This is a genomic window from Umezakia ovalisporum Ak1311, assembly GCF_029891685.1.
GTDB classification, from domain to species: domain Bacteria; phylum Cyanobacteriota; class Cyanobacteriia; order Cyanobacteriales; family Nostocaceae; genus Umezakia; species Umezakia ovalisporum.
Genome location: NZ_JANQDJ010000015.1, coordinates 1 through 55,382, shown reverse-complemented (window position 1 = coordinate 55,382; position 55,382 = coordinate 1). Strand labels below are relative to the sequence as shown.

41 protein-coding genes, 1 tRNA gene and 5 pseudogenes are annotated in these 55,382 nt (G+C 41.4%); 25 read left to right on the top strand and 22 right to left on the bottom strand.

Annotated elements, in window-relative coordinates; translation table 11 throughout:
* The coding region (locus tag NWP25_RS02655; RefSeq protein WP_280698843.1) for a transposase at positions 1 to 112 on the top strand (112 nt) is incomplete at its 5' end.
* A gap of 150 nt (positions 113 to 262) precedes the next feature.
* On the opposite strand, the gene NWP25_RS02650 is transcribed toward NWP25_RS02655, so the two are convergent.
* The 3 genes from NWP25_RS02650 to NWP25_RS02640 form a co-directional block, all read right to left on the bottom strand.
* Positions 263 to 883, bottom strand: coding sequence for a cytochrome c oxidase subunit 3 (locus tag NWP25_RS02650; protein WP_280650826.1), 621 nt, complete (start codon positions 881 to 883; stop codon positions 263 to 265).
* A gap of 95 nt (positions 884 to 978) precedes the next feature.
* Positions 979 to 2,673, bottom strand: coding sequence for a cytochrome c oxidase subunit I (gene ctaD, locus NWP25_RS02645; RefSeq protein WP_280650825.1), 1,695 nt, complete (start codon positions 2,671 to 2,673; stop codon positions 979 to 981).
* Positions 2,674 to 2,708: 35 nt separating this feature from the next.
* Entirely contained in the window at positions 2,709 to 3,806 is a 1,098-nt protein-coding gene (locus NWP25_RS02640; protein ID WP_280650824.1) for a cytochrome c oxidase subunit II, read from the bottom strand.
* A gap of 416 nt (positions 3,807 to 4,222) precedes the next feature.
* On the opposite strand from NWP25_RS02640, the gene NWP25_RS02635 reads away from it, so the two are divergent.
* Entirely contained in the window at positions 4,223 to 5,206 is a 984-nt protein-coding gene (locus NWP25_RS02635; protein WP_280650823.1) for a COX15/CtaA family protein, read from the top strand.
* A gap of 357 nt (positions 5,207 to 5,563) precedes the next feature.
* Complete coding sequence (locus tag NWP25_RS02630) at positions 5,564 to 6,517, top strand: heme o synthase (RefSeq protein ID WP_280650822.1); 954 nt, start codon at positions 5,564 to 5,566, stop codon at positions 6,515 to 6,517.
* 95 nt (positions 6,518 to 6,612) lie between these two features.
* On the opposite strand, the gene NWP25_RS02625 is transcribed toward NWP25_RS02630, so the two are convergent.
* Both NWP25_RS02625 and NWP25_RS02620 read right to left on the bottom strand, forming a co-directional pair.
* Positions 6,613 to 7,416 carry a CPBP family intramembrane glutamic endopeptidase gene (locus tag NWP25_RS02625; RefSeq protein WP_280650821.1) on the bottom strand — a complete coding sequence of 268 codons (804 nt, stop codon included), beginning with the start codon at positions 7,414 to 7,416 and terminating at the stop codon, positions 6,613 to 6,615.
* Between the two features lie 243 nt (positions 7,417 to 7,659).
* Entirely contained in the window at positions 7,660 to 8,091 is a 432-nt protein-coding gene (locus NWP25_RS02620) for an AbrB family transcriptional regulator (protein ID WP_280650820.1), read from the bottom strand.
* A gap of 1,394 nt (positions 8,092 to 9,485) precedes the next feature.
* Here NWP25_RS02620 and NWP25_RS02615 point away from each other — a divergent pair.
* Positions 9,486 to 10,493 (top strand): succinate dehydrogenase/fumarate reductase iron-sulfur subunit, encoded by a 1,008-nt coding sequence (locus NWP25_RS02615; protein WP_280650827.1) that lies wholly within the window; start codon positions 9,486 to 9,488, stop codon positions 10,491 to 10,493.
* Positions 10,494 to 10,561: 68 nt separating this feature from the next.
* Here NWP25_RS02615 and NWP25_RS02610 read toward each other — a convergent pair whose 3' ends face one another.
* The 4 genes from NWP25_RS02610 to psbX all read right to left on the bottom strand — a co-directional run bounded on the left by NWP25_RS02610 (position 10,562) and on the right by psbX (position 13,177).
* Positions 10,562 to 11,089: a TolB family protein gene (locus NWP25_RS02610; protein WP_374913084.1), complete on the bottom strand. Its 528-nt coding sequence runs from the start codon at positions 11,087 to 11,089 to the stop codon at positions 10,562 to 10,564.
* A 76-nt stretch (positions 11,090 to 11,165) separates the two neighbouring features.
* A complete protein-coding gene (locus NWP25_RS02605) occupies positions 11,166 to 11,735 on the bottom strand; it encodes a TolB family protein (protein ID WP_280650817.1) in 570 nt (189 codons plus the stop codon).
* 47 nt (positions 11,736 to 11,782) lie between these two features.
* Positions 11,783 to 12,688 carry a Ycf66 family protein gene (locus NWP25_RS02600; RefSeq protein WP_280650816.1) on the bottom strand — a complete coding sequence of 302 codons (906 nt, stop codon included), beginning with the start codon at positions 12,686 to 12,688 and terminating at the stop codon, positions 11,783 to 11,785.
* 369 nt (positions 12,689 to 13,057) lie between these two features.
* The gene (gene psbX / locus NWP25_RS02595) at positions 13,058 to 13,177 is read right to left on the bottom strand and encodes a photosystem II reaction center X protein (protein WP_280650815.1); all 120 of its coding nucleotides are present in this window, start codon (positions 13,175 to 13,177) and stop codon (positions 13,058 to 13,060) included.
* A gap of 205 nt (positions 13,178 to 13,382) precedes the next feature.
* Here psbX and NWP25_RS02590 point away from each other — a divergent pair, with 205 nt between their 5' ends.
* Entirely contained in the window at positions 13,383 to 13,676 is a 294-nt protein-coding gene (locus tag NWP25_RS02590; RefSeq protein WP_280650814.1) for a YggT family protein, read from the top strand.
* A gap of 130 nt (positions 13,677 to 13,806) precedes the next feature.
* Here the strand turns inward: NWP25_RS02590 and accC are convergent, their stop codons facing one another.
* Positions 13,807 to 15,150, bottom strand: a complete 1,344-nt coding sequence (gene accC / locus NWP25_RS02585; protein WP_280650813.1) for an acetyl-CoA carboxylase biotin carboxylase subunit — start codon at positions 15,148 to 15,150, stop codon at positions 13,807 to 13,809.
* A gap of 395 nt (positions 15,151 to 15,545) precedes the next feature.
* Here accC and NWP25_RS02580 point away from each other — a divergent pair.
* The 8 genes and pseudogenes from NWP25_RS02580 (at position 15,546) to NWP25_RS02545 (ending at position 27,466) form a co-directional block, all read left to right on the top strand.
* Positions 15,546 to 15,626 (top strand) — tRNA-Leu (locus NWP25_RS02580).
* 126 nt (positions 15,627 to 15,752) lie between these two features.
* Positions 15,753 to 16,391, top strand: coding sequence for a chorismate lyase (locus NWP25_RS02575; protein ID WP_280650812.1), 639 nt, complete (start codon positions 15,753 to 15,755; stop codon positions 16,389 to 16,391).
* Between the two features lie 199 nt (positions 16,392 to 16,590).
* Positions 16,591 to 18,345, top strand: a complete 1,755-nt coding sequence (locus NWP25_RS02570; RefSeq protein WP_280698841.1) for a DUF3352 domain-containing protein — start codon at positions 16,591 to 16,593, stop codon at positions 18,343 to 18,345.
* A gap of 102 nt (positions 18,346 to 18,447) precedes the next feature.
* A complete protein-coding gene (ccsB, locus tag NWP25_RS02565) occupies positions 18,448 to 19,506 on the top strand; it encodes a c-type cytochrome biogenesis protein CcsB (RefSeq protein ID WP_280657233.1) in 1,059 nt (352 codons plus the stop codon).
* Between the two features lie 141 nt (positions 19,507 to 19,647).
* Positions 19,648 to 20,634 carry a tRNA lysidine(34) synthetase TilS gene (gene tilS / locus NWP25_RS02560; protein WP_280698839.1) on the top strand — a complete coding sequence of 329 codons (987 nt, stop codon included), beginning with the start codon at positions 19,648 to 19,650 and terminating at the stop codon, positions 20,632 to 20,634.
* Positions 20,635 to 20,760: 126 nt separating this feature from the next.
* Positions 20,761 to 21,291 carry a chemotaxis protein CheW gene (locus NWP25_RS02555; RefSeq protein ID WP_280698838.1) on the top strand — a complete coding sequence of 177 codons (531 nt, stop codon included), beginning with the start codon at positions 20,761 to 20,763 and terminating at the stop codon, positions 21,289 to 21,291.
* A 16-nt stretch (positions 21,292 to 21,307) separates the two neighbouring features.
* Positions 21,308 to 23,238 (top strand): annotated as a pseudogene (locus NWP25_RS02550) (methyl-accepting chemotaxis protein).
* A 58-nt stretch (positions 23,239 to 23,296) separates the two neighbouring features.
* Positions 23,297 to 27,466: a hybrid sensor histidine kinase/response regulator gene (locus NWP25_RS02545; RefSeq protein WP_280698837.1), complete on the top strand. Its 4,170-nt coding sequence runs from the start codon at positions 23,297 to 23,299 to the stop codon at positions 27,464 to 27,466.
* Between the two features lie 182 nt (positions 27,467 to 27,648).
* Here NWP25_RS02545 and NWP25_RS02540 read toward each other — a convergent pair.
* Positions 27,649 to 28,107, bottom strand: a pseudogene (locus tag NWP25_RS02540) (transposase); the annotation flags it as partial.
* Between the two features lie 63 nt (positions 28,108 to 28,170).
* On the opposite strand from NWP25_RS02540, the pseudogene NWP25_RS02535 reads away from it, so the two are divergent.
* Positions 28,171 to 28,494 (top strand): annotated as a pseudogene (locus NWP25_RS02535) (transposase); the annotation flags it as partial.
* Here the strand turns inward: NWP25_RS02535 and NWP25_RS02530 are convergent.
* Positions 28,457 to 28,762: pseudogene (locus NWP25_RS02530) on the bottom strand (four helix bundle protein); the annotation flags it as partial. The pseudogenes NWP25_RS02535 and NWP25_RS02530 sit on opposite strands and share 38 nt — an antisense overlap.
* A gap of 380 nt (positions 28,763 to 29,142) precedes the next feature.
* On the bottom strand, positions 29,143 to 29,901 hold the full coding sequence (locus NWP25_RS02525) for a circadian clock KaiB family protein (protein ID WP_280650806.1): 759 nt from the start codon (positions 29,899 to 29,901) through the stop codon (positions 29,143 to 29,145).
* Between the two features lie 896 nt (positions 29,902 to 30,797).
* Here NWP25_RS02525 and NWP25_RS02520 point away from each other — a divergent pair.
* Complete coding sequence (locus tag NWP25_RS02520) at positions 30,798 to 31,172, top strand: hypothetical protein (protein ID WP_280650805.1); 375 nt, start codon at positions 30,798 to 30,800, stop codon at positions 31,170 to 31,172.
* Positions 31,173 to 31,399: 227 nt separating this feature from the next.
* The gene (gene wecB, locus NWP25_RS02515) at positions 31,400 to 32,518 is read left to right on the top strand and encodes a non-hydrolyzing UDP-N-acetylglucosamine 2-epimerase (protein WP_280650804.1); all 1,119 of its coding nucleotides are present in this window, start codon (positions 31,400 to 31,402) and stop codon (positions 32,516 to 32,518) included.
* Between the two features lie 27 nt (positions 32,519 to 32,545).
* On the opposite strand, the gene NWP25_RS02510 is transcribed toward wecB, so the two are convergent.
* From NWP25_RS02510 to hemC, 3 genes are all read right to left on the bottom strand, one after another.
* The gene (locus NWP25_RS02510) at positions 32,546 to 33,424 is read right to left on the bottom strand and encodes a peptidoglycan-binding protein (RefSeq protein ID WP_280698835.1); all 879 of its coding nucleotides are present in this window, start codon (positions 33,422 to 33,424) and stop codon (positions 32,546 to 32,548) included.
* A 321-nt stretch (positions 33,425 to 33,745) separates the two neighbouring features.
* Positions 33,746 to 35,185, bottom strand: coding sequence for a glycogen synthase GlgA (glgA, locus tag NWP25_RS02505; RefSeq protein WP_280650802.1), 1,440 nt, complete (start codon positions 35,183 to 35,185; stop codon positions 33,746 to 33,748).
* A gap of 101 nt (positions 35,186 to 35,286) precedes the next feature.
* Positions 35,287 to 36,270 carry a hydroxymethylbilane synthase gene (gene hemC, locus NWP25_RS02500; RefSeq protein ID WP_280650801.1) on the bottom strand — a complete coding sequence of 328 codons (984 nt, stop codon included), beginning with the start codon at positions 36,268 to 36,270 and terminating at the stop codon, positions 35,287 to 35,289.
* 297 nt (positions 36,271 to 36,567) lie between these two features.
* On the opposite strand from hemC, the gene NWP25_RS02495 reads away from it, so the two are divergent.
* Together NWP25_RS02495 and NWP25_RS02490 are read left to right on the top strand one after the other, a co-directional pair.
* Positions 36,568 to 37,539 (top strand): YegS/Rv2252/BmrU family lipid kinase, encoded by a 972-nt coding sequence (locus tag NWP25_RS02495; protein WP_280650800.1) that lies wholly within the window; start codon positions 36,568 to 36,570, stop codon positions 37,537 to 37,539.
* A gap of 92 nt (positions 37,540 to 37,631) precedes the next feature.
* Positions 37,632 to 39,194: a metallophosphoesterase family protein gene (locus NWP25_RS02490; protein ID WP_280650799.1), complete on the top strand. Its 1,563-nt coding sequence runs from the start codon at positions 37,632 to 37,634 to the stop codon at positions 39,192 to 39,194.
* Between the two features lie 120 nt (positions 39,195 to 39,314).
* Here the strand turns inward: NWP25_RS02490 and NWP25_RS02485 are convergent, their stop codons facing one another.
* The 3 genes from NWP25_RS02485 to NWP25_RS02475 all read right to left on the bottom strand — a co-directional run bounded on the left by NWP25_RS02485 (position 39,315) and on the right by NWP25_RS02475 (position 41,307).
* Entirely contained in the window at positions 39,315 to 39,779 is a 465-nt protein-coding gene (locus NWP25_RS02485) for a CAAD domain-containing protein (protein WP_280657228.1), read from the bottom strand.
* 241 nt (positions 39,780 to 40,020) lie between these two features.
* On the bottom strand, positions 40,021 to 40,482 hold the full coding sequence (locus NWP25_RS02480) for a BON domain-containing protein (protein ID WP_280650797.1): 462 nt from the start codon (positions 40,480 to 40,482) through the stop codon (positions 40,021 to 40,023).
* A 132-nt stretch (positions 40,483 to 40,614) separates the two neighbouring features.
* The gene (locus tag NWP25_RS02475; protein WP_280650796.1) at positions 40,615 to 41,307 is read right to left on the bottom strand and encodes a general stress protein; all 693 of its coding nucleotides are present in this window, start codon (positions 41,305 to 41,307) and stop codon (positions 40,615 to 40,617) included.
* Positions 41,308 to 41,957: 650 nt separating this feature from the next.
* On the opposite strand from NWP25_RS02475, the gene NWP25_RS02470 reads away from it, so the two are divergent.
* Positions 41,958 to 45,047 carry an MFS transporter gene (locus NWP25_RS02470; RefSeq protein WP_280651254.1) on the top strand — a complete coding sequence of 1,030 codons (3,090 nt, stop codon included), beginning with the start codon at positions 41,958 to 41,960 and terminating at the stop codon, positions 45,045 to 45,047.
* A 235-nt stretch (positions 45,048 to 45,282) separates the two neighbouring features.
* Here NWP25_RS02470 and NWP25_RS02465 read toward each other — a convergent pair whose 3' ends face one another.
* Positions 45,283 to 46,728: an aminotransferase class I/II-fold pyridoxal phosphate-dependent enzyme gene (locus NWP25_RS02465; protein ID WP_280651252.1), complete on the bottom strand. Its 1,446-nt coding sequence runs from the start codon at positions 46,726 to 46,728 to the stop codon at positions 45,283 to 45,285.
* Between the two features lie 250 nt (positions 46,729 to 46,978).
* Between NWP25_RS02465 and NWP25_RS02460 the strand changes: the two genes are divergently transcribed.
* Both NWP25_RS02460 and tnpA read left to right on the top strand, forming a co-directional pair.
* Entirely contained in the window at positions 46,979 to 48,550 is a 1,572-nt protein-coding gene (locus NWP25_RS02460) for an alkaline phosphatase D family protein (RefSeq protein WP_280651251.1), read from the top strand.
* A 262-nt stretch (positions 48,551 to 48,812) separates the two neighbouring features.
* Positions 48,813 to 49,069 (top strand): annotated as a pseudogene (gene tnpA / locus NWP25_RS02455) (IS200/IS605 family transposase); the annotation flags it as partial.
* On the opposite strand, the gene NWP25_RS02450 reads toward tnpA, so the two are convergent.
* On the bottom strand, positions 49,066 to 51,189 hold the full coding sequence (locus NWP25_RS02450) for a tetratricopeptide repeat protein (RefSeq protein WP_280698833.1): 2,124 nt from the start codon (positions 51,187 to 51,189) through the stop codon (positions 49,066 to 49,068). The pseudogene tnpA and the gene NWP25_RS02450 sit on opposite strands and share 4 nt — an antisense overlap.
* Before the next feature lie 476 nt (positions 51,190 to 51,665).
* Between NWP25_RS02450 and NWP25_RS02445 the strand changes: the two genes are divergently transcribed.
* From NWP25_RS02445 to NWP25_RS02435, 3 genes are all read left to right on the top strand, one after another.
* Positions 51,666 to 53,714 carry an FAD-dependent oxidoreductase gene (locus NWP25_RS02445; protein ID WP_280657223.1) on the top strand — a complete coding sequence of 683 codons (2,049 nt, stop codon included), beginning with the start codon at positions 51,666 to 51,668 and terminating at the stop codon, positions 53,712 to 53,714.
* Between the two features lie 152 nt (positions 53,715 to 53,866).
* The gene (gene clpS, locus NWP25_RS02440; RefSeq protein WP_280698832.1) at positions 53,867 to 54,193 is read left to right on the top strand and encodes an ATP-dependent Clp protease adapter ClpS; all 327 of its coding nucleotides are present in this window, start codon (positions 53,867 to 53,869) and stop codon (positions 54,191 to 54,193) included.
* A gap of 8 nt (positions 54,194 to 54,201) precedes the next feature.
* Complete coding sequence (locus tag NWP25_RS02435; RefSeq protein WP_280651247.1) at positions 54,202 to 54,522, top strand: DUF2103 domain-containing protein; 321 nt, start codon at positions 54,202 to 54,204, stop codon at positions 54,520 to 54,522.
* 47 nt (positions 54,523 to 54,569) lie between these two features.
* Here the strand turns inward: NWP25_RS02435 and NWP25_RS02430 are convergent, their stop codons facing one another.
* Positions 54,570 to 54,890, bottom strand: a complete 321-nt coding sequence (locus NWP25_RS02430) for a hypothetical protein (RefSeq protein WP_280651253.1) — start codon at positions 54,888 to 54,890, stop codon at positions 54,570 to 54,572.
* 218 nt (positions 54,891 to 55,108) lie between these two features.
* Here NWP25_RS02430 and NWP25_RS02425 point away from each other — a divergent pair, with 218 nt between their 5' ends.
* Positions 55,109 to 55,255, top strand: a complete 147-nt coding sequence (locus tag NWP25_RS02425; RefSeq protein WP_280698830.1) for a hypothetical protein — start codon at positions 55,109 to 55,111, stop codon at positions 55,253 to 55,255.
* Positions 55,256 to 55,382 lie beyond the last annotated feature (127 nt).

Sequence of the window (55,382 nt, the reverse complement as noted above, 5' to 3'; positions counted from 1 at the left end):
AAAGAGGCTGCCGTCTTTGTGGACTAGGAGTTACTTTTTTGATACTTCTGGTAAAGTTAGCACATCTAAAGTAATGGATTATATTAACGATCCACATCATGATAGACATTGAATGCAGATAAATCTGCTTGAGTCGGTTTTCCACCCCGGTTTAAAAACACGGGGCTACCAACCTCCCATATTATTTACGTGTATTGGACTGAATAAAATACATGAAAAAAGCCCCCAAATGGGAGCCCGATGAACAACTAAAAATCAACATTCACAGTATATAGAGTAATCCGAATAAAATAATCCAAATTACATCAACAAAGTGCCAATATATTTCTGCTGCTTCGATACCGAAATGTTTTTCATTACTATAGTGCCCGGGAACACGCGATCGCCACAACACAGCAATAATAGCCAAAACGCCAATAGTAACGTGCAGTCCGTGGAAGCCAGTTAAAACATAAAACGCACTGGCAAACAAATTAGTAGTTAAACCAAATTCTAGATGGGTATATTCATAAACTTGACCTACCAAAAAAATAGCACCCATCAGCGCGGTAATTGCCAACCAAATCCGCATACCCCGGGCATCATTTTTTTTGATGGCGGTGTCAGCGTTGTGCATGACAAAACTGCTAGCAATCAGATTAACAGTATTCACTCCCGGTAGTATGAGTTCTAATTCCGGTGTGCCTTCAGGAGGCCATACTGGTAGGGTAGAACGAAAAGCTAAATAAGCTCCGAACATCCCCAGAAAAATCATTCCCTCAGCGATGAGAAACACCACCAGACCAAACAGGCGATAATCTGGATGTTCTTCGTGATGAGCATCGGTTGCTGTGTGGTGATGATTCAATTGTGTTTTCGCTGGGTCAATTATTTGACTTTGCATGAATCTTTAAAAATGTGAACTAACTGGAAATGGGTATCAAGGATTGGGAATGAAGATTGGGTTTGTTTCCAGTCCCCATTCCTTAAACCCTCCTCTTAAATACCAGACTCAATAGTGGGGTATGGTTCATCAGGTTCGAGGTTTAACACCGCCTGAGTATCCACTTTTTTTTCACTTACGCCGTAGTCGTAAGGCCCCGTAGCCAAAACTGGTAGTTTCTCAAAATTTTCAATAGCTGGCGGTGAGCTAGTCATCCACTCTAGGGTTAGTCCTCGCCAAGGATTATCACCAGCTTTGCGCCCATACCACCAACTCCAAACAGCATTGATAATAAAGGGTAATGTGGAAATGGCGAGAATATAAGATCCGTAAGTGCAGATTTCATTCAATGAGGTGAATTTGGGGTCATATTGAGCAATGCGGCGATTCATTCCCATCAGCCCTAGCTTGTGCATAGGTAAGAAAGTCATATTCAGACCCACAATGGTTAAAACAGCATGAACTTTGCCCCAAAATTCGTTCATCATTCGTCCCGTCATTTTCGGGAACCAGTGGTAGATAGCAGCAAAAATTCCCAAAACACTACCACCAAAGAGGACGTAGTGCAAGTGTGCCACTACAAAATAAGTATCATGAACGTGAATATCAAAGGGAACTGCGGCTAACATTACACCACTGATCCCGCCAATGACGAAGGTTCCCAAAAAGCCCATAGCAAATATCATGGGACTATTGAGGTTGATTTTGCCACCCCAGATAGTTGCTAACCAACCAAAAATTTTAATTCCAGTGGGTACAGCAATAATCATGGTAGTGATCATAAAAAACATTCGTAACCAACCGGGGACACCACTGGTAAACATATGATGCGCCCAGACAATTAGCCCCAAGAAACTGATAGCTAGAGAAGAATAAGCGATAGCTTTATAGCCAAAAATTGGTTTGCGGGCATGAACGGGCAAAATTTCAGAAATTGCTCCAAAGAAAGGCAAAATCATGATGTAGACCGCCGGGTGGGAATAGAACCAGAACATATGCTGGTAAACCACCGGGTCACCACCGCCAGTGGGGTTAAAAAATGTTGTCCCTGCTAATAAGTCAAAGGCCAGGAGAATCAGCGCACCTGCTAGTACTGGCGTAGATATCAGTACCAGAGCCGAAGTTGCCAACATCGACCAACAAAACAAAGGCATTTGATGAACTCCCATACTGGGGACACGCATCTTGAGAATGGTAACGATAAAGTTAATCGCTCCCAAAATCGACGATGTACCCAACAGCAGAATACTCATAATCCAAATGGCTTCACCAATTTGACCTGTTACCAAGCTCAAAGGCGGGTAGGAAGTCCAACCTGCATCAGGAGCATCACCCAAAGCCAAACTAGCGATGAGCAACACACCAGCCGGGGGAATCATCCAAAAAGCCACAGCATTCAACCGAGGAAATGCCATATCCCTAGCCCCAATCATTAAGGGAATGAGATAGTTAGCAAATCCTGCACCTGCTGGTACAATCCACAAAAAAATCATGATTGTGGCGTGCAGGGTGAATAGACTGTTGTAAACTTCCGGGGTAACAAAATCTACGTCCGGGGTTCGCAGTTCTGTACGTACCAAATCAGCCATTACCCCGCCAATGCAGTAAAAAACAAAGGAAGTAACTAGATATTGAATCCCAATTACCTTATGGTCGGTGCTGAAACCAAAAAAGTCTAGCCAGTGTCTTTCTTGTGCTTCTTCTGTATGAGGGGGAGTATTGGCAGCTTTTTCCAACTGGGCTTGTGTCATAAGAATTAATTATTAGTTATCAGCCTGTTCCCTAACTAATGCTGATGAGCAGTGTGAACTTGATTGATCATTTCTGGTTCAATCCCCATTTCCCTAGTGTAAGGAGCTAGAAATTCATCTGGGGATAAATCCGCAGGGTTAACAGCAATGGCTTGTTTGAGGTTTTCGCTGCTAGCCACTAATTGTTCTCGCATCCAAGCGTCATAGGCTTGTTCGCTTTCTACTACTACTTGGGTTTTCATAACTCCGTGGTAAGGGCCACAAAGTTCAGCACAAATTAGGTCATAGCTACCAACTAATCTGGGGGTGAAACGAATTTCGCTTTGTCTACCGGGGATAGCATCTTGTTTCAAGCGGAACTCCGGAACCCAGAAAGCATGGATGACATCATTAGCTGTCATGTTAACTTGCACTTCGCGACCTACTGGGACGTGTAACTCACCTGTGGTAATGCCTGTATCAGGATAGGTGAAAATCCACGCGTATTGTAGCCCAGTGACATTGACTCGTACTTCTGGTGGTAGACCTGCTTTTTCTGGACTACCGCCAATGGTAGGAGCAACAATACCTACCCCCGGAGCATTTCCCTTTTGGGGAATTTCGTCAGCATTGCGGACTGCTGCTGTGGCGGTATCTTGCATTGCTTGGTCAGACTGTTCCTGATTGAGGTCATGGCCTATGCTGGGTGGTGTATCACTCAAAGTTGCCGCCATCGCAGCCCCTGGCATTGTCATCATAGATTCTTGACTAATCGGGGCTCCATGAACAGAATGGGGGTCAAAGCCACCGATGTCGTTATACACTTCAAAGCTATAAACAGAAATACCAAGAACGATAATAGCTGGGATCGCCGTCCAGAGGATTTCTAAAGGCACGTTGCCTTCAATTGGTGGTCCATCTTCGTTATCACCTGCCCGCCGACGGTATTTAATTGCAGAGTAGATTAAAACACCTTCGACGAGTAGGAATATACCCGTGGAAACGATCATCATCGTGTTAAACAGACCATCCACTAAAACAGCTTCGTCTGTGGCGGCTGTTGGCAACAGACCGTGATTTTCACCATACCAAAGGCTGAATAGCGTTAGTACGACACCAATTAGTAATGTCCAGATGGAACTTGGAATCTTCACGGTTTACTTAAATGAATTTACTACGTTATCTCTATCCTACTCACTTACTAAGGTAGTGCAGGCAATGAAACATGGAGTCTCATAGTCTGAAATTTTTATTAATTTTTTCAACTAAATTGATAATTGTGACTACAAGAGATTTATTAGATACTGCCAATAGTAAATTTAAATCAGTATAAAACTGTGTAAAAACTGCACAAAAAATCTAGATTTAAAAAATTAATGCTTCTTTCTCAATTTCTCACAACTTAAAAAATACCTAAAGCTACGGCTAAAAGTAGCTGGAGTGATCCAAAGTATAAGTGCAAGCCAATCTTTTAAACCCTGTCTCATAGGTTAGGGTGTAGATGGATCGGTACTAAAAATTGAAAATTTATCGGAGAAGCCCAACCAAGAGCGGGCGGAGGGTACTGTTCATGAATGAATTTGTCCTAGAACAACAAAATGAAGCAACAACCGAGCAGCGAAAGCCTAAGGAAGTGATTCGTCGCTTGGTGTGGAAAATGTGCATAGCCACCTTGATTTTGATGGCCATAGGCAGTGCCACCCGTGTGATGAATGCTGGACTTGCTTGCCCAGACTGGCCCTTGTGCTACGGGGAACTGGTTCCAGCCAGACAAATGAATCTTCAAGTTTTCTTGGAGTGGTTTCACCGATTGGATGCAGGGTTAATTGGTTTAAGCGCTATCGCATTGTTTGGTTTGTCCTGGTGGAACCGTGGTTTATTACCCAGTTGGCTGCCTTGGGCATCCACATTTGCTCTGTTTTTAATTGTCTTACAAGGTGTTTTGGGAGGACTCACCGTCACCGAACTGTTACGCTTTGATATCGTCACTGCCCATTTGGGAACGGCGCTGTTGTTTTTTACTACTTTACTGACTATCGGTACAGCCCTGACTCCCTATCAAGGAACTGGCACTGTTGGTAAGTTACCTTGGTTGGGTTTAAGTGCCGTAATTTTTGTTTACTTGCAAAGTATACTAGGCGCTTTGGTAGGGTCTCGCTGGGCGTTACACCAATGCTTTGGCGATTCTCAACTTTGTAATGTGATGTATAGCCATGTTTTTGGTTTGGTACCGCCAACGGTGGCTACTTTGGCAGTGGTATTTATATCTCGGCGGACGCCAGCACTCCATCCAGCTTTGCGGCAACTAGCAAATATTGCTGGTGGGTTGTTGATGTTACAAATATTCTTGGGAGTTGCCACTTTCCGATTACATCTCCAAGTGGAGGTGCTGACCGTCTCTCACCAAACCGTCGGCGCTACTTTACTGGCTAGTTTAGTCGCTTTTACAGTTTTAGCACTACGTGACTGGGCTATGTCTCGTGAAATTAACGCTTTCCCTGTGGCTTCAACAGCGACTGTTACAAGTACACAAGCAAATGGATCCAATGCCTAATTTCATTCAGATTCATTTTTCCATTGCTGTGATTACTAATGACTAATGGCATTTAGCTATTAGCCATTAGTTATTGAGTAATTCCACAAACTAGACATCACATCTAGCAACAACCCCTAGGAACTAGAAGTGGTAAAACCATAAAAACCAAAACTGCCTCCGCCCCCAAGACAAGTCTTGATTTTCTGAGTCAGTCTGAGCAAGGGGACATGGGCGAGCGGGGGGAAATCTTCCTCATTTTCTCCATTCTCCTCATCTTCCTCATTTTTCCTTCGCTTCGGTAGCTATTTTTGACGTCATCTCAGTATGAGCAGGGCCTGTATCAAAGTTGTTGAAAAATAAGGAACAAGAGCCAAAATGATTGAGACTAATGTCTCTCGCCACCATCAAACATTTCTCCAAGTCATCCAAAGCTACTACCAACTAACAAAGCCCCGGATTATCCCGTTGCTGTTGATTACCACGGCTGGAAGTATGTGGATTGCTGCTCAGGGACAAGTAGACCCGTTGTTGCTGTTAGTCACTCTGACTGGTGGCACTTTGGCTGCTGCTAGCGCCCAGACTATTAACTGTATCTACGACCGAGATATTGATTATGACATGGAGCGGACGCGTCATCGTCCTATTCCTTCCGGTAGGGTGCAGCCTCGTGATGCCCTGATTTTTGCCATCACTCTAGGGGTGATGTCTTTTAGTCTACTAGCCTTATTCGCAAATTTACTAGCTGCTGTTCTGGCATTCTCGGGTATTGTTTTTTATGTTTTGATCTACACCCACTGGTTGAAACGCCATAGCACTCAAAATATTGTCATTGGTGGGGCTGCTGGGGCAATTCCGGCGTTAGTGGGTTGGGCTGCTGTGACAGGTACTTTAAGCTGGCCAGCATGGTTAATTTTTGCCATAGTTTTTTTATGGACACCGCCCCATTTTTGGGCGCTAGCGCTAATGATTCGGGATGACTATGCAAAAGTTGGTATCCCTATGTTACCTGTGGTTGAAGGTGATACGGCTACCGTTAAGCAAATTTGGTACTACACACTCACTACAGTAGTAACCACGCTGTTACTTGTTTATCCCCTACACGCCAGTGGATTTGTTTATGCAGCCGTCGCTCTGACCTTAGGCGCAGTATTTATTCATAAATCTTGGCGTTTGTTACAAAATCCACAGGAGCGGACTGTAGCTAGAGAGTTATTTCTGTATTCCATTTCTTACATGATGTTGTTGTGTTTGGGTATGGTGATTGATAGTCTGCCTATTACCCATAGGCTCATGAGTACAGTAATTAGCCTGCTGCACTTCATCAGTTAAACAACTGATCATCCGTGCGATTGCGTTGGCTATGATGGCGCGATCGCACTTGAGGAAAAATTTTCTCTCAGACCAGCTGCCCATATGACAATATATCAATACCAAGAGAATAACCAAAGAATTAACCCAGTTCCCAAAACACAAATAATTCCCGCTGCCCCGGCTAGGGGTTTTTTGTTTTTACCAGTCCACCACTGTGAAGTTTTACCAGTATAGGTAATTAATTCTGCTGTATCTAAGGTAGTCATCGCCCATACTAATGCTGCATGTAATCCCCAAGCTATACCCAAACTACCATGATCTGCAATCCTAGCTAACACCAACATCATGCCCAGGAGCCACAGTCCAGGAAGTTGGGGCGTGGTTTCGCCTTGTTCCCACACCAAGTGTAAAAGGGCAAAAATTAAGCTAGAAATTGTTGCTGCTAACCACCTTGGGTATTCACGCTGCAATTCAGTTAACAAGAAACCACGAAAAACTAATTCTTCAATACCTCCAACCAACAATGATATCAATAGAATAGATGGCAAAATGGCTGGTACCAACTTGATATTTACTTTCTCAAAATAGCACCAGCCTAGCCAGAATTGGCAGGTAAACAAAATTGCTAGGCTGATTATTCCTAAACCAAAACCTAGAGCTAAGGAATTTAGCAGGGACAGATTCGTGACCAAGCCGTAATTTGAAAAAGATTGATGAAATAGCCAAATAATTCCCCAAAGAACTAGGGGGGCCAATAGATAAAGTGGCACTAATAAGGGTAATTTTTGTTCTGGCTGTAAAGGTTTTGTGGGTTGCCAATTAAGGGTAATCGCTATTACAGATGCTATCGGTAACCAACACCCTATCCAGCTCATAAAAAATGTCATCACTACAACTAGAACTGATGCATTTTCCATAAATTTTCTGAGGTTTTGACTATAGATTGACTAAAATTCATCAAAATACACACAAAAAAACACGATAGACTACTTGCTTGCTGGTCAAGACTTGATGAAAGTCTGTTACTTTTGCAAGGAATCTAATCGTATTTTGTCAATGTTACAAAATTACCGAAAAAGACTTAGCAGTTGGCTGTGGTGGTAAGAATAATTTATCAAGCCTTCACCTTTAACTTATTCATACCATCAGCAAACTTACTCTTAATCTTCCAAATCTTCATCTGACTCTTCCGAGTCTATATCTTCCGATATGACTTTTCTATCACTTTCACCAAGTTGAATCAAGTGAATATGCTTATATCCCAGTCTGATTTCAAACTCATCTCCCGGCTTTAAGTTCATTGCTTTAGTGTAGGTAGCACCAATAACAATTTGACCGTTTTGATGAACGCTAACTCGATATGTCGGTTCACGTCCACGACCATCTTTAGGCGCTTCTGGACTCAGAGGAATTCCTCTAGCCGATAGTAGAGCATCATAAAAATCTGTGAGATTGACGCGTACTTGATTATTTTTAGTAACGGTGTAATAGCCACACTGCTTGGCTCTTTCTCGGCGTGGTAAATTAGATAGTTCTTTTACCTTAGCCAGCAATGCTTTTCCAGTTAATGGTGCGGTTGCTGTTTCAGTCATTACGCTCAAATTTTCCTTACTCTCTCCAAACTGATAAACGATGTTGTCTCATGCCAGCATTTGACTACTCATGAGCCTAGGGTGAGGGATAAATTCCTGTTTATAAGTTGAGCTACAAGCGCCTATGTTATGGTCACCTACAACAGATTTGAGGTCATGGTGTCCACAAACATTAATTTCGGTGATTTTACGGCACTTTTAACCATTACTCGCCGTGGAAAATCAATTGATTTTCTCTTTTGGCGCTACTGTAGCGGTGTAACTTTCAGCCACCTTCACAAGTTGTTTGAGTTCTACTACAAATAAGTCGTAGACTCAGTAAATTGCAGGCTTTCAACTTTTAGTGCTGGACTTTATTGCCCTTGAGTTGTTGGGTTTTCCCCACTCTGACTCTCCAGCTGAGGACAGCATAGTATTTGAGTAGGCTCTTACGGACATACACCTTTGTCCTGCCTGTAGAGACCTAGATTTTCTTGTCTCTACATTACGAATTAACAAAGCAGCATCAGCGATGCTTATGCAGCTATTGGGACTGGATTTGTTACTTCGTAATTTTATATTAAATACTAGCATGAACTAATAATAGCAAAATAATTGTTTACTTTTGAATTTAACTTGCTGGTAGACTTTAATCTGAATATCTAACCTTGGGGAGGCAAAAATCGTTGAGGATTTTCCTTCTACTTGATTACCATAGTGAGTATTACAGCATTGCTTTTATAAAAATTAATCTAAATTTAGAGGAGTAGTTTTGACAACTGAGTTTAAATCCAAAATTTCTTTAATTTTGTACAGAAAAAACTAGGTGAGGATTGTCTTGCTGGTTTATTCTCAGGAGGCAAAAACCAAAGAGGCATTATATACGTCTGTCTTTGGGAAGAATAAATTTTCCCGTATCTTGCAAATGCTCTATTGTCAGCAGAGGTTCATCAACAGGTTGAGCATTGACATGTACAGAAAGAACTGCCATTTTACGAGTATATGAGAGTTTTTCCAATCCATTGCTTCCATTGCTCTTAGCATCAAGATGTATTGAGAAAGATTACTGCATTTAGTTTGGAGATCTTCGCTATACCACAAATGAAGGTAGGGTTTTTTGGTGATTAACCTACTTTTGGTTGTACTGCCAAATAAGTAAGTTAAATGCTCCCGCTAGGATGAGCTGATTGGACTTTTGTTTTAGAGCTTGACAATAATCTCACTTGTACCAGTTCTTAAAATTAAATTTGAATGGTTATCCTTAAACTAGAATCAGTTACTCTTCGATGATCAGCCTATTAACACTTGGCTTGGCATTAAGGGTAACAAGAGTATAGCTCGATTTGTGCAACCACCAGCCTTTACTCAGGATTTCTGAGGCTGATGATGTAATTTTAAGATTGTGGTTGATGATGATGGAAGTTCTATTTAAGATCATTCGGCAGCAACAAAATTCCTCTGCTGTTGTACAAACTTACCTGTTAGAGGTGGATTCAGGGAATACAATCTTGGATTGCCTGAATCGAATTAAGTGGGAAAAAGATGGAACGCTAGCTTTTCGTAAAAATTGTCGCAACACCATTTGTGGTAGCTGTGCAATGCGAATTAATGGGCGTTCGGCTTTAGCTTGTAAAGAAAATGTTGGTAGTGAACTGGCCAGATTCTCACAAATCCAAAGTGTCGAGAATCAGTCCAACACTATTCAGGAAATTACACTAGCTCCTCTCGGTAATATGCCCGTAATTAAAGATTTGGTAGTGGAGATGAGTAGTTTCTGGAATCATCTAGATGCAGTAGCTCCTTATGTCAGTACAGCAGCGCGAAAGGTTCCAGAAAGAGAATTTTTACAAACACCACTGGAGCGATCGCTTCTTGATCAGAGTGGCAATTGTATCATGTGTGGTGCTTGCTATTCTGAATGTAATGCTCGTGAAGTTAATTCAAATTTTGTCGGTCCCCACGCTTTGGCTAAAGCATATCGCATGGTAGCCGATTCTCGTGATACTCAAACTGAAAATCGCTTAGAAAGTTATAACGAAGGTACTCAAGGTGTTTGGGGTTGTACTCGTTGTTTTTACTGTGATTCAGTTTGTCCTATGGGGGTAGCACCTTTAGAGCAAATCACGAAAATTAAACAAGACATTCTTGAACGTAAACAAGCCAAAGACAGTCGCTCAATTCGCCACCGCAAAGTATTAGTAGATTTGGTGAAACAAGGTGGTTGGATTGATGAACGTCAATTTGGCTTACAAGTGGTGGGTAACTACTTTCGAGACTTGAAAGGATTACTCAGTCTTGCACCTCTTGGCTTACGGATGATCCTCCGGGGTAAATTCCCATTATCCTTTGAACCTTCTCAAGGTACTCAAGAAGTGCGATCGCTGATTGAATCAGTACAGCAAAAAGTGGAAAGTAAAAACTAGGCAGTAAAAACTGGGGATGGGGAGAGAAGAAATTACAATACTAGTCTTGAGTCGTTAGCTTCTCACCCCTAACGGGGATCTTGAGCTATATTCAACCTTGCTCCCGATTTTTCATAAACTAAAATATCCCATTGTCCATTGTTACTATACTCAAAAGCAATCCTCTGACCATCAGCGCTAACAGTGGGATTACGGACTTCTGCTTGCAGATTACTAGTTAAATTTCTGGATTGTCTGGTTTCTCGATCATAGAGAAAAATAGTAGATCGCCCTTCACGACTAGCAGCAAAAACAATATAGCGACCATTTTCAGCAACACTGGGATGAGAGGTGATCGTATCTAAAGAATTTAAACCTGATATATCTACCAAACTACGAGTTACTGTGTCAAACATGTAAACATCTTGGCTACCCCGGCGATCGCTGGTAAAGACAATATGTCTCCCAGAAATTTGCGGATTTAGTTCTGAAGCTCGACTGTTAAGACTTCGACCACCAGGGTCAAAGGGATAGTTGACCAGGCGGGGATAGCCGACACAGCCACCCAATAAGCCCAAGTTAGCGACAAATATAGGGATAAAAATATTTTTATGAATCATGTCACAAGACTAGCAACTTATCACTAACCACAAATATGACATAGTTTTTTTACCGTTTTCCCATTTCCCTGATTTATGGCAGTACAGGAGAGGTGTTGACAGTTGCACCATTGGGAATATCTAACTCAATATTTGGTCCCCGGTCTAAAACTTCAATATCCCACTGACCACGGCTAGCGGTTTCAAAAACAACATAACGTCCATCCATACTAATACCAGGACTTCTGATCCAGCCGCGATAAGTGGGGGTGATAATTTGTGACTTTTGCGTAGAGCGATCATAAAGTGCCACTACGGGTCTACCTTGGTCGCTGGTCAGATAAGCAAGATAACGCCCGTTGTAACTCAAACTCGGACTTTCAGCAATGGTTTGGGGTCTATTTAAACCTGGTGTGCGAACCAATCGTTGTTCTGTCAAATCATAAAGCAACAGTTGGTGACCACCATTGCGATTAGATACAAAAGCTAAAAAGCGCCCATTTCCACTTAAGGCTGGTTGCTCTTCAGTGTAGCGACTGTTAAGGGAAGTAGACCCTACGGGTATTTCGTTAGGACTGCAAGATAACAATAAACTAGTAATGCTGAAAATTAGGCTCCAGTGAATTGGTATTTGGAGCCAAAATCTGGGCGTAAATCTTTTCACCTGAATTGTTTTCCATCCCCTCCAGACCTAATGCTTACGCACAAGTATTAAATAGTACCTTCATCCAAATCACTGGAATTATCGGGCTCTTGATTGGGCTTTTCAATGGGGTTATATGGTACATATTCAGTTGATATTACATCATCCTCAGGGGTTCTCCGTGAACTTAAGTCGGCAGGTGGGCGGCGCTTTTTGGGTCGAGAAGGAATATCCTGGTCGCGGGGATCTGGGCGGAGTGGTCTATCAGTACCACGACGAGAGGATTTTCTCACTTCTCCACTGGGACTACCCCAATCATCAATTTGCTGATTAGAAGCACCCCAATCTTCTTGTGGAAAACTTTCAGTGCTGCGACTCACAGGACCGCCAGAACCAGGACGTCGCTTTCTGTCTCCCGTTTCTGGTCTTTCTCTACTGCTGCGGCGTTCTGCACGGCGGGGTGGTTGTTCCTCATAGTAGTCATCACGAGAAGAACGAGTATCCCTGCTACCGCGAATGCGAGGACGGACTGGTGGTTCTTCTTCTTCATAAGGTAGTGGTTCTAAATCTTCGTCTACCTCAGCCTGATATCCTCTCCGATTGTAGGAATAATTTCTGCTTACCTCTCGCTCTTCATCGACAATGGGAGTATTACGTTTAGCTTGTTGAGTAGCTATACCTCGCAAACGAATACTTTCCACTGCAAAGAAGACGGTTGAACCGACTAAAAGTAACTGACCAAATTGCAAAATTGGATCTAAACGCCATCCTTGAAAAACGAGAATGAAGCCACAGAGTAAGCCCACAGCTGCAAAAAAGATATCTTGATCTCGTGACAGTTCTGGACGCACAGTGCGGAGAAAATACAGTGCTGCCCCAGACACAGCCAGGAAAATTCCTAGAATACTGGCTGAGTTCGTCCCAAAATTGACTTGCGCCAGAACGCTGGCTGAGTTCAGCCCCAAATTTATCATTGTTCTTTTCCAAATATCAAATCTATGTTAACGAGTCACACTTAAAATCACTACTCTAATCAGACACAATATGCACAATATATTTAAGCTTCAAAGCCTAGGGCAAGGTCAGCTTCTCAAGCTATTCAGCGCCAGCTAAAAAAGCCGATGTCTGTCAACTTAGTATACCTTGTCCTCAGTGAGAAGACTTTCTGCTTTTGGCACAATGTAGGTAAACTGCTGCACATTTAACTAGCATAGCTAAGGTAGGTAAGATGCCGACCTGACAAGACATTGACAAAATCTAGCTATGCACATTAGATGAGTTTTAGCGCCAATAGCTGACAGACAATCGGTGGGAGATGAGAGTCAAACCGACTCTACCAAGAATTATGAACGCTGAATTTTATCTTTTTGGCTAATGAAAATCAGCCCAACTGTAGCGGGTAGTACTACAATCGCAGCACCCCAAACCAAACTCCAAAGAAAATTTGCTAATGAAGGCGTCATTGTTCTAAACCTTTTTTTTTACACACTTCATCATAATTCTAATATGGTGTCTTACCAAAAAAAGTCCTTCCCAACGGAGTGCTGAATGAAAAAAGGTGTCCTTGGTGTAATTAGTTAAAATTAAAGAGAGAATACTTAACAAAGCTGCGAATTTGCAGGCTTTAACCTAAATTCTTTCTTAGTTTACAAATAGTAGCTCAAACTAATGACTGGTGTTAACCTGACTGTTTGGATTCTCGGTCCTGTGTTGGGACTGATGATATTTTTGTTTATTTTCCGCATCATTCTCACTTGGTATCCACAAGTAGACCTGAATCGTTTCCCTTTTAATCTTATAGCTTGGCCGACTGAACCCTTTTTAGTGCCATTGCGAAAGTTAGTACCACCCATAGGTGGGGTAGATATCACCCCTATTCTCTGGGTAGGAATTTTCAGCCTAACCAGGGAAATTCTTCTCGGTCAGCAAGGATTACTCACCATGATGAATCGTTTAAATTAGGGCTGAGGAAGTAGATTTCCTTGACCGAGAAGGGAATGGGGGAAAGTATCTCACCTTTCCCTGCAAGGGTGGGAGACCTGAGTTGGCAAAACTTGGTAGTCTCTATTCCCCATTCCCCACTTTCTAATTCCTAAAGATTCATCTCCTGGATAAAATTCGTGTAGACATTACCTTGCAAAAATTGTGGATTTTCCATGATTTTTTGATGAAATCCAATGGTAGTAGGAAGTCCGGTAATGGCACATTCTCGTAGTGCCCGTTTCATGCGGTGAATGGCAGTAGCGCGGTCTGGACCCCAGACAATTAATTTACCAATTAGGGAATCATAATAGGGGGGGATTTGGTAATCAGTGTAAACATGAGAGTCAATGCGGACACCGGGACCACCAGGTGGAAGATAGCCACTAATTCGTCCAGGTGCGGGGCGAAAGTCATGGTCAGGGTCTTCAGCATTAATTCTGCATTCGATAGCATGACCCCGCAAGATTACTTGGTCTTGGGTAATTCTTAATCTTTCCCCTTGGGCAATGCGGATTTGCTCGGCAACTAAGTCTATTCCTGTAATCATCTCTGTGACGGGATGCTCAACTTGAATCCGCGTATTCATTTCCATAAAGTAGAACTTACCAGACCTATCTAAAAGAAACTCAATTGTGCCAGCCCCAGTAAAGTTGATAAACTGAGCAGCTCTGACAGCAGCTTGTCCCATTTTTTCTCTTAGTTCTGGGTCAAGTGCATGACTGGGAGCTTCTTCTAATAATTTTTGATTGCGGCGCTGAATTGAACAGTCTCTTTCACCCAAGTGGATAACGTTACCGTAATTATCTGCCAAAATTTGAAATTCAATGTGGCGTGGACGTTCAATAAATTTTTCTATATAAACGCCAGAATTGCCAAAGGCTGCTCCGGCTTCTCCTTGAGCAGCTAAGAAAAGTTTGACAAATTCACTTTCAGAACGCACTAAACGCATTCCTCTGCCACCACCACCAGCAGTAGCTTTGATCATGACTGGATAATCCATCTGCTTGGCAATTAGCAATCCTTCTTGTTCGGATTCTACCAACCCATAACTACCTGGCACAGTTGGTACTAAAGCTTTCTGCATGGTTTCTTTGGCAGTGGATTTGTCCCCCATCAGCCTGATGGCTTCGGGAGTCGGCCCGATAAAAGCAATATGATGGTCAGCACAGATTTCTGCAAATCTGGCATTTTCTGATAAAAATCCATAACCAGGATGAATGGCGGTGGCATTACGTGTCAATGCCGCAGCAATAATGTTGGGAATATTCAAATAACTTTTACTGCTTGCAGGCTCGCCAATACAAACCGCCTCATCGGCAAGTTGGACGTGGAGAGCATTCCGGTCAACGGTTGAGTGAACCGCAACTGTCGCGATTCCCATTTCTTCACAGGCTCGGAGAATGCGAAGGGCGATTTCTCCCCGATTGGCAATTAATATTTTGTCAAACTTCATTTTTTAGCTTCGATATTAGTACCAGTAGATAGTTATTGTCTCCCATCCCATTTACCACAATGCTTTCGCTTGATCTCAAATTATGACAGGAGTTGTTCTAGCTTTATCCTGAGCGGAGTTGAGAAAGGATTTGGCTGCCTGCCCTTAGGGATCTTAACTAGACTAACAATATTGCATCTGCTAGTCTGGAGCCAGTTTACCGAATTAAGCTTTGGTGACGGCAGTTTGCATCTAACTTGTACAGTGACTATCCACTATATTTTTGTCAGTCATATATCCTCTTTCCCGGCATTGGTACTTACTTCCACTCAAATTTTTGATAACTTTTATGAAATTTAAGTATTTTCTCACTATCTTTATTCTTTTGTGCTATAGTTGATTCTTGGATAATAAAAGCGGATGTGGCGGAATTGGTATACGCGCACGCTTGAGGTGCGTGTGGCTTTGCCTTGCGAGTTCGAGTCTCGCCATCCGCATTTTATGCGACAAAAGGAGCCGCCATGGCGGCTCCTTTTGATTTTTTAAGTTTGTAGTTCTCAACTTCTGATTAGCAACAGAATTTTTGTGCTTTTATAGAGATAGGTGAACTTTTGTAAAGAACATTGACTGCAACTTTTACAGCTACAAACAATTCAACATTACCAACAGCATGGCATCGCCTCACTCCGATTTGGCAAGGCGGAGAGCAAGTTGTCCAAAAAAGTTTGCCTCACTCACAGTTAGCACCGGCGTGGCAATTGTTACTTTTAGGTGATGGCTCTCCCACAAGGCATTTACAATTACTTACTGGTGAACCCACAGAGGTAGATGTCATTGATATGTCTTTGATTGGCATGAACTCAGATCATGCCCCTGACTTAATTAAAGCTGTACCAGGGCCGCGACTGCGGCGACAGGTGTGGTTACGTACTGCTTCAGGCCAGCGATTAGGTTATGCAACCTCATGGTGGGAAGCTAGTCATGTAGATGAATTTCTCCAAAATCGTTCACTACCAATTTGGGCAAGTTTAGCTCGCATCCGTACAGAGTTATATCGGGATATTCAAGGAATTTATTACGGCTACTCAGCCGCACTAGAGTTAGGTTTTGGGGTATCTGGCCCCTTCTGGGGTCGTCATTACTTGTTTTGGCATCACGGACGCCCCCTGACTTTAATATATGAAGTTTTTTCGCCCTATCTAAGCAAATATTTGGGAAGCTCAAAATTGATTTCCTCCCATGGAAAAGATCAAGCTACTTAGTATTAATTCAATTCAATAACAATTGAAATTCGTGTCAGTAGATTTGGGTCTACAATGCTGATAACTTGCAGGTTTTTTAAGTTAGTTATACCCTCAAGGTACTGGGAATAATGAATGTATCCTAGAGGAATTTATCTTAGAGTGACTATCCAAGAAAACTTGTCTGCTCAGTTCAACAAAGGATGAGGTAAAGGTTTCGATGACCCTGCCTATTTTGTCTGTTATAAAAAAGAAAATCAAGAAACCGTCTATACTGCTAACACTGTTTGCGGCTGGATTGTTAATTTGTGGGGGAAGTACTGCATACTGGTTTTTCACCCAGAATCAAACATCTTCTCAAGGCTTGCCAGTGGGTGCAAATATTATCCCTCAAGATGCCCTGTTTACTGTTTCCTTAACCACGGATAGCAAACAATGGCAAAAATTTCAGGATTTGGGCACAAGAGACACCCAAGCAGCAATAAATCGGAATGTAGTCCAGTTAGTCCATCGGTTTCTAACTAATAATGGTTATGAATTTGAGAAAGATATCGCTCCTTGGGTAGGGGAGCAAGTCACCCTAGCAATTTTGTCCCCACCAACGATTCAACCTGTACTCAAACCAGTGGACAAGAACAGAGATGCTGCTGGGTCTCAACAGTCGATGGTGATAGTATTACCTGTGAAAAACCTAGAAGCGGCTAAAAGCATCTTGGCAGAACCCAAAGCCCTCAAACAAGGTCAATGGATAGACCACACCTATCAAGGAATTACCATTAAACAAAGTAATAATCTGTCGGGGGAAAAGCTTTCAGTCGCATTACTAGATGAACGGTTTATAGTAATCACTGATCATCCCCAAGCAACAGAACGAGCAATTGATACATACAAAGGTAAAGCATCCCTAGCAAGAGTGGCAGGTTTTGCAGATAATTTTGCCAAAATATCCAGTAATCGCTCCTTTGCTCAGTTTTATGTGAATGTACCCATAGCTGCCAAAATAGCTGCTGCTACTCCTAACCGTCCTTTACCTGCTGAGGTTTTAGCTCAACTGCAAAATAACCAGGGTTTAGCAGGGTCTATGACCTTGGAGTCGGAAGGAATACGCTTAAAGGGTATTTCTTGGCGAAATCCTCATAGTCAGCGTGTGCTTCAAGTGGAAAACAAAGCTGGGACAATGCAAAACCGTGTACCGGCGGAAACTTTGATGATGCTGTCTGGCGGAAACTTAAAACGGTTGTGGGAAGACTATGTTTTGACATCACAAAAAAATCCCCTCTCGCCTATATCACCAGAACAGCTGCGAGGTGGTGTCAAGTCTGTCACCCAAATGGATTTAGATCGGGATTTTCTCAGTTGGATGCAAGGTGAGTTTTCTATCTCGGTGATTCCCAATACTTCAAATGATGATTCTGATAAGGATTTTCGAGCAGGTTTGTTATTCATGGTACAAGCTAGGGATGCAGCCAAGGGGAAAAGCCTACGCAAATCAGCTGAAGCATCTTTGAAAAAGCTGGATGAGGTGATGAAAAACCAATACCAGTTTCAAATTCAACCGAGTACAGTGGCGGGTAAACCAGTTGTTAACTGGATTACGCCCTTTAACACTTTAACCGCTAGCCGTGGCTGGTTAGATAAGGATATTGCTTTCTTGGTGGTGGGTGCTCCTATCACGGATAAAATTCTCCCTAAACCCAATAAAACACTAGCTAGTACTTTGCCTTTTCAACAAACGGTTCCTCAAGAACTTAGTCCGGCAAATGGTCAGTTTTTCTTAGATATGGAAACGGCTGTAAAAAAGTTTACTTTAAATACTGTATTTCCTAAGCAAGAAACTTTTTTAAAGGCAACACGTTCAATTGGGGTGACATCTGCTGTTAGTGATAATCGCAGTGTTCGCTACGACATTTTTATAATACTTAAAAAAGGTGACACTTCAGCGGTTTTGCCTTTTGGTGTGCCCAGTGCTAAATAGAAAGTGCTGAGTGGGAAAAACCATGTCCGATCAGTCTCTAAGGGGATAGGATCAGAAAAGCGAGGATCATTATTTTCAAGAATCAACTGGGGAGAACACTTTATGAATCTGGTTGCACTCCAGAACTGGCTGGACAATGCCACTTTTGCAGTACTGTTCCTGACAATGCTGATGTATTGGGCGGGAGTAGCCTTTCCTAATCTGCCCGGACTTGCTACTTTGGGGACTGGGGGAATGGCCATCGCTAATTTGTCTATAGCTACCTTGCTAGGGGCGCGATGGATAGAAGCTGGCTATTTTCCCCTGAGTAATTTGTATGAATCTTTATTTTTCTTGGTTTGGGGTATTACCGCAGTTCATCTGTTTGCTGAGAATACCAGCCGTAGCCGCTTAGTAGGAGTTGTTACCGCGCCCGTGGCAATGGGGATTACTGCTTTTGCCGCCCTGACTCTACCATCAGAAATGCAATCTGCAGAACCTTTAGTACCTGCACTCAAGTCTAATTGGCTGATGATGCACGTCAGTGTGATGATGTTGAGTTATGCTGCTTTAATGGTAGGTTCACTACTAGCAATGGCTTTTCTGATTGTTACTCGCGGTCAAAATATTCAACTACAAGGCAGTTCTGTGGGTAATGGCGGTTATCGTAGCAACGGCTACCGCTTGCACAAGGCAGGTGAGCTAATTTCTGAACCTGCAACACCGCAGGTAGAAAATAATGGCTTTTCTCGCTTTGAAACTAATCACAATGGTAAGGGTAGTACTGCTGTTTTAAATTTAGTCAATACTGCTGAATCTTCCAGGGCAGTAACTGCTCACCAACTACTCTCACCACAACGCCTAAGCTTGGCTGAAACCCTAGACAATATCAGCTATCGCATCATTGGATTAGGATTTCCCCTTATCACCATTGGCATTATTGCAGGTGCAGTTTGGGCTAACGAAGCCTGGGGTTCCTACTGGAGTTGGGATCCTAAAGAAACCTGGGCGTTAATTACCTGGTTAGTTTTTGCCGCGTACCTCCATGCCCGAATTACTCGGGGTTGGCAAGGTCGTCGCCCAGCAATTTTAGCGGCTAGTGGTTTTGTGGTTGTGTGGATCTGCTATCTTGGTGTGAATCTTTTGGGTAAAGGTTTGCATTCTTATGGTTGGTTTTTTTAACAACTGCACTTTTGCCCTTAGGGTTGGCAAAGGGGAATTTCACCCGGAGAAAAACCCTCCTGGTCACTTCTTTGTGCCACGAGGAGGGGAAAACAACCGATGGAAATTAACTATTATTTTCTGAGAATATAAAATTTGTCAATGGTATGGACTGTCTTACACGCAAAAATACATCGTACCATTCGCTCGCGTCACTTATTTGAGCGTAACCAAAGGCTACTGGTAGCGGTTTCTGGGGGTCAAGATTCTCTGTGTTTAATTAAATTACTGTTAGATTTACAACCCAAATGGGGATGGTATGTGGGGATTGCCCATTGTGATCATCGCTGGCGTAGTGATTCACAAGCTAATGCCCATTATGTAGAAAAATTAGCGCAAAGTTGGCGTGTGTCTTTTTATTTAGAAACAGCAACACAGCCATTAAATAGTGAAGCGGTGGCACGTAATTGGCGTTATCAGGCTTTAAGTGCGATAGCCCAAACAAATCATTATCAGTATATTGTGACAGGCCACACGGCAAGCGATCGCGCCGAAACTTTGCTTTACAACTTAATGCGGGGTACTGGTGCTGATGGTTTACAAGCACTCACTTGGCAACGACCATTAAATGGGGATATTTTACTGACACGCCCTTTGTTAGAAATTACTCGTCAACAAACAAAGAAATTTTGTCAAGACTTTGATCTCCCCATTTGGGAAGATGTGACCAATCAAGATGTCAAATACGCCCGGAACCGAATTCGTCAAGAGTTAATTCCATATTTACAAGCAAATTTTAACCCCAAAGTCGAATTTGCCTTAGCCCAAACAGCAGAACTGTTACAAGGGGAAGTGGAATATTTAGAGCAAGCAGCCCACAAATTGAGGGAAGAAGCGATGGAAAAGAAAGTGGGGAATAGGGTTGACTTAAGGTTAAATCGTCAGGTGTTACGAAAAGCACCCTTGGCGCTGCAACGTCGGGTAATGCGACAAATATTACAAGAAATCTTGACTGATGCTCCCAGTTTTGAACACATTGAAAAATTAACATATTTAATTACAGCACCAAACCGTTCACAAACCGATCCATTTCCAGGAGGTACCATCGCTCAAGTCCAAGACGATCAGATACTTCTGGGCAGCTATTAACTAACTCAAATAGTCTGGAGTTGTTCATGAGCAATTTCTTCAATTTGAGCCAAAAAATCGGCAATGTTTTGTAGTTTATGCCGTATTCTGTTGAAAGTTCGGTCCTGGGACGAGGATAAAAACGATATGGTCAGCAAACCAGACTTTTTAACTGATAGTGGTCAAGATAAGTTTCCTCGAGAATTACAAGTAGAAAGTTCTGAAGGCGAATTACATTTGAGGTTTTATATTCCCTCCCATCAGGAGTTTGCACTACCGGCTACTGGTATTCGAGAAGTAATGAAACTGAGTCCTGATAAAATTACCCCGATTCCTAATGCTTCTCCCTTACTTTTAGGTACTCTAAATCTACGAGGTCGAGTAATTTGGGTGGCTGATTTGGGTCAATTCCTCGGTGAAGCAACCGAATTAAATACAGACAGGGCAGAAATTTCAGTGATCGCTATTGAAGAGCAAGACACAATCGTTGGTTTAGCAGTAGAAGAAATTGGTGGTATTGATTGGCTGGATATCAAGCATTTAAAGCCACCAACTAATGTACCCGATATTATGAGTTTGTTTTTGCGTGGAGAGTGGTTAATAGATGGTAGTAATAAAAAATACTTAAAACTGCTCGATCAAATGGAAATCTTGCGGAGCGCGAGGTGGGTAGGATGAAATGGGGAGGGAGCAAATGCCAGCTAGTTTCAACGAATATCTAGATTCATATCAGCAGGCTTGTACAGCCTATGGACAACAGAAGTATGAAGTGGCTGCCAGTTTACTGGATGAAGTGGTGCAAAAAGTACCAAACGATCCTAACTGCCATTTGTTACGGGGTGAAGTTTACTACGTTTTGCGGCAGTACGATGTGGCAAAACAAGAGTACGAAAAAGTTTTGCAGTTGTCTGATGATCCAGAAATTATTGGTGTTGCCAATAATGGTTTAGAAAACATCAAATACCACGCTGCACTAGAGTCCAATATTGGTAGTGGAGAAAATCATCGGTCGCAGACAACAAAATTCACAGAAGCTGCTGATAATTTGGAATTTGTGCCCTCAGAATTATTTGATGCTGATGATGAGTTTGATTTTGAGACATTTAAATCTGCTTTTGGCTTTGATGAAGATACAAATAGTTTACTCAAGGAAGAAAATTTTCAGACTAACATAGAATATTTAGATGATTTTGAGGAATTTGATGATTTAGGGAACATTCCAGGATTTGACTTAGCCCAAACGGATTCTAGCTTGACTGATGTGGCTATGCTTTCAACTTTATCTATTGGTGAGCAACAAAGTAGAGACACAAGCCCACAAGAAACAGTTCCTGTGTTCACTGCAACAGATGTCTCCCGGCTAGAACCTAAAGTCACCGTGGAGCAAGGCTGGTGCACCTTAGAAAATACCTCACTAGATGTAAAACCCTGGTTCGTGGCTGCTACAGTGGGCATTTTTTCAGCATTAGCCGTGGCTATGGTCAACTTCGCAGCTACCAACTTTTCTGTACCAGAACAACGGGAGTCAGTCAGGAATATGGGAGGGGCGATGTCACTAGCGGCTGGTATTACTGGTTTTTGTACAGCAGCGTTTATGTCCAATATGACACTTAAGCAAATTCGCCGTGCTACTCAGGATTTACAAGCCCAGTTTGATGCACTCCGTCAAGGTAATTTTAATGTACATGCCACACTGTATTCACAAGATGAATTAGGATCTGTTGCCAATGCCTCTAACCTGACAATTCAAAACCTCCGGAATATTCTCCAACAAGTAAAAGTGTCAGCCAATGAGGTAACAAAAGGTACAAATAATTACGAAACATTTGCTAGAGCATTATCTAGTGATGCCTTACGACAAGCAGAAGAGTTAGGAGTAACTTTGAATTCGCTACAGGTGATGACTGACTGTATCAAAAGAATAGGGGCAACAGCCCGGGAAGCGGAAATTGTTGCTGGTGATGCAACTGCGATCGCCATTCAAGGTGGAGAAGCCGTGGAAAATACTGTGGTGGGGATTTTAGAAATTCGAGAAACTGTAGCGGAAACTACCCGTAAGATGAAGCGATTAGCCGAATTTTCACAAGAAATTTCTAAAATAGTGGCATTAATTTCTCAGATTGCTTCCCGTACCAACTTGCTAGCACTCAATGCCAGTATTGAAGCCGCGAGGGCAGGTGAAGCGGGACGTGGGTTTGCAATTGTAGCAGATGAAGTACGTCAGCTAGGAGGCAAATCTGCCAAATTATTACAGGAAATTGAACAGATTGTTATGCAAATTCAAAGTGAAACAGGCTCAGTGATGGCGACAATGGCAGAAGGCACACAACAGGTAATTAAAGGCACAAAATCGGCAGAAAAAGCCAAGGGAGCGCTAGAAAATATTATTAAAGTAGGGAATCGCATTGACATTCTGGTGCGTTCGATTACGAGGGACACAGTAGAACAGACGGAAACTTCCCGTGCTGTGGCCCAGGTGATGCAATCGTTAGAACTCACGGACCAAAAAACTTCCCAAGAAAGCCACAACGGATTTCTGTAGCTTTACAAGTTTTAGTGGGTGTTTCCCGCGATTTGATATCCTCAGTTGAGCATCTTTGCGTCGAGACTCCCGAATCCAGGTAAATTAGTCATTAATCAATGACTAAAGACCACTCAGAACTCAGCACTCAGAACTTTTACTATGCTGCCGGAACAACAAGAGCGGATTTTAGGTAACTTCATAAAAGAAGCCAGAGACCATCTGAATACGATTGAGCAGGGGTTACTAAATCTCCAAAGTACCTTGCAGAACCCGAAAATGCTGAAAGAAATTTTTCGGGCGGCTCATTCGATCAAAGGAAGTGCGGCTATGCTGGGGCTGAATAGCATTCAGCACACCTCCCACCGCCTGGAAGATTGTTTTAAAGTTCTCCAAGAACATCCTGTTCAGGTTGACCAAAAGTTAGAATCTTTGTTTCTCGGTGTATGTGATACCCTCAAGGTGCTATTAGAACATTTGAGTGAGCCATTTGGTCTCTCGGAAGAAGCTGCTAATAATTTGATTTTAGAAACTGAGTCGGTGTTTAAATGGTTGCACGAGCATCTGGAACTGCTGGTAGAACAAACTGGAAATAGGGTAAAAAAAGAAAATATTACAACAGCAGAACCCGGTGCCCAGGATAGTGTCAGCACACTTATCGAGCTGTTCTTGCGGCCAGATATTATCAATTGGGAAGAAGACACCGAAATTACATCGACAGAATCATCAGTGTCAATGGTAAATCAACAACAAGATTTGCTCATACCCACCCAATGCGCTGACAATTGGGATGAATTTGAAACCCAGGTGTCACAAACACTGCGGGAAATGTTGCAACTGTTTAAGAAAAATACAACACCCGCATCTCGGAATAATCTTCAGCAATGTTGTCAGCAGTTAGTCAAACTCGGACAAAGGTGGAATTTGCTTCATTGGTCTAGCCTATGTCAAGCTGCTACAAATGCGATCGCTAATCCTGAAAATACCTATCTCACTCTCGCCAAAATTGTTATCACCGAAATCAAACAAGCCCAAGAATTAGTTCTCCAAGGCAGAGAAACCGAGATTGCTACTAGTCAGCAATTAGCAGCGCTCTTGAAGCAAGAATTTGTGTTTGTTCATCAGCCCGGAGATGTCGTAGAACGCACAGCACACGAAGAGTTCTCTTCGGTTAGAGAAAATTTGAGCAGTAAATATGCTATTTCACAGCTAACAGCAGCCCCAGACAGTATAACCAGCCTAACTGAAATTGCTGGGAAATTTCAGTCCAGTGAGGATATTTTAGACACAATAGAAAACACAGTTCCTGAAACTGTTTTTACTGAGATGTTCTCTTTGGTTCAGAAAGGAGACCCAGATATTAGCAATATTGGCGACAGTTGGTCATTAGTAGGATTAGCTGAATTAAATACTTCGGTTGATTTATTTGAAGGTGAAAAGCCAGAACTAGATGAACCCTGTCAACAACAAGAAAATTCCAACATTGACCACAATTTTGGGGATACAGAACATCAAGAACGGCAAAATCAACAAACATGTGCGAGGGTTTACAGCAAATCACAGGATTCTTCTGCTGATATTAACCCAAATGATGTAATAAATGGTTTATTGGCAGTAACACAAGATGAAGAAGTAAAACAACCAGAACCAGTATCAAATAACCAAAAAAAAAGTTATGATGATTTATTATTAGAAACAAATGATGCAGATATACAGGATATTTTTCGGGATGATTATATAGAATTCCAACCTAATATACTTCAGCCAGAGTCTTTAAATTTAGATGCTTTGTTTGATGATTTTGTTGATGTCGAAGACCAGCCACAAATTTGTAGTAATGATGGAGAAATAATTAATTTATTTGAAATAATACCTACACCAATAATAGAACTTAAGGATACAGAAGACAATTTAAACGACTTTTGGAACCAAGAAAGCGCAACACAACAAGAAAACAAAGCAGTGTCTGTACTTGAAGAAGATGTGGCAAAAGCTTTAGATGATAGTTTGTTGGCAGGGGTGGCTGACGATATTTTTGGCAGCGTTGAAGAATCTCAACCGAAGCATTCAGCAAGTATTAATAGTGATAATATCTCTTTGCATGAGCAAAATTTGTTATTTCCATCAGATGATTTATTTGCAGACTTAAGCGACAGCCACAGCGCGGAAAGCAGGGGGTTTCAAGCAGGTATTAACCAAAGGGACAATCACACCATTGCATCATTTGATGTGGATGAGGGATTTGGCTATGTGGAGAAACTCCTCACAGAAGCAGATAAAATCATATCTCACTTATCACAGATTAAACCAAAACAGCACATAAGTAAAATACCTCCTCTTTTAAATCGTCGTACAGCTAGATTTGAGGAAACCATGAAAGTGTCAGTTAGGCAACTGGACGATATCAGCAATTTAGTTGGGGAGTTGGTGCTAAAACGCAATACTTTAGAACAGGATCATCAACAGCTACGGCAATCTTTAGATAAGTTGTTCATTCAAGTGCAACAGCTGTCAGAGGTGGGGGCAAAGATGCAGGAATCGTATGAGAGATTGCTGTTAGAAGCTCCTCTCCTGGCCATTCGCAAAACGAAAGAACCTCAAAGACATCCCAGAACTAACCACAAGAATAATGATTCCCATACAGATCGGGGTTTTAGTGAGTTAGAAATGGATCGCTTTACTCCTTTTCATAGGTTATTTCAACAAATGATTGAATTTATTGTCCGGGTGCGTGAGTCAGCGAGTGATATTCATTTTGTCACGGAAGAAACCGAAAGAGTGGCCCGACAGTTCCGCCAAGTGACAAAGCAACTACAAGAGGGATTGACACGAGCGCGAATGGTGCCTTTTTGCGAAACTATTGATGGCTTGCGCCGAGGAGTACGGGACAATGCCATCAAGTATGGTAAACAAGTAGAGTTGGTGATTTCGGGTGGAGATACCTTAATTGACAAGATGATTTTAGATCGTCTCACTGATCCGTTGACTCATATGCTTAACAATGCCATCGCTCACGGTATTGAAACGCCGCAAATTAGGGAAAAATGTGGTAAACCCCCCGTGGGATACATTACGATTTGTGCGTTTCACCAAGGTAGCCAAACCGTGATTTCTGTGGGTGATGACGGTGCAGGTATCGATCCTGAAAGAATCAAGGCAAAAGCGATTCAAATGGGGATGATTACACCAGCCGAGGCAAAATCTATTTCGCCCATGGAAATCTATGACCTGCTATTCCAGCCGGGTTTTAGCATCAAAGATAAAGCAGATGAGATTGCCGGGCGTGGTATAGGAATGGATATAGTGCGCTCCGCAATTAGGGAAATGCGCGGCATAGTTAACATAGATTCTACCGTCGGCAAAGGAACGACCTTTACGATTCAGTTACCGTTAACCTTGAGTATTTGTAAAGCTCTATGCTGTGTTTTTGATCAAGTGCAGATTGCTTTGCCAATGGAGGGGGTGGAAGATACCCTAGATGTACCCGTAAAAAGTATTCAGCACAACGCCGATGGACAATCATATATTTATTGGCGTGATAGAATGCTACCCTGCCCACCGTTGAAAGAACTTTTAACCTTCAATCGTCAGATCAGTCGCGGTAGTGTTTATGGTGGTAACCGAGATGACGATATGGTTTCGCTTGTGGTAGTACGATTGCCTCCAGCAATGCGCTCCGCGCAATGGGGAAATAATTTGATTGCGCTCCAAATTGACAAAGTGCTGAGTGAGCAAGAAATTGTGATCAAGCAATTTGAACCCCCTGCACCTAAACCCATTGGTGTTGCTGGTGCTACAATTTTAGATGACGGTCGAATTATGCCCATCGCTGATGTAGTAGAAATTATTGATATCTTCCAAGGACGGATTTCTAGACAAAATGGTAGTAATCCTCGGCAGCAACTAGAAATTCCCCATGTGTCAGAAACTAGGGCGAAAAAAATTGATCCCACAGTGCTGATTGTCGATGACTCAATTACAGTTAGAAAGTTACTTTCACTGACATTTAATAAAGCTGGTTATCGGGTTGAACAGGCGCGTGACGGACAGGAAGCTTGGGACAAACTTCGTTCGGGTCTACCTTGCGATATCGTATTTTGTGACATCGAAATGCCCCGTTGCGATGGACTGGAATTGCTCTCCCGCATCCAAAAAGATCCCAACCTCAACCACATTCCTATTGCCATGCTTACCTCAGGGCGTGCAGACAAACACAGACAAATGGCAATTCAACTCGGTGCTACTGGCTACTTGACCAAGCCTTATCTCGAAGAAGTTTTACTGCAAGCGGCTGTACGGATGCTTACAGGAGAAAAAATAGTCAGTTCTTAAGGGGTTGGATAATATACATCTGCAATAAAGAATGTAGAGACGTTCCAGGGAACATCTCTAGACGGTGGTTTAACAATATCCTTCTATAACAATCTTTTGTCACTTTCCGAAATAAACAAGCAGTAAGCATAGTAAATTATGCAGAGGAATAAAAGGGTTTGAAGTGATTTATGGCACTAATACGGAAATGTTATGTTATCGTAAACTCCATAGGTATTGACTGACACTACCCCCTTATTTATTTTCCCCACACTTCCTAAATATTGTCTGACTAGGTAATCAGTCTTTTTACCTTTTTTCCCATCTCCTGTTTCATCGATGACTACGGTAATTGCTTTTCCATTTAATGCTCTCTTGATTTTCTGTAATCTTCGGTTCCTTACCTTTCCTACTGACCACTCTGAATTGGCGATGAAATGATGTAATAATTGGGCTGAGTTGATACTTACTACTTCTGCTATCTCCGTTAATGATTTTCTTTTGATTGTTGAAATCATTCCCAAATGTAAATATTTGAAGCACTCATAATTTCTTACTTCTTTGAATATGTCTCTGTACTCCTCAGAATATTAATCTATGACTCCCACTATCGGGTGAGTATCTCGACGTAAATGTTTCAGGATTTGTAATTCTACATCCATTGCTCTACCTACCTTGTAGATTTTTTTCTTTTAAATATCATATTCTTTGTTATCGGAAAGTGACAAAAAAAGTATATGCTCGAAGAAGAAACCTACGGGTATGATGAAGAGAAAAGACAAGAATTTCCCACTAAAATTAGCCAAAAAGAAGCAAAAGAGCTAGTCTAGGTTGATGAATCAGGAATAGATAATAGAGAAGACTATGGTTATGGATGGAACCCCAAAGGACAAAGATTCCATGATTTAAAGTCAGGAAAAAGAAACATTAGAGCTAGTATAATGAGTGGTTTATGTCAAGGAAAGCTAATTGCTCCACTGACCTTTGAAGGCTCTTGTAATCGGTTAGTTTTTAAGACATGGCTCGAAGAAAAACTTCTACCTCAACTCCATTGATCATTTTTACTAATCCACTTGAAAATTGATTATATGTACTATATAAATCTGTTCGCTCCTCTAAGGAAATATACTGACATTTCACTGGAAATTTCGGCCCCACTTGGGTTTCTGCCGCTTCTGATTCACAATCATTTAATTTAGCTAAAATAAATAATGCTTGATATCTTCTTTTTCTCCAAGCTTCTGTAAAATTCCCACACGCTGAACTGGAATAACCACGTATTTGGTCAGTGAGAGAATATCTTTCTTCCACAGTAAACTGTTTTGATAATTAAAAAATCCTCATCGCTGCATTAAACGCTTTTTGATATATCACTAAATCTTCATGGGTTTTAATTTTTCTTGCTTCTTCTTCCTTGTCTACCAAGTATAGCCCTATTGTAAATCTCTTTGTAAAAAACCTACCCCTGTGAGGGGGTTGAGGGTGGGGTGCTAATTTGTAATCACTGTGACTCATTAGGGCTGGCCGAATCAGGGTGAAAACCTTATCCATAAAGGCTGTCAAGAATCACTGCAAGGAAAATTCTGAAAACCCTGTTCTTTAAATCCTAATAAATCAGACTAGATATAATCTCTAACATTACCCGCCCTTTATAAGTAAATCAGTTACAGTATTGAGAACATCCTTCTGGTGAAAGATTAAAGTTTTTCTGTAGCGCCTAACATCTGTAAAAGTTTATCTACATTATCTATATCCCCAACAATACGCCGAATCGGTTGCGGCCAGACCTTGACAAGGGTGGGAGTAGCAGAAACTTGATCAATTTCTGCTTGTTCGGGATTGGTTAAAACATCAATGACTTTCATTGTGTAAGGATACCCCAGCGATCGCTCTAAAAGTTCGTGCAAATTCTCCAGGATGCGTCGGGTATTTACACTATGTCCAGCAACAAACAGACGTAAAACATAGCATTCTCCTTGCAACTGTAACTTTTGTGCAGATATTACTTGTGGATGGTGGTGGGTTTTGGTTTGGGAACAGTCCAAATCCACAATTAAATCATGGTCTTGCCAAAGTTGGGGAAACGTCGAGCGATAAGTGCTTAGTACCATGCGATCGCACAATCCGTCTTGCCAAGGTGCTGTTTGCCAAGTTAACTGGGTACCAAAAATGGCATTAAGCACAGCTTGATGTCGTATTACTGCTGGATACGCCTCCGCAAAAGTTCGCACTTGGTGGGTCTGTGGATCTAACCAGTGGTCAATAGTGGCAGTATAACAAGGAACCAAAAAGTGTGGCGGTTCTGGTAAGTCTAAGATTTCCTGCAAAACAGCACACAAATCCAAATGCCATCGACCCTGCTTGTTAGGGTCGATGCAGTAAATTAAGTCTCCTCCTGGTGTAAAAAGGGCAACACCTTTGAACAACTTGGGTTTAGATAGTTTATCTGTGATCAATTGAGTTACAGGGGTGAAAAAACAAATTTTTTTACCCTCTATTTTACTAAACTCCTCCTCGGAAAAATTGTGCCATTTCGTGAGGAGTAAGTGAAACTTCTCAAGCCGTCTCTTTGGTGATGCGACATTCTTGGTAAAGAGTCAAAACCCCCTTGCTTGGTCAATTCGGTAATCCTACCTTACCATGTTTGCTCCATTCTTTGATTGCCTGAATTAAACCTGTGATTCTGTCACATAACTTTAAAATGTAGAATTTATCAACTGAAATCAACGAAAAACCTTCTGTAGTTGTACTGAATTCCTAGGCAAGCCTACTGAGAATTTCAATGCAACAACTTGTTACATGATTTTTTTCATGTCTGTATATTTTTAGTTAATTTTTCCTGTATTGCGTTTTTAGAAAAAACTTTCTATTTTTTCTAATACAAAACTCTTTAGCAGATTACCACATCATACCCACTCAAGACCTACAGTGAGTATAGTTACAAATTCTAGTGTATTTAAATACTAACCTGTTTAAGTAAGAATGATTGCCGTCAAGAATATACACAAATAAATTCTCCACTCTTTTCTGAGAATTATGAGAATGAAGGACATTTATTATAAGAAATGTTAAGCAAAACTGAATTCAAGAGCAATAAATCCATTGTTAGGACAAAGCTCTACTATCCTCTATTCCTAAAGACAGATGGCACAAACTACCTCAGAAATTAAGTGTGAAGTTGATGTTATATCCATGATTATAAAAAATCAAGTGTAAAGTTTAGTAAAAAAATGCTCATCTTATGAAAGGCATTCTATATACTTAAATTTCATCGAAACAATTCGGTCAACTCGTTAAAGACGATATGTGACTGAAATAAAAACCTTGCTGTATTTTTTTGGGAGGAAAAGTCATGGTTTCGGCTCAAACCTCTAATGTAGGAAAGACCTACTCCTTGATGATGATTAAAAGTTTTTTGATTTGGACTTTCACATTGGCAGTATGCTTGTTGGTTGTCGGTTTTCCGTTGGTCTTTTTAATGGCTACGGTCGGATGTTTGTTGTCAATTGTGTTGCAATCCGTAATGCCTGCTAGTGCAGTTTTGCTTGTATCGGGGGGTTTAATCATGTTGAATATCATGGCAGTAATCATCGCTGCTGGGGTGTTGACATTTAAGGGTGTACATCCGAACCAAGTTAAGTGGTTGAGCTGGTTACATGGAGAGGCTGAACAAACGCAGACTTCTGTATATGCTGCTTGTCCTTTAACTTGTGAGATCAAGTCATAGTTCATCCTGCTCAATTCGACAAACAGAGCATCTGCCCGGTCAGTCCGGGTTTTTTCATTTTAATTTTTGCTATTGTAAGCAAGGATAATCCCGCTATCCCAAAGATACGGGATTTTAAAATTGGCAATACTCAGAGTTTGTGGTGAATGGTGAAGCTTTCAGGATTTAGCTTGGAAAGCTAATAGCCACCTAGTACACGATTTGATCTATTTATCTATGCTTAAAGCATGACTATTAAAAAGAAAGTTAGCATTATTTTGGGTACACGACCAGAAGCAATTAAGCTTGCTCCAGTGGTTCAAGTATTTCAACAATCTTCAAAATTTGAGTTGCAGGTAATTTTAACTGGACAGCATCGCGAAATGGTTGAGCAAGTGATGCAGTTGTTCCATCTTGAGGCTGATTATAATCTAGAAATTATGCAGCCTCAGCAAACTTTAAATGATATTACTTGCCGCAGCTTACAGGGATTAGAAGCAATATTCCAAAAAAATAAGCCGGATTTAGTCATAGTTCAGGGGGATACTACCACGGCTTTTGCCGCAGCTTTAGCAGCTTTTTATCAAAAAATCCCTGTTGGTCATGTAGAAGCGGGGTTAAGAACTGATGATTTGTTGAATCCATATCCAGAGGAAGGGAATCGACGGCTAATTTCTCAACTCACCCAGTTACATTTTGCGCCAACTGTTTGGGCGGCGGAGAACTTACAAGTTTGCGGCGTTTTGGGAAACATTCACATTACAGGTAACACTGTCATTGATGCACTATTAAACATAGCTACAACCAAACCCGGCTGTAATATATCGGGTTTAAATTGGAACTCATATCGCACCCTGTTAGCAACAGTGCATCGGCGGGAAAATTGGGGAGAACCACTGGATGCGATCGCTCAAGCATTTTTACAGATATTGGATAAGTTTCCTGATACAGCCTTGCTATTACCATTGCACCGCAACCCCACAGTGCGAGAACCATTACAAGCAGTTTTAGGGAATCATCCTAGAATTTTCTTGACAGAACCACTAGATTATGAACAACTAGTGGGAGCAATTGGGCGATCCCATTTCTTATTAACTGATTCTGGTGGTTTGCAAGAAGAAGCCCCTAGCCTGGGAAAACCAGTATTAGTTCTTAGAGACACTACAGAAAGGCCAGAGGCGATAACTGCTGGTACAGCTAAACTGGTGGGAACTACAACTGAGAAGATTGTTCAAGCGGCGGGAGAGTTGCTAAGTAACCCCAAAGTGTATGAAGCAATGGCAAATGCTATCAATCCTTATGGAGATGGTCATGCAGCTGAACGCATCTTAGAAATTGTAGAAAATTATTTTGACATTCAATGTTGATGAGAAGACTAGTACTCAGTACTTAGCTTAGGTTCTAAATATGGTACTGCGAGTTTCGGGTCCCACAACGCCATCAACTCGTAAATTATTATTCGCCTGAAATTCCCGGACTACGCGAGTAGTAGTAGGTCCATAATACCCAGTTGGTTTGACACCTAAAGCTTTTTGAACTTCTGTTACTGCTGAACCGCGAGATCCTAAACTGAGGACAACTTGCTTATCCGTACTATTTTTCTGGGCATTTTTAAATATAGCAATGCGAGTTTTGGGGCCGACAATACCATCAACTCGTAAATTATTACGAGCCTGAAATTCTCGGACTACGCGAGTAGTAGTGAGTCCATAATATCCGGTTGGTTTGACACCTAAAGCTTTTTGAACTTCTGTTACTGCGGAACTGCGAGAACCCAAACTCAAATTAACTGGGCTAACAACAGGACGGCGAGTAATCTTGCTAACTCGACGATTATTTGGTGTACTGCTAATCCATCTAGCTGAAACAAATCTATTGGGAGACAGCCGAGCAAAACCGTTAATAATTTCCGTAGTCGTTATTTTAGTACCATGAGGAATACATCCCAGAATTGCGGAGTTGAGATTTGCATCTTGACGGATACGTAAACAACTACCGTTAGTTCTTACATATGATGTTGATGTTGATATTGAAGCTGTTTCCGCGTGGGCCAGTGTGGCAAACAATACACTAATGCCAGCCAAAGCCAACCAGGCAGAGGATTTTAGAAAATTTATCCAGTGGAATTGCCACCTCGGAAGATGATCTGCTGTGGCTGTTACTATGGCAGCATGTCTCAAAAGTTTTTTCCACTCAAACTCAAACTGAGGAAGATTGTATTCAATGTTGCCATTGGCTTCTTCGTTAGCCATAAACATATGTGAATAAGCCATGTAATCCATAATGCACTCCTTTATGTCAAGAATAACTTGATTTGCTTCTATATTTAATTTTAGTGTATTTTAAATTACAACAAAGATTTGCTTCCAGGTATTAATAAAAGTTAAATTCCTTCCATCTGGAAAGTATTTTCCCCTTTTGAGGTAAAAATTTTGATGTTTTCAATTTCAACAGCTATCTGGCGAGAAAGAATGTAGAGAGGTTTTAGAACACGGATATTAAATTTTACATAAAAAAATCATGACCAGTATGTTGAGGTTGAACCTAAGCGATACTGTCATGAAGTTGACAAACTATGTCAATATCTCACCGAATCAGGATACGCGGCTTGTCACTGGTTCGGTGACAACTAACTCTGGTTGTGGCTGTTCGTCTTCCTCTGGTAAACCGAAAATCGATCTATATAAGTTTACATACTGCTTGGCGGATTCATACCAACTGAAGTTCTGACTCATACCACGTTTTTGTAATTCTTGCCATTGAGGTTGGAAACGGAAGCCTTCCCAAGCTCGAATCATACAGGTAAACAGGTCTAGTGGTTCATAGCGATCAAAGCAATAACCAGTGCCGGCGGCGTTCATGGGGTCGTGGTGTAATACGGTGTCAACTAATCCACCTGTACGGCGGACAATAGGGGGACAACCATAACGCAAAGCCATCATTTGACTGATACCGCAGGGTTCAAATCGGCTAGGCATTAAGAAGCTATCAGCACCAGCATAAATCCGGCGAGATAGGGCATCATTGTATAACAGATATGTTGCCATACGTCCGGGATAGCGAGATGCTAACTGCCACATTTGGGTTTCGTAGTAGCGATCTCCTGTTCCCAAGAGCACGAATTGGGCATCCGTATAAGCCATGAAGCGATCCAATATCTGCAAGACCAAATCAAGGCCTTTTTGCTCTACTAGACGTGTCACCATGCCAATTAAAAAGGCTTGGCTATTCACTTCTAAACCCACTTCTTCTTGCAGAGCAATTTTGTTAGCTTTGCGTTGATCCAGGGTATCGATAGTAAAAGTTTGGCGAATCGCTTTATCGGTTGCGGGATTGTAAATGTCAGTGTCTATGCCATTGATAATCCCCGATAACTTACCACTGATGAAAGACAGTAAACCTTCGAGGGTTTCACCGTAAGCAGGGGTTTTGATTTGTTCAGCATAAGTGGGAGAAACTGTATTTACTCGGTCAGCATACTGTACCGCAGCCGCCATGGTGTTATGTCCCTGCATATACCAAGGACACCAAGTAATTTTTTCTAAATACCATCTCCACGGTCCTTGATAAGCTAGGTTGTGAATAGTAAACACCGTGGTAATGTCAGGGTCTTGGTGCATCCACACCGGAATCATTCCTGTGTGCCAATCGTGACAGTGGATAATTTGTGGTTTCCAGTAGTTCCAGCAAAATTCAGATGCTCCATTGGCAAAGAAAGTGAACCGCCAGTCCTCATCATCACCACCATAAATCCGACGAGGTAAAAAGGCAGGATGTCCAAATAAGTACAAGGGAACATCAGTACCAGGTAAAACGGTTTCGTAAACGTCAAAGTCCTGGAACATGGCAGATCCTTTCCAAATCGCTGTTTTAGGAACTTCCATTTTGTCTGGGAGGAAACCGTAATAAGGTAAGAATATGCGGACATCATGCCCCATTTTTCTGAGTATTTTGGGCAATGCTCCCACAACATCCCCCATTCCTCCCACTTTGGCAATGGGAGCTGCTTCTGCTGCCACGAATAGAATCCGCATGGTAGTTTTTATTTCCCCGGTTTTGCTTATTTGTTTTCAGTTGTCAATCAACAGTTATTAGTTTTTCACTGCTGACTGCTTACTTATCTAATCACATCTGCTTACCCAATAGATGATGACCCCCGTTGGATCTCGGTAAATATTTCCTCTAAAATTTCCTGCGCGCCTTGTTTTTTTAACAGGTCTGCTAGCTCTGCACCCAATTTTTCGGCATCTTCAACAGCACCAGTTACAGAGTCTTTGACGAGTTTTTGACCATCCACACTGGCAACTATCCCGGTGAGGGTTAAATTATCACCATCTATTTCTGTATCTACCCCTATGGGTACTTGACAACCACCTTCGAGAATGCGCAAAAACGCTCTTTCCGCCAAACAGCGATCGCGAGTTTGTTTGTGTTCAATAGCTTTAAGTATGGTGATGATTTCCTGGTCATCAGCACGGCATTCTATCCCTAAAGCTCCTTGTCCCACTGCGTGGAGGGAAATGTCCTTGGGAAGAACTTGATGAATGCGATCGCTCATGCTCAAGCGCTGTAGTCCTGCTGCTGCTAAAATCAGAGCATCATATTCCCCCGCATCCAGTTTTTCCATACGTGTATTTAAATTTCCCCGGACATCTTTAAATGTCAAGTGAGGGAATTTGTGGCGTAACTGTGCTAGTCTTCTTAAGGAAGATGTACCAATTACTGCACCTGTTGGTAGAGTCTCAATTTGTTTATTTTTATATTTATCATGCACTACCAAGGCATCTGCTGGGTTTTCCCGTTCTGTAATTACTGCCAGAGTTAACCCGTTTGGTAGATTAGTTGGTAAATCCTTCAGGGAATGAACTGCAAAGTCAATTTCCTGATTGAGCATTCCCAGTTCTAATTCTTTAGTAAATAGTCCTTTATCGCCAATTTTAGCCAATGCTACATCCAGGATTTTGTCGCCTTGGGTAGACATGGTATGCACTTCAAAAGTGATATCAGGAAATCTGTTTTGGAGTTGTTCTCGCACCCAATAAGTCTGAACTAGGGCGAGTTGACTTTTACGAGAACCAATGCGGATAGTGCGTGCAGGACTGGAAACAACTGAAGTCATAAAACAATATGTCAAACCAGGCGATAAACTTATTCTCATCTAGACTACCGCAGTAGGTGAGTCTCCGCATTGTTATTTTCTAATTCTGGTAAACTTTTTTTCGCTTTTTTTTACATTTGTTAACATCTTTTTGAATGACAAAACAGTTGAACATAGAAAATTACCCACAGAATTTGCGGTTAGAGAAATACAGTCCATAAAAAAAGTTAAACCACCCACCAGATAGAAGTGATAATTTCACTGTGATGTTATGAATAATTTGATATCTTTTTGATTAAAAACTAACTTTTCAACCCTATGAAGCGTTCCGCTTGCCTTATCTTTAATCCAGTTGCTGGTCAAGGTAACCCAGAACTAGAACTGGAAATGATTCGGGCATTATTAGAGCCAGAAATTGATTTGGATATTTATCTAACAACCGAAGAAACTGATGCTGATGAACTGGCTCAAGCAGCTGTAAAACGGGGTGTAGAAGCGATTATTGCTTCAGGGGGAGATGGTACTTTATCTGCGGCAGCTACACCCATATTAGGTAGGGATATCCCGTTTGGTATTATTTCTAGGGGAACAGCTAACGCCTTTGCTGCCGCATTGAGAATACCTAACACAATTGATGCCGCTTGTCAGACAATTTTGCAGGGACAAACTCGATATGTGGATGCAGCTTATTGTAATGGTAAGCCAATGGTATTACTGGCAGGTATCGGCTTTGAGGCTGAAACTGTAGAAATGGCAGACCGCGAAGCTAAGAAACGCTTTGGTATGATGGCTTACATTTTGGCAGGGGTGCAACAACTACGTAATTTGCAGAGTTTTGAAGTTGAAATTGAAACCGACAACAAAATCATTAAAACGAGTGCCTCGGCAATAACAGTAGCAAATGCTGCTCCTCCTAGTTCAGTATTAGCTCAGGGTCCAGCAGGTATTATTTATGATGATGGACTATTAGATTTAACAATTGTCGCGCCAGAAAGTAAAGCAGGGGCAATTGCGGCTACATTTCATCTATTACAAACGGCTTCAACGAGTAGCGCAGCAGAACGAGATGATATTGGCTACCTCCGAGCAAATCAATTTAAAATCAACGCTGAACCCCCTCAAAAGGTGGTTGTAGATGGGGAAATTATTGGCAAAACTCCCATCCAAGTTTATTGTGTACCGGCAGGCTTGAAAATTTTTGTACCTTTTGACCAAGGGCCTACTCCTACGGAAAAGCTAGACGGACTTCCTAATTTGACTGTTGAGATCAAGGAATCACAGGAGGAGTGAACAATTCAAAATTCAAAACTGTTGGCAATGGCGTTATAAAAAAGGTATGAGTGAGATGGGAAGGAAGAATTAAGACACAGGAGTAGGTCGCATTGAAACTCGTTTCTGATCCAGCGATCGCTAAAAAAATTAGCAAGATGCAGCAAAGGGTAAAATGGCAAGACCCGTCGATTGTAGAGCGCGGTATTGACCAAACTCGGCTGGTTTTAGCGGATGCTCACCGGGAAAATCAAGACTTTTCTTTTTTGGTTGTGGGTGACAGTGGTACTAAGGGCCACCGGGGACATAATCCTCAGCGACAGGTTGCGGAACAAATGCTACCCCATCACCAGGAATGTAGTTTTATGTTACACACGGGTGATGTGATCTATTTGGTGGGGTCGAGTGAATATTACCAACAAAACTTTATCGAACCTTACCGAGAGTTTCTGCTGGGGGGAGAACATCCAGAAAAGATTAATTACGACCAGATGGTTTTCAATTTTCCCATTTTACCTGTACCGGGAAATCATGATTACTATGACCTACCATTGGTCTTGAGTTTCCTGTCCTTAACTACTTTACCCCTGCGTCGTTTATTGCGATCGCAATTAGAACTGGATGTAGGCTTACATGGTTCTGGGAAGGGGAACGCTTATGCAAAGGCATTTTTGGACTATCTCAAAGCGTTTCATTTTCCAGGTGAGTTAGGGCAACACTTAGATAATTACTATACTGCTCAGACAGATACCGGGCGCTGTCTTAATTACCAACCAGGGCGCTTTACCCGCTTACCAAATCGTTATTACACCTTTTGCTACAGAGGGATTGACTTTTTTGCTTTGGACTCCAACACATTTAATGAACCAATACCAATACCGACAACCCAAGCAGGAAGAAAACAGCGCAGAGTTTTGGAACAGCGTCGTCAAAACTTTGAGCGGGAAAAGCTGCAAATTATGGAAACCGCAGCCCAACTAAATCCGGAAAATCCCAGTGAAGCCGAGAAGCTAGATGACTTGCAAAATCAGATATCACAAATTGAGGAATTAATTGTTGATATCAACAAGCAATTAAACACAGATCAAGAAACTGTGACTGATATGGAACAACTGGAATGGTTAAAACAAAGATTGATTAAATCTTGGCATACCCCAGATGTGCGGGGAAGGGTAATTTATTTTCATCATCCGCCTTATGTGACTGAAGCGACAAAATGGCAACAAGGACAAACTTTAGCTGTTCGCGACCGCCTGCGTCGTGTACTGAATGAGGTAGCGACAGAACTAGGTTCTTTGAGTCAGGGACGGCCTCTGGTAAATTTAGTCTTAAATGGTCACGCTCATTGCTTAGAACACTTGCAAACTTTGGATACAGGACACGCTGACTCTAATATTCACTGGGTTGTTTGCGGTGGTAGTGGGTATAGTTTGCGTCGCCAAAGAACTGAAGGAGGAGATTTAAGGGAAACTGTGGGAGATATAAGTAAATTAATAGCGCGATCGCATTTGTTTGTCGGTCGTCATGGTCACGGTTCTCGAAAGAAACGACCTTATTCTAGTTTACGCATTGATGTGACAGGCGATCGCCATCCTCAATTTATTCTCCGTCCCTTGGTAGCTGAATGGTATCAAAGGCAATGGCACAATTACGAAATGCCATCTTTTACTATTTGAATATGGTTTGTGCCTACCGTTAATTAACTTTCAAATCCTCTATTCCCATAAGCTAGCAACATAAATATCCCCCACTTCTTTAAGAAGTCGGGGATGTCAGCAGCTTAATGCTTAGGACAATTACTCGCCCAAAATTTCTTGTTTAAAAGATTGGATTTTTTTATTTAATTCTTGGCGAGTTTGAGATTTTGCCAGATAACGCAAAACAAACCAAGTAACATACCCAATACCAATCAACTCAAAAGTTGGTGATAGTAGAGGAATATCATTGATTGCGTCTAATACTGCTATTGCTACTTTTAATGTAATAATTGCTGTCAAAACTAAAGCAACGTTGCTCAAAGAGCGTCTATTTTCCTGAAAAAAGCTACTTAAATATTCAGGAAGTTCTTCTAAAAAGTGAGTTGTTTTTTTAGCAGCTCGTTGCCATTGATATTCAGGTCCATGAACTGCCGATAGCTTAGACTGAGATAAATTAGCAGTCTCTCGCACCGTCGGTGGTAGGATGCTATTAGTTGGGTTGGGTAAAGCCGCGCTAAAGGGGCTCGCATCCATTGTTTCTATTTGCTTTTTTTGGGTTTCCATAGGTTTTTTAGTTGCGTGGTTACAGCACTTCTTCTAAATTACTGGATTTCTATAAACATAACAATCGGAGTTGATATAATTAGCTAATATAGGATCGTAATGAGGGAATCTGTCCCTCACTACGACGGAATTACTTAGGTCGTTCTATTTATGTGAAGACAATGGAATAATATCAGATGATAAACGGTCAATAAACACCGATTAAAATCATTTCTAGACCGTGGGTTTAAGATTAACCAATTTAGCCTTGTGTAGGAACAACAACTGCATTAACAATCACATCATTAACACCGTTAATTTCTTGTGCTAGTGGTTCAATCTTGGATAACTCATCCTCATTATTTACAGTTCCTGAGACAACGACTGTACCTTCCTCCGTCGCTCTAACTGTTAGTTGACTATCAGGGATATTAGCCTCTAACTTAGAGCGAACTTCACTCGCCAAGTCTTCGGGAGTTCTATCCGTAGTATCCCCACCAGCAGCCACATTTCTCTCTTCACGAGCGCGAATATCAGCATCTAGTTGTCTTCTGCGAAGTTCGCTCTGAGCATCTTCTCTAGCAGCTCTTGTTTCCTCTGGGGCTGGTGCTTCTGCAACTTCACCAGGAGCAGGTGCAGTGCGAGTTGTTCTTGCAGTATCCTGACAAGCAGCCGCACTCAAAAATAAAGCGCAACCAATTAAGAAAAGAGTTAGTTTTTGCATGTTTGTAAGTCTTCCTCACAAATTTAAATTCTGAATACACATTCAGGTTTTTAGGACTAGCGAGGAGCAAATTTTTCGTGCTCCTGCTACTCCTCATCAAATGAAAGTTTTGTAATTAATAGCCAAATTGGATTAAACTTTTTCATCCCGATGGTCAATAATAACTACCGTTGACTCATCACGTTCCCTTGTTGCTGAGTAATTAGTGGGAACCGTACCTGCAACTGGTGTAGTTTGATGTCTCACCGAATCAACCTGTGGGTGATGCTCTCTTTGTTCATTCGGGTAATCATAAACACCAAACTCTTGAACATCGTAGCGATTGAAAATTTCTTTGGCTCTGGCAATTTCTGCGTCGGTACCTTCCACAATAGCTAAATAATGTCCTCGTTCAACTCGCTCCTGATAAACTCTGGCTCGTTCTTCGGGAATTCCTAAGCCGATTAACGCACCTATTAACCCACCAGCCGCTGCACCAATACCAGCACCGGCAATAGTTGTAGCCAAAGTTGTTGCTGTTGCACCTGCTAGCATGATTGGTCCAATTCCAGGTATTGCTAAAGTTCCCAAACCAACTAATAAGCCAGTTATACCACCCAAAGCTCCGCCGGAAATCACCCCAGTTGTTGCACCTTCCCCAGCTTTATCGCCTACTCTTTCTCTTGTTGGAGCACCTGCAATATCTCCTGTTTGCTCTGCATCTTTGGCAATAACAGAAACTCTATCCATTGGAAAGCCGGAATTTTTCAACTCATGTAGCGCTTGTTCAACACTACTACGTTTAGAAAAAGTACCTACAGCTCGTCTACCCACGCTAACAACCATGTTTAAATCCTCTAATCAAATTTATTGATATCGTCTAAATTTTCTGTAATTTTCTACTTTCTTTTACCCAAAATCACCAATGCTGAACCTGAAAGTAGAGAAAATAATATCAATATTTTGATTTACACATTTTTCTCACAAAAATTCCTCAATCTCTTGGCATAATTGCCATCTATATCATTAGACATAAGTGGATTGATATAAAAAAATAATCAGTAATTAGAATAAATATTTAAATTTAAAATAATTTCTCTACTATGGTGGGGAACACAAGTGTTGAATCCTGCAATAAGAATTTACAATTTTTGCGTTTTACCCAGATAAAGTTCATTGTCTATTAAGAATAGAGTCATTAATTGCTCAAATTTTGTATCACGGACGCACAACTTGGACAGTCAACAGTCAACAGTCAACATTTCTGGGTAGGGAATTATTTGTTTTTATCTCTATAAATAGAAATAATTAATTGAGGATACATACAGCAAATTTAAAGTAGCATAACTTGATGAAAGTACGACTTTTGACAAAAGAATTTCTTACCTAAGAAAGTATGGTTTTTATGAGTTGCAACTTAAACTTTTTAAGTAAGAGTTTATTAACAATAAACGGCTGGAATTGAGCGCTATTAGGAAAACAGTATTATGTTTCATATGTTTCAGGGTGTTCAAACCATTTTAGAAATAGTAGCCAGAAATGGAAGGTCAGAAATTTTAACTCCAGAACAAGTATCATTACTTTTTTCTGGGCCTAAGTTGATAGTAGCACTATTAGCTGGCACCTTAATGGCTTTGGCTTTCCAGTTTTTATTGACAAACTTTTCACTAGCAATAGGAATTTTATCTTTAGGAACTGATGCTTCTGCTCGGTCTGGGTCAAACAGTTGGGGCGGTGCGATTCGTGAGGTGGAGAAAAAGGTCGGATTTTGGGCATTAATAAACGCCAGTATTGCATTATCTCTTGCTTGTTTTCTAGCAGTGAAACTGAGTTTAATTGAAAGTATGCTCTTAGGAGCAATTATGGGTGTAGTTGTTTGGTCTAGCTACTTTTCATTAGTATATTGGCTAGGGTCATCAACCTTCGGTTCTTTCGTTGGATCTTTTATCAATACTGCCAATTCTGGATTACAGGCTATATTAGGTACTGCAACTGCAGCAGTTGGCGCTAATATGGCGAAAAAACAAGCGGTTTCCACTGCTCAAGAGATTATAGATATAGTGCGGCGGGAATTAACTTCGGGTTTAAATGCAGATACTATTAAGAATACTTTACAAACTTCTTTACAATCTTTGCAAATACCGCAACTCAATTTACCAGAAATTCGTAAACAATTTGAGAAGATTCTGAGTGAGGTAGATTTATCATCTATTGCTGAAGCTGATGTGCTACAAAAAATCAACCGTCAAACATTTATAGATTTAATCAGCAGCCAGACGACCAAGTTATCAAAACAAGAGATTAATCAAATTGCTGACGAATTAGAAGATGCTTGGAAAGAAGTTATTGCTCGTCAAAGTCCAACTCAGCAAGTGATTAATTTACTTAAATCTGCTACACCCGAAGAGTTAAGGTCAGAAAAATTAGGTGAACGGCTTGAGGAGTTGGTGGGAGTGAAAGAAAATGGCAATGGTCGAAACGCTTTCATTAAGCAAGGAATTGAATATGGTTTACAAGCTGCTGGTAGTGCAGTACTAAATAGGGTAGATCTGTCTGATCTTGATATAGATAAAATTACAAATCAAATCCAAAAGCTGAAAGACAAGGTTCAAGACATGGATATCGAGAAAATTACACACCACTTAGAAAATATTATAGATAAGACCACAGAACAAATAGCCGCCAGATTACCACAGCCAACCCACAAGACTATCAACGTGGATGTAGAAGACTATATTTTGAATTCTTTACCTTGGCATTTGAACCGCACCACAATTACAGATGAATTTCAAGAAGTCATCTACGACCCAGAGGCAGATCCTAGCACCACACGCCGGGAATTAGAGGGAATTAATCCAGAATATTTTAGAAACTTACTCAAACAGCGAGGTGATCTTAGTGAAGCTAGAGTAACAGAAATTACTCACCAAATGGAAAGTGTTCGTGAGGAAGTTTTAGAAATTGTTCAACACGCAGAAATCCGCGAAAAAGGCGAGGAATTGCGCCTAAGGATCGAAAATTATTTGCGTTCTACAGGTAAAAGCCAATTTAATCCAGATGCTATTGATCGAGATTTCACTGGTTTATTGCAAGAATTTACAGATTTAGATCTTCGCTTACAGGTATTTGATCATGATGTTTTTTTGCAGTTACTTTTAAATCGTCAAGACATGAGTGAACAAGAAGCTGATAATATTGTTAATCAACTGAAAACTATCAGCGATGGCGTCTTGAATGAGGTCAGAGAACGCCAAGAACAAGCAACAGCAAAAGCCAATCAATTATGGCAAAGAATAGAAGAGTATTTGCAGAATACCAACAAAGAAGAATTAAGTCCTGAAGGTATTAAACGTGATTTTCCCCCTCTACTACAAGACTTAGAAGCGGGAATTAACTTAATCCACCCACGCCAATCTCATTTTAATCGCGATACAATTGTCAAACTGCTGAGTCAACGGCAAGATTTGAGCGCAGAAGAGGTAAACCAAATCGTTCATGGAATTGAAGCGATCAGAGATACCATTTTGCAAGTACCCCAAACAACAGTGGATAAATTGGCTGAATATCTCCGCAATACTAACTTGGAAGAACTCAACCCAGAAGGTATTAGGACAGATTTAGAAACATTACTCGCTGATCCGCGAGAGGGTGCTTTAGCATTCCGCCATCGCCTTTCCCAAATTGACCGTGATACATTGGTCAAACTTCTTAGCCAAGGCCCTGGTTTGAGCGAAGAGCAAGTTAATCAAAGAATTGATCGAGTGCAAGAGGCAATTCGCAGTATGATTCGAGGCCCACGACATTACGCCAGCCGTGCTGCTCAAAAAGCTAGGGATTTTGAAGCTAATCTGGAAAATTATTTGCGCCATACCGATAAAGAAGAACTCAACCCAGAAAGCATTAAACGTGATGTCCAATTGTTGCTGCGAGATCCACAAGTGGGATTGGGTAATTTAGGCGATCGCCTGGCTAAATTTGACCGTTCGACAATTGTGGCTTTACTCTCTCAACGAGAAGATATTTCTGAGGAAGAAGCTAACCGCTTTGTGGATCAAATCGAATCGGTGCGTGATTCAGTTGTGAATCAAGCCCAGCAGGTTCAGCAAAGGATGCGAGGGATAATTGAGGGAGCTTTTGCCAGAATCCGTGATTATCTCAACTCCTTGGAGCGTCCAGAACTGAATTATGAAAGCATTCAACAAGACTTTGCTCAATTATTTGATGATCCACAAGCTGGATTTGAGGCTTTGCGCCATCGTCTGAGTCAATTTGATCGTGATACCTTGGTGGCTATCCTCAGTTCTCGTGAAGATATTTCCCCAGAGGATGCTAACCGAATTATCAACCAAATAGAAGCGGCACGGGATAATGTATTGCACAGAGCAGAACGCATCCAGCAAGAAGCCCAAAAACGCCTAGAAGCAATTCAAGAACAAGCAAAAATACAAGCTGAGGAAACTAAAAGAATTGTCGCCAATGTCGCCTGGTGGCTATTTGGTGTAGCTTTGACTTCTCTGTTCGCCAGTGCGATCACCGGAGCAATAGCGACTCAGTTCCGTTATATGATATGTATCCCAGGAATTTGACGCTCCCCACAACTGGAAGCCAGGGGATTCTTACTTCAAAGGGATTCCAATGAATTTACCCGCCCTAACTAACGCGCCGCTCCGGTAACACCAAACATGTTCACCGTCTTGCCCGAGGGCTGCAAGTGCTTTAATCAGAACTACTTGAGCGGCTGCAACATCCCTATCAGTTGCATGGCCCCAATTTTTACAGGCATGAACACGCTCTCGACAACTTTTTTTACCCGTTCCTATATTACGAATTACCAATGATTTTGACAACTTTTAAAGTCTTCAAGCTAGCATCTGCACAACCAGAGATAAATCCACCCATTGATTGAACTTGTTGTAAATATTCTAAAGCTGCTGGAGTAATGACTTCCCCTGGCATTAAAACGGGGATTCCTGGAGGATAAGGACAAACAATTTCTGTGCAGATGCGATGGCTTGTGTGTGCCAAAGGTAAAGTTTCACTAACAGCAAAAAAGGCTTCCCGGGGTGAAACAGTTCCTAAATTATCATCCCATAAAATCAAATTTTTTTGAGTTGGGGGATAACTCTTAGTCTCCCTACCTTGCAGTTTCATCAAACCTTGTACCAACCGCTCAATATCAGATGATGTATTGCCCAAACTAATAATAAAAGTGAGATGTTGCAATGATGCAAACTCAGCCGTCACATCCAGTTGTTGATCAAGAATTTCTTCTGCGGTAAATCCGGTTAAACCCAAGCGAGAAACAGTGACAGTTAAGCGTGTTGGATCTAAATTTGGCATTTGTAAAACCGATAATCCGGGAATTTCGCTGATTCTTTTTCTAGCTGCATCTGCAAGTTCCAAAGTTCGAGACATCAGCGCTTTTCCATGTAGTGCCATTTGCTGACGTGCTGCATCTAGGGAAGCTAAAAGTACAAAACTAGGACTGGTAGACTGCACAAGTTGTAAAGCTTTATTTAGGCGGTGAATATCTATTCTCTGGCCTTGGACGTGTAACATTGATGCCTGTGTCATAGCACCGAGTACCTTATGGATAGACTGTACAGTTAAATCCGCACCTGCGGCTAAAGCTGTGGTGGGTAATTGGGGATGAAAAGCAAAGTGCGCGCCGTGTGCCTCGTCTACAAGTAACGGGATATTATATTTATCAGTAATTTGGGCGATGGCTTGTAAATCTCCACAAACACCGTAATAGGTGGGATATACTACCAAAACTGCTTTAACGTCAGGATGCTTTTGTAGTGCAGCTGCGACACCCCGGGGTGTGATACTGTGGGCAATATCTAAAACTGGGTCATATTCAGGATTAACAAAAATAGGTATGGCACCAGAAAGAATTAACCCGGCGATCGCTGAGGAATGAACATTTCGCGGCAAAATAATCTTATCCCCTGTACCACAGGTAGCGAGAATAGCAGCTTCAATTCCACAGGTGGAACCATTGACAAGAAACCATGTTTGTGAAGCACCAAAAGCCTCTGCTGCTAGTTGTTGTGCTGCTAAAATTACGCCTTGGGGTGTAAACAAATTATCTAAATCTGCTAATTCTGTTAAATCAGCCCGAAAAACTTTTGTCCCCAGTAAATCAGCCAAAGGTTGAGAAACACCCTGTCCTCGCTTATGTCCTGGGGTGTAAAAAGGAGCGTGGCTATGGTTGCTACAAGCTTTTAAGCCATCTAACAAAGGGGTTTGGTGTTGATTTCGCATTTTTATATCAACGAACTGCCAATGAGCAAATTGAAAAACTATTTTCAAACCGGATGAAATCTTAGTTTTACATTATGATTTGGCAATTGCTGAAATTTCTACTGTAAGTTCGTTGAATCTTCTTTCTCTTCTCTGGGCTAGGCAAGTAGCCGGAAATGAATTTTATTGAAATTTAATAAAATCTTAATCCCCACTTGATCTGAGGTTGGTAGCCTGCTGTGGTTTGCTTCAGCAATTAATAGGGGTAAATATGAAATATATAGATTACAATCGTCTGCTAGCAAATCGCTGCAAGCGGCGAAATTTTTTATTGGGTGCAGGATTTTTAACAGGGTTAACAATTACTAGCCAATCGTATCCTGTATTAGCTAACCAGAGATTTTCCGACTATCCCTTTAGTCTTGGTGTAGCTTCCGGTGATCCTTTGCCGGATGCTGTGGTGATTTGGACTCGGCTGGCTCCTAACCCCCTGATGGGTGGGGGAATGCCACTCAGCAATGTTCCTGTGCGCTGGAAAGTTGCCCTGGATGAAAAGATGAGAAGGGTTGTGCGTCGAGGAACGGCAATGGCGACACCAGAATTGGCACACTCAGTACACGTTGATGTGCGTGGGCTAGAGCCTAAGCGTTGGTACTGGTATCAATTTCAAGTAGGTCGAGAATTTAGCCCTATTGGGCGAACTCGCACAGCACCAGCATTTAATAGCTCTGTGCAAGAACTAAATTTTGCTTTTGTCTCTTGTCAAGACTGGCAAAATGGCTTTTATACAGCTTTTCACCATTTAGCTAAAGAAAACCTCGATTTGGTGGTTCATTTAGGTGATTATATATACGAATACGGACCAGAAGCAAATGCCCCACGCCAGCATAATGGTCCGGAAATCATTACCCTTGAGGACTACCGCAACCGTCACGCTCTTTACAAAACTGACCCGAATTTGCAAGCCGCTCATGGTGCTTGTCCCTGGATTTTTACTTGGGATGATCATGAAGTTGAAAACAACTACGCCAATTTAATTCCAGAAAACGAGCAAGACCCAGAGGAATTTATCCAACGGCGAGTCAATGCTTACCAGGCTTACTACGAACATATGCCCCTACGTCGGTCTTCATTGCCCACGGGCCCGGATATGATGCTTTATCGCCGTTTCACTTTTGGTAATTTAGCTGAATTCAACGTACTAGATACCAGACAGTACCGCACTGACCAACCTTGTAATGATGGACTGAAACCTCGTTGTGCCGAGGCTGTAGACGGCAATGCCACCATGACCGGATCAGAACAAGAGCAGTGGCTACTAACAGGGTTAGATAAATCGCAATCGCGTTGGAATATAATTGCTCAACAGACTATGTTTGCTCAATACAATTTCAATGTTAATCCTAGTCCAGCGGTCTTCAATATGGATCAGTGGGATGGCTACGTAGCTCAACGTAATCGCATCCTCAATTTCATGAATGACCGTCAACCCTCTAACCCCGTTGTAATTACCGGGGACATTCATTCGAGTTGGGTACACGATTTGAAACTTGATTTTGATAACCCAAGTTCACCAACAGTTGGTACAGAATTCGTAGGAACTTCAGTTTCCTCTGACTTTCCCGCCCAATTTATTGCTCCGGTTCAAGCTTCCCTAGTTAACAACCCCCATACTAAATTCTTTGACGGTGCCTTCCGGGGATACGTCCGTTGTAAACTGACACCAGCACTTTGGCAAACTGACTACCGAGTTGTCTCTAGCATTATTGACATGAATGCCTCTGTCAGAACCCTAGCTTCCTTTGTCCTGGAAGACGGAAAACCAGGTGCAATAGCAAATTAACCTAATTAGAATTCACACTCTTCATTTTTGACATAATCACCGACGTTCTACGTCGGTGATTATTAACGGATTACAGCAACTAACTACCAGGGTAGTCTTAGGATCCCTCCCCCTCCGTTTAAGGTCGTGCCGATGCCCCATGTCTACCATTTCTAGATGCGTTCTCGTCTTTTGAGCTAAAGTCTGTCGTTGTTAGTCTGTTGGGTATAATCTTTACCGATACCTAGCTTTCACGTTTTATGTTTAGAAAACTATTGCAGATTTTGTAGAAGTGGCGAAAAAGATGAATTTTCAAATACTTGAGCTGAACCTAGAACCAGACTACATCGAGGCATTAATTCAGTTTCCACCGAAACTTTCAATGTCTCAAACTGTTAATGCGCCAAAAGGTCTATCCAGTCTTAGATATGGTCAAGCTGGATATCCAAAACCCTATGGAGTCCTAGTCACTTTGTATCTTCTGTTGGGGGTGCGCCACTTGAAGTCTTCAAAAAATACATCTTTTTCAAAGGGATCTAAGAAATTATTTCTCTAAAGCTTTTGTCATCAGCAATTTCATCAAAATCAATATCAAAAGCTGCATCTTCCTTGTATCTGGCATTGAGTTCAACTGCTTTTTGCAGATTTGTCAACGCCAATTTTAGTTGTCTTTGCAAAGCATAACAAGCGGCTTTATTGTAATAAGCACTTCCATAGTCAGGATTAATTGCTAATGCTTTGTCAAAACTAGCGATCGCTGCATCATCTTCTCCTAGTCTTACCAAAACATAACCGCGTTTATCCCAAACTTTAGCAGAATTAGGATTAATTTTAATTGCTCGATCAAAACTGGCCATCGCATCTTCATACTGTTCCAACTCTATCAACGAAAGACCACGATTTAACCAAGCCACTGGATCATCAGGCTGAACTTGAGCAGCTTTGTCAAAAGAAGCAAAAGCTTGTTGATGTTGTCCTAGCTTACCAAAAGCCACACCGCGATCGCACCAAGCCTGGTGATAATCCGGCTGAATTTCAATAGCTCGTTCATAGGAAGCAATTGCATCTTTGTAGCGTTGTAATCTCCCCAGACTTAAACCCCGTTTCAACCAAATAACAGGATTCTCCGGTTCAGTTTTCACCGCTTCATCATAAACTGCCATAGCCTCTTCATATTTTCTTTGAGCAAATAACTCCTCTGCTTTTGAGAGAGCATCATTAACTAACTCTTGGTGTTTTGACTCAACTTCAGGAATTTCTTCTTTTTCTGGAGTTAGCCACTCAGTACTCACCAATTCCCGTAAGATTATATCTTTGCGTTGTTGAGCGTCCAACTGCAACTCAGAAAGTTGAGATACAAAATCTGCCTCTAATTTTTCTAGCTTTTCGAGAACAAACAGCTTTTGTTCTTGAGCATGGGATTGTAATTCTGAAAATTGAGCAGCAAACTCAAAACCTGATTGTTCTAAATTGGCAATAATTAACTCTTTCTGCTTTCGAGCATCCACCTCTAGTTCAGATAATTGATATGCGAATTCTGACTGTAATTTTGTTATATTTTCTAATATACAATCTTTTTGGTTTTTTGCTTCAGATTGTAACTCAGCTATTTGAGATTTGAATAAATTTTCTAACTCACCTAAAATTTGGATAATTCTATTTTTTTCTTTTTCAGCATCTACTTGTAAAATCTCTAAACTTGCAAAAATACTCTCTTTCTCTTGCTGGTTGTCAGACTGTAGCTCAGATATTTCCGATTGAAATAATTTTTCTAATTCCTTAATATTTTGTATAACTTCATTCTTTTCTTGTCCAGCCTCCACATATAATTGTTTCAAACTTTCCACAGTCTTATCTTTATCTTGCTGAGTTTCAGAGTTTAATCTATAAAGATTAACACTAAATTCATCCCTAGATTTTTCTAACTCTTCTAAAGTTATATTCTTTTTTTGTCTAGCTTCTAAGTACAATTCATCTAATTTATGGTTGAGATCAGATTCTAAACTGGCTAACTTTTCTATAGTTTTATCTCTTGTTTGTTCTGCTTGCAATTCTAATTCAGATAGTTGTGTTACAAATTCCGACTCTAAATTTGCTTGGATATTTTGGATTTTTGTTTCTAATCCTGCCAAGATATGATCTCTTGACTGCAACAATTCAGATGTCAACTTAGCTAATTTTTCTTGCTTTGTTTGTATATTTTGCTCCAGAGTAAAAACTTTTTTGTCTAATTCACGATTGATCCTTTTAGATTCTTCAATCAGATTCTCAGCATCTTGCTTGACAATTGTCAGCTGATGTTGTAAGTTTTCGATTCCCTGTAGTTGCGCCATTGCTCTATGAACAATTTCACGAATTGCCACTTTTCGCAACAGCCAGAATAAAGCAATCACCGCCACAGGAAACACACTCAATATCAATAACCACACATTGAACAACACAGTTGTGCTATTCAAAGGTAGCTGAGTCGGCTGTTGTGTTTGCAACTGAGCCAATTTTTCCCACTGCGTATCAGAAGACATTACCGCAGCATTATTCACTTCTGGGGAAACGGATGGTCTGGGTTGTCCACTAACAACACCAGCAGACAATAGCAAGGGCGAAAAGACAATAGCGCTTTTCAATACTAAACTAATAACAAGTTGATTTTTGCGCTTCATAGAACCATCCTGATTCTTGGGTCAGTTTTTCCAGTGGCTTACCTATTTCCAATCTATACCAGAAATCAATTCTGACCGAATACTTCCCAAGCTGCAAGTTCTCAAATCATCGCTGTTCAGCCCTCCGGTTCTCTCCCTGAAAATTAATCAGCCTGGGGAAATTAATATTTCAACTCCCATGATATAATATTTCAGTCGGTATGTTGGACTAATCTTACTGATTGTACTCATAAATATGGCTGTGGATGCCAGGAATAAACATTCTCTATCTGGCAAGACAACCTGGGAAAGAGTTAACCCAAGGTAAAGCTACAGTAATTGGGGCCTCTACTCTAGTTGGTGAAAAACTGCTCAAGCAAATCCTGACGCACAACGTAGAATCTTGCTGGCTTGATCCCGGAAAGTGTCAATGGTGTAACATTTTTCCAATGCTACCGTCTACAAATCCATGATAGGAGTAAAAGGATTCCTTTAGTATGAAGCGTAGACATAAGGTAGCCCGTGGCCTGACATTACTGCTGAGTCTCAGCTTAATACCTAACTTATTTACACCCCATTCTACCATCGTTGCTGCACAGTCAAGAAAGCCAAACAGAACTGTAAATTGCGAAATTTTAGTTGTGGGTGGTGGACTTTCAGGCGTAGCTACAGCTTACGAAGGTTTACTAGCAGGACGCAAAGTTTGTCTCACAGAAATAACCGATTGGTTGGGAGGACAAATTTCTTCTCAAGGAACATCTGCATTAGATGAACGTCCAACCCAGCGTAGTCGCCAATTTTATTCTCGTGGTTATCTGGAATTGCGAAACCGCATTCAACGCAAGTACGGTAAACTCAATCCCGGAGACTGCTGGGTAAGTGAGTCCTGCTTTCTTCCTCGTGATGCTCATACCATCATGACTCAGATGCTACAAGAAGCAGAAAAAAAAGGTAGAGGGAAGTTAGAATGGTTTCCCAATACGGTAATTAAAGACTTAGAAATTATACCATCTACAGTAACAGGTGGCGGACAGTCAATTACTGGCGCCATCGCCATTCAACATCAACCAGGTCAAGGCGCACCACCTCATAACACCTTTACGTTATCTCAAATTATTGAAGATGCCTATCGCTACCAAAACTCATCTCGTTTTACCAAAAATATTATTCGCTTAGTTCCCAAACACAGCCAAGGGAATTTCCCAAAATGGTACGTTGTAGACGCTAGCGAAACTGGGGAAATAGTGGCCCTTGCTGATGTTCCTTACCGCTTGGGTATTGACCCTCGTTCCCATCTAGAACCTTCTTCTTCCAGCACGAAAAACGACCCTTATTGTACCCAAGGCTTTACATACACCTTCGCAATGGAGGCTACCAAAGAACCACAACCACAGCAAATGCCCCCATTTTATTTACAATATGCGCCATATTTTAGTTACGAACTACAGCGACTAGCAAACTTTGACTTAGTTTTTACCTATCGCCGCATTTGGAGTCCCCAACAAGGACAAACTGCAACATTCGGTGGAGTGAAATTTTCTGCTTCCACACCAGGGGATATTTCCATGCAAAACTGGACTTGGGGTAATGACTATCGTCCAGGAAGCCCCCAGGATAACCTAGTTTACACTCGTCAACAGTTGCAAGCTACCCGACAGTTGCAGCCAGGGGGGTGGATGGGGGGACTAAGGACAGAAACTCTCCGCAAAGGTGAGGAACATGCACTTTCCTACTATTACTGGTTGGTAGCTGGGACTACAGATTCCCAACTTGGTAAGGATGTTAAGCAGCAACAAACAAATAACCGCCTTCTCTTTGGGCTAAATTCTCCCATGGGGACAGCTCATGGTTTATCGAAATATCCTTATATCCGAGAAGGCCGACGCATTATAGGCCGCCCCAGCTGGGGAGAACCTGGAGGGTTTACAATTTGGGAAACTGACATTTCTCACCGCAACTACAAGGATGAATATTACCGCAAAACACTTCCAGCCGATATGTACAGGAGATTACAAAGCACACTGGCAGGTTTAGAAGCAATATCCGTAATTATAGGCCAAAAACCACCAGAAAAAGTAATGCGGCGGACTCGTTCTACCATTTTCCCAGATGCTGTAGGTATCGGTCACTACGCCATTGACTTTCATCCCTGCATGGAGAAAAGCCCCCCAGAAGCCCCTGGTAATAGAGAACGTCCAGGAGAAAGGCGGGGTGCTGGTCAAGCTTATCCCTTCCAAATTACACTCAGAGCCATGATTCCCCAGAAAATCGACAATTTACTGATAGGAGGTAAAAGTATTGCTACCAGTCACATTGCTGCGGCCGCCTATCGGGTACACTCATTTGAATGGTCTGCTGGCGCAGCTGCGGGAACTACTGCGGCTTTCGCTTTAAAAAATAAAATTGCACCTTACCAACTAACAGACGATTTACCTAAGCCAGAACCAGAATTACAAGCTCTTAAACGTCTGTTAGAAAAAAATCGTAACCCCACTGCTTTCCCTGATACTTCAATTTTTAACGAAAATTGGGATAATTGGCGTTAGTGTCAATCCAAATTGCTTGACCCTAAGGAACAATCTATGCCCTGAGAGTCAAACAATTTTTCATTTTTGATTTTGGATTGACCCCACAGAGAATAGACTAAACTAGTTATCAACAAATGTAGTTTTGTAAAATTATCTTAGCTAACTGTTTTATGGTTACAAGACTTTCAGCAGCTGTATACGGAACAAGTGCAGCACCAACTGTAGCTCCTGGACTGTCTAATCAAGTTACCCGCAAGCCTTATCCCAATTACAAAGTCATTGTTTTAAACGATGACTTCAATACTTTTCAACACGTATCCGAGTGTTTGATGAAGTATATTCCCGGGATGACCGGTGTTCTGGCTTGGGACTTAACCAATCATGTACATTATGAAGGGCAAGCTATTGTCTGGGTAGGACCCCAAGAAATGGCTGAACTCTATCATCAACAGCTGCGTCGAGCTGGCTTAACAATGGCTCCTTTAGAAGCGGCTTAATTATTATCATGGATAAACCCGCTAAAGACGCTTCTGGTAAAGATGGCAGATTAGTCTGGAATCATTCAACTCATATTGCAGGTCTCATCCCCATTTTGGAACGTCTCTGTCAACAGGATGGGATTCAAACTGTCACGCCAGGTGTCATTGGGCGGGCTAAAGGTCATTGCCCAAAAATGCAACTACGCGTATCTGTACCTATTCGCGGTGGTTACAAAGTCATAGCGCGTCATGGTAAAACAGTACAAGAGGTTTTTATCCTGACCACTTTGGATCAGGATAAATTCAAAGATACTATTGCCATCGCCATGAAAAATAAATCAGCTTAATAGTCTACTGTCAGTTATTCATAGATGGTTGAATGGTTGACTATTGACTATTCTTCCACTCGGCGGACTGAGAATTTGTGCAATGGCAAACTCAAGACACAAGAAAAAGTTAAAAAATATGACAAAGCAGTGGTGATTTTCACAGACATGAGTAAAGTTTCCCAGTCTGGTAAAATCAGCTTTTCCAAACCAAAAGCAAAACAATAAACAAGCCAGTAAGAGAAGCTCATTCTAAAGAGAATCTTCTCTGTTTCTTCTATATTATCTTTTCCCTTATCGCAATCCCATAGTAATAAAAGACCAGCAACACAAGCAAAAAAGGATACAGCAACTACAAATTCGTGGCACATTAAATTAATTGAATGCATTTGCATTGATCCAATACTCTCCCATTGGGATTCAGTCTAAAGGAACAGTCTGGCAATCCCCAAAATATATTTACAAACTGCAATGGAATACTGTACTTATTTTTAAGTAATGCAACAAAAGTTTTATTTAAATTAACAGCAATATTTTTAATTTTTTTAATAATTTTTTATTTATCCCTCTTTTGTTAGTACGGGGGAAGTATAATCAGGAAGGAAAAATGCTCTCAGAAATCCCGAATAAATCGCTACCAGAGATAGGGAAAATAGCAGGATTAAAAAACCCTCAATCACTACATCCTGTAGATACGCAGGCTAGCGTTAATGCCAGAAATGTTGAATTTCGTTACAAAACTTTACATAGTTAGATATAGTAGTCCTATCAAAGGTGAAAATGTCAACATCTCATAATATCTTCCATCCAATGAACATAACTGATTTGTTGACACATACAAGCTTGAAGGTAGCGGAATTTATCTAACATCTTTTCACCCC

Excerpts from the sequence above, each read along its gene's own strand:
- wecB (WP_280650804.1), top strand. The coding sequence starts at position 31,400 with ATGACTATTAAAAAGAAAGTTAGCATTATTTTGGGTACACGACCAGAA.
- NWP25_RS02510 (WP_280698835.1), bottom strand. The coding sequence starts at position 33,424 with ATGGCTTATTCACATATGTTTATGGCTAACGAAGAAGCCAATGGCAAC.
- clpS (WP_280698832.1), top strand. The coding sequence starts at position 53,867 with ATGGTTACAAGACTTTCAGCAGCTGTATACGGAACAAGTGCAGCACCA.
- NWP25_RS02480 (WP_280650797.1), bottom strand. The coding sequence starts at position 40,482 with ATGCAAAAACTAACTCTTTTCTTAATTGGTTGCGCTTTATTTTTGAGT.
- NWP25_RS02520 (WP_280650805.1), top strand. The coding sequence starts at position 30,798 with ATGGTTTCGGCTCAAACCTCTAATGTAGGAAAGACCTACTCCTTGATG.
- NWP25_RS02425 (WP_280698830.1), top strand. The coding sequence starts at position 55,109 with ATGCTCTCAGAAATCCCGAATAAATCGCTACCAGAGATAGGGAAAATA.
- NWP25_RS02445 (WP_280657223.1), top strand. The coding sequence starts at position 51,666 with ATGAAGCGTAGACATAAGGTAGCCCGTGGCCTGACATTACTGCTGAGT.
- tilS (WP_280698839.1), top strand. The coding sequence starts at position 19,648 with ATGGTATGGACTGTCTTACACGCAAAAATACATCGTACCATTCGCTCG.
- NWP25_RS02435 (WP_280651247.1), top strand. The coding sequence starts at position 54,202 with ATGGATAAACCCGCTAAAGACGCTTCTGGTAAAGATGGCAGATTAGTC.
- NWP25_RS02600 (WP_280650816.1), bottom strand. The coding sequence starts at position 12,688 with ATGATAAATTTGGGGCTGAACTCAGCCAGCGTTCTGGCGCAAGTCAAT.
- NWP25_RS02590 (WP_280650814.1), top strand. The coding sequence starts at position 13,383 with ATGACTGGTGTTAACCTGACTGTTTGGATTCTCGGTCCTGTGTTGGGA.
- NWP25_RS02615 (WP_280650827.1), top strand. The coding sequence starts at position 9,486 with ATGGAAGTTCTATTTAAGATCATTCGGCAGCAACAAAATTCCTCTGCT.
- NWP25_RS02460 (WP_280651251.1), top strand. The coding sequence starts at position 46,979 with ATGAAATATATAGATTACAATCGTCTGCTAGCAAATCGCTGCAAGCGG.
- NWP25_RS02620 (WP_280650820.1), bottom strand. The coding sequence starts at position 8,091 with ATGACTGAAACAGCAACCGCACCATTAACTGGAAAAGCATTGCTGGCT.
- NWP25_RS02495 (WP_280650800.1), top strand. The coding sequence starts at position 36,568 with ATGAAGCGTTCCGCTTGCCTTATCTTTAATCCAGTTGCTGGTCAAGGT.
- hemC (WP_280650801.1), bottom strand. The coding sequence starts at position 36,270 with ATGACTTCAGTTGTTTCCAGTCCTGCACGCACTATCCGCATTGGTTCT.
- NWP25_RS02630 (WP_280650822.1), top strand. The coding sequence starts at position 5,564 with ATGATTGAGACTAATGTCTCTCGCCACCATCAAACATTTCTCCAAGTC.
- NWP25_RS02555 (WP_280698838.1), top strand. The coding sequence starts at position 20,761 with ATGGTCAGCAAACCAGACTTTTTAACTGATAGTGGTCAAGATAAGTTT.
- ctaD (WP_280650825.1), bottom strand. The coding sequence starts at position 2,673 with ATGACACAAGCCCAGTTGGAAAAAGCTGCCAATACTCCCCCTCATACA.
- psbX (WP_280650815.1), bottom strand. The coding sequence starts at position 13,177 with ATGACGCCTTCATTAGCAAATTTTCTTTGGAGTTTGGTTTGGGGTGCT.
- NWP25_RS02475 (WP_280650796.1), bottom strand. The coding sequence starts at position 41,307 with ATGGTTGTTAGCGTGGGTAGACGAGCTGTAGGTACTTTTTCTAAACGT.
- NWP25_RS02625 (WP_280650821.1), bottom strand. The coding sequence starts at position 7,416 with ATGGAAAATGCATCAGTTCTAGTTGTAGTGATGACATTTTTTATGAGC.
- NWP25_RS02430 (WP_280651253.1), bottom strand. The coding sequence starts at position 54,890 with ATGCATTCAATTAATTTAATGTGCCACGAATTTGTAGTTGCTGTATCC.
- NWP25_RS02450 (WP_280698833.1), bottom strand. The coding sequence starts at position 51,189 with ATGAAGCGCAAAAATCAACTTGTTATTAGTTTAGTATTGAAAAGCGCT.
- accC (WP_280650813.1), bottom strand. The coding sequence starts at position 15,150 with ATGAAGTTTGACAAAATATTAATTGCCAATCGGGGAGAAATCGCCCTT.
- NWP25_RS02545 (WP_280698837.1), top strand. The coding sequence starts at position 23,297 with ATGCTGCCGGAACAACAAGAGCGGATTTTAGGTAACTTCATAAAAGAA.
- NWP25_RS02570 (WP_280698841.1), top strand. The coding sequence starts at position 16,591 with ATGACCCTGCCTATTTTGTCTGTTATAAAAAAGAAAATCAAGAAACCG.
- NWP25_RS02465 (WP_280651252.1), bottom strand. The coding sequence starts at position 46,728 with ATGCGAAATCAACACCAAACCCCTTTGTTAGATGGCTTAAAAGCTTGT.
- glgA (WP_280650802.1), bottom strand. The coding sequence starts at position 35,185 with ATGCGGATTCTATTCGTGGCAGCAGAAGCAGCTCCCATTGCCAAAGTG.
- NWP25_RS02470 (WP_280651254.1), top strand. The coding sequence starts at position 41,958 with ATGTTTCAGGGTGTTCAAACCATTTTAGAAATAGTAGCCAGAAATGGA.
- NWP25_RS02650 (WP_280650826.1), bottom strand. The coding sequence starts at position 883 with ATGCAAAGTCAAATAATTGACCCAGCGAAAACACAATTGAATCATCAC.
- ccsB (WP_280657233.1), top strand. The coding sequence starts at position 18,448 with ATGAATCTGGTTGCACTCCAGAACTGGCTGGACAATGCCACTTTTGCA.
- NWP25_RS02635 (WP_280650823.1), top strand. The coding sequence starts at position 4,223 with ATGAATGAATTTGTCCTAGAACAACAAAATGAAGCAACAACCGAGCAG.
- NWP25_RS02485 (WP_280657228.1), bottom strand. The coding sequence starts at position 39,779 with ATGGAAACCCAAAAAAAGCAAATAGAAACAATGGATGCGAGCCCCTTT.